This window comes from Streptomyces sp. NPDC052773, from assembly GCF_044547145.1.
Lineage (GTDB): Bacteria > Actinomycetota > Actinomycetes > Streptomycetales > Streptomycetaceae > Streptomyces.
In genome coordinates, this window is sequence record NZ_JBITZX010000022.1 from 61,888 (window position 1) to 109,371 (window position 47,484).

Here is a 47,484-nt window from a genome sequence, read left to right on the forward strand (position 1 = left end):
CCCGGCCATCACCTCCCAGTCCTTCCTGAAGGAGGAGCTGACCGGCGCGGGCTACGGCACCGCCGGGCACCTGATGACCGTGATCGGCTTCACCGCCGAGGGCGACGTGATCGCCAACGACCCCGCCTCGCCGAGCAACGAGGCGGTGCGGCGCGTCTACAAGCGGCGCGAGTTCGAGAACATCTGGCTGCGGACCAAGCGGTACAACGCCTCCGGCAAGGTCGTCTCCGGCACCGGCGGCGTCTGCTACCTCTACTTCCCGGCCCGGCCGACCCCGCGCCAGCGGGCGGCGCTCGAGGCGGTCGGCGTGCGCTGAGCCCTCCGCGAGCGCCCGGGAGCATCCGGGGAGCGCCTGGGGAGCGGCCGGGGCTGTGAGGAACGTCTCGGCCGCAAAGGGCGCGCGCGGTGGCAAGGTGGACAGATCGGTGGGGAACGCCCGCCGCTGTCCCCTTGTACGCACGAGACCAGCGAGACACACATGACCGCCACTTCGCTCACCGCCGCCCGCGCCCGCACCGGCGGCCCCCAGGACGACGGCCCGAAGATCGTCGAGCATGTCATGGGCTGGGTCCTGGTGGTCGTCGTCGCCATGCTGATCACCCAGCTCGGCCTGCTGTGACCCCCGGCACAGCGGCGCTGTGACCTGACACATATCCGTCCGGCCCGACCTGCCATACTGCGGATGTCCCGCCGCCCGCTGGAACCAGGGTCGAAAGTGAACATCAGTGAACAGCGCGACGTCGCCCGTCCCCGGGCGCGCGGAACCGAGCGCTCCGCCGCGCGCCGCGCCGAACTCATCGCCATCGGGCGGAGGTTGTTCGCCGACAGGTCCTACGACGCGCTGTCCATGGACGACATCGCCCGCCAGGCCCATGTCGCCAAAGGGCTGATCTACTACTACTTCCAGTCCAAGCGCGGCTACTACCTGGCCATCGTCCAGGACTCCGTCGCGGACCTGGTCACCTTCGCGGCGAGCGGCCTCGAACTGCCGGCGCGGGAGCGGGTGGAGCGCACCGTCGACGGCTATCTGCGCTACGCCGAGCACAACCAGGCGGCGTACCGCACCATCGTCAGCGGGGGCGTCGGCTTCGACGCCGAGGTGCAGGCCATCCGGGACGGGGTGCGCGAGGCGATCGTCACGACCATCGCCGAAGGGGCGTACGGCCGCCGGGAGATCACCCCGCTGGCGCGGATGGGGCTGCTCGGCTGGGTGTGCGGCGTCGAGGGCGCCACCCTCGACTGGATCGACCGCCCCGGCCTGTCCCGCGAGCTCATGCGGGAGCTGCTGGTGAAGACGCTCGGCGGCGCCATGCGGGCCATCGAGGAACTCGACCCCGCCTACCCGGCGCCGGGCCCCGCCCACCGCGACGGCTGACGCCGAGGGGCGGAGACCGGCGTCCGGTCCCCGCCCCCGGGGGGTGTGCCGCAGTCGGCTAGTTGATGGCCTTGATCAGCTCACCGTTCGCCGTGTCCCCGCTCAGCTCCCAGAAGAAGGTGCCGCCGAGGCCCTGCTGGTTCTTGTAGGTCATCTTCGTGGCGATGGTGGCCGGGGTGTCGTAACTCCACCAGTTGCTGCCGCACTTGGCGTAGGCGGTGCCGCCCACGGTGCCGGTCGGCGGGCACTTGGTCTTCAGCACCTTGTAGTCGTCGATGCCCTGCTCGTACGTACCCGCCGCCGGGCCGGTCGCGGTGCCGCCGGGCGCGGTCTGCGTGACGCCGGTCCAGCCGCGGCCGTAGAAGCCGATGCCCAGCAGCAGCTTCGAGGCCGGGATGCCGAGGCCCTTGAGCTTGGCGATCGTCGCGGAGGTGTGGTTGGCCGCCTTGGGGATGCCGGAGTACGAGGTCAGCGGCGAGTGCGGGGCGGTCGGGCCGGTGGCGTCCCAGGCGCCGAAGTAGTCGTACGTCATCGGGTTGTACCAGTTCACGTACTGCGCCGCGCCCGCGTAGTCCGCCGCGTCGATCTTGCCGCCGGCGGTGGCGTCCGCCGGGATCGCCGCGGTGACCAGGTTGCCGGTCCCGAACTTGGCGCGGACCGCCGCCATGAGGTTCTTGTACGCCGCCCGGCCGCTGGTGTCGCAGGTGGCGCCGCAGGCGTTCGGGTACTCCCAGTCGATGTCGATGCCGTCGAAGACATCCGCCCACCTGGGGTTCTCCACCAGGTCGTAGCAGGACTGGGCGAACGCCGCCGGGTTCTTCGCCGCCTCGCCGAACCCGCCCGACCAGGTCCAGCCGCCGAACGACCACAGCACCTTGATGTGGGGGTACTTCTTCTTCAGCTCGCGCAGCTGGTTGAAGTTGCCGCGCAGCGGCTGGTCCCAGGTGTCGGCCACACCGTCGACGGACTCGGCGGCGGTGTGGGTGCGGTCGGTGGCCGCGTAGGCGTCGCCCATCACGCACTTGCCGCCGGAGACGTTGCCGAAGGCGTAGTTGATGTGGGTGAGCTTGGCGGCGGAGCCGGAGGTGTCGATGTTCTTGACCAGGTACTTGCGGTCGTAGGTGCCCCATTCGGTGAAGTAGCCGACGACCTTGGAGCCGGCGGCGGCCTCCGCCTCGGGGGCGGCGGTGGCGGGGGTGGCGCCGGCGCCCGCGAGGAGTCCGGCGCCGAGGACGGCGGTACAGGCGGCGGCGACGAGTGCCTGCAGGGCGCGGGGACGGGTGGGGGTTCGCATCGGGTGTCTCCTCGTGGGGGAGAGGGGGACGCCGGTTGGCATGAACGCGATGAGGCGTTCGGTGATCCGACACCGTAGGAGGACTAGACCAGTTGGTCAATGGTGCGGACCAATTTCGGCCCGGAGGGACTGCGGGGGAGGGGTCCGCGGGAATTCTTGAAGTGAGCGGTCGTTAACCGGTGACGCGGAGGCCCGGATCGGGCATACTCACTGCGCACAGCCGCTGGTCAGCGGCTTCCGAGACCCGGAAGCCCGCCCCCGCGGCCGGCCCTCACAGAGACCGGCGGAGCCGCCCCACCCAACGGCGCCCGTCCGCCGATGTGCCCGAAACGGGAGGAGAGCGTCGCCATGCCTGACCGCGCCCCGCAGCCGGTGGACCGACAACTGCCCACGGACGAGGCCCGGGACCTGATCTCGCTCGTCCGTGACATAGCGCAGCGCGAGATCGCGCCGAAGGCGGCCGAGGAGGAGGACGCCGGCCGCTTCCCCCGCGAGATCTTCACCCTCCTGTCCGAATCGGGCCTGCTCGGCCTGCCCTACGGCGCCGAGTACGGCGGCGGTGACCAGCCGTACGAGGTCTACCTCCAGGTCCTGGAGGAGCTGGCCGCGGCCCGCCTCACCGTCGGCCTCGGCGTCAGCGTGCACACCCTGGCCTCCTACGCGCCGGCCACCTACGGCACCAAGGAGCAGCAGGTCGAGCACCTGCCCGCGATGCTCGGCGGCGGGCTGCTCGGCGCGTACTGCCTCTCCGAGCCCTCCTCCGGCTCCGACGCCGCCTCCCTGCGCACCAAGGCCGTCCGGGACGGCGACGCCTGGGTGATCACCGGCACCAAGGCCTGGATCACCCACGGCGGCGTCGCCGACTTCTACACCGTCATGGCCCGCACCGGTGAGGAGGGCCCGCGCGGGATCACCGCCTTCCTGGTGCCCGGCGACGCCGAGGGGCTGAGCGCCGCGGCGCCCGAGAAGAAGATGGGCATGAAGGGCTCGCCCACCGCCCAGGTCCACTTCGACGGCGTGCGCGTCGGCGACGACCGGCGCATCGGCGAGGAGGGCCAGGGCTTCGCGATCGCCCTGTCCGCCCTCGACTCCGGGCGGCTCGGCATAGCGGCCTGCGCGATCGGCCTCGCCCAGGCGGCGCTGGACACGGCGGTGGAGTACGCGCAGGGGAGCCGCCAGTTCGGCCGGCCCATCGCCGACTTCCAGGGCCTGCGCTTCATGCTCGCCGACATGGCGACGCAGATCGAGGCGGGCCGTGCCCTCTACCTGGCGGCGGCGCGACTGAAGGACGCGGGCCGGCCGTACGCCAAGCAGGCGGCCATGGCCAAGCTGCACTGCACCGACACGGCGATGCGGGTCACCACGGACGCCGTCCAGGTCCTCGGCGGGTACGGCTACACCGCGGACTTCCCCGTCGAGCGGTACATGCGCGAGGCCAAGGTGCTCCAGATCGTCGAGGGCACCAACCAGATCCAGCGGATGGTCGTCGCCCGGCACCTCATCGGCCCGGAGACCCGCTGAACTGTCCCGGCCTGACCAGGGGCGCCGCCAGCCGGACCCACTCCGGGTCGTGGTGCCCCGGCAGGGTCCGGCCACGGGTGGCCCAGGCATGCAGCAGATCGCGGTAGATCGGCGGGTCCTGGAGGTGCGGCGGCCCCACCGGCGGCGGAAGCGGAACCGATTCTGCGACGGTCGGGACGAACAGTGTGCGCTGACGCCCGGTCGTGGAAGAGGTGGGGGTCATACCAGGGCAACGCGCCACCGGCCGGGCAGGTCACCGCTCCACGGAATCGGCCGTACGTTCCGGATGGCGCCCGGCGCCCGGAAACCCCGAGGGCGCGCCCGCGCGCGGGTCGCACTCCGGGCCGGGTGTCACTCGTTCGGTGGATCCGGGCGTGCCGAACCGCACCACGGCGGTCGTGTGCCGTGATGCGGAGCGGTGAGCTGGGTGCGGCGGGTGCCTCAGGCGGCGTGGCGGCGCGTCGTCGGGACGCGCATCGGGCGGGAGCCCGGGCCGCCGACGTGGGAGAAGGGCTGCGTCCGCCAGTCGAGACCCTGCGGCAGCGTCAGCAGCAGGGCGGTGTCCTGCTCCTGCGGCTCGAAGGACTCGTCCGCCGGCCGGGCGTCGGAGGCCCGGCGGCCGGTGCCCGGACAGACCGTGAGGCCGAACGGGTTCCACGGCGAGGCGCACAGCGCGTGCTCCGGCAGGACCTCCTCGTCCGCCAGCAGGGCGATGGGCTGCGCGCAGTCCGGGCAGATCACCCGGAACATCTCGAAGGTGTCGTACGCGTCGAGCTCGTCCACGTCGTCGAAGGCGTCGGGTTCGACGCCCTCCGGCTCGGGCTCGACGACCGGCTGCCGGCGCTTGGGTGCGGTACGACCAGGGCGCTTAAGACTCTGCATGGGATTCTCCCCCTCGGGCTGGGCCGTTCAGGCACTGCGGCCTCGACCACAGCAAGCACTTCCCAGCGCGATTCCGGGGTAATCACGGGAACATCACGGAGACGGCCCGGATCTTGTGGCGTTCGTCACATGCCATCCGCAGGTGCCTCGCCCGGCACCCCGGCCCCCCGGATGGCCCACCATCCGGGCGGCCACATCACGAACCGGGCATGACCTGCGCCGCTCGGCTATCCGAGGAGATCAGCCGCACTGTAGGTTCTTGCGCCATGGAGGAGCTGGACCGACAGATCGTGCAGCTGCTCGTCAAGGACGGGCGGATGAGCTACACCGACCTGGGCAAGGCCACGGGCCTGTCCACATCGGCCGTGCACCAGCGGGTGCGCCGGCTGGAGCAGCGTGGCGTCATCCGCGGGTACGCCGCCGTGGTCGACCCCGAGGCCGTCGGGCTGCCCCTGACCGCCTTCATCTCGGTGAAGCCGTTCGACCCCAGCGCGCCCGACGACATCGCCGACCGCCTCGCGGGCGTCCCCGAGATCGAGGCCTGCCACAGCGTCGCCGGCGACGAGAACTACATCCTCAAGGTGCGGGTGGCCACCCCGCACGAACTGGAGGAGCTGCTGGCCCGGCTGCGCAGCCTCGCCGGGGTCTCGACCCGTACGACCGTCGTCCTGTCGACGCCGTACGAGGCCCGGCCCCCGCGTATCTGAGCACCTGGGTGCGGGGCGGCGTACGCGGGGCGCGAGACTGTTCCCATGAGTGAGCGCACCGCCCCGACGAAGACCGTCCTCCTCCGCCGCGGAGAGGTCCACAGCCCCGCCGACCCGTTCGCCACCGCCATGGTCGTCGAGCACGGCCAGGTCGCCTGGGTCGGCTCCGAGGGCGCGGCCGACGCCTTCGCGGACGGCGTCGACGAGGTGATCGACCTCGACGGCGCCCTCGTCACGCCCGCGTTCACCGACGCCCACGTCCACACCACCGCCACCGGACTGGCTCTCACCGGGCTTGACCTGTCCGCCGCGTCCGACCTCGACCAGGCCCTCGCCCTGGTACGGGAGTTCGCCGCCGCCCGTCCGCACGACCGGGTGCTGCTCGGCCACGGCTGGGACGCCGCCCGCTGGCCCGGCGGCCGGCCGCCGACGCGCGCGGAACTGGACGAGGCCACCGGCGGGCGCCCCCTGTATCTGAGCCGGATCGACGTGCACTCGGCGGTCGTCACCACGGCCCTGCTCGACCTGACTCCGGGCCTGGGACCGGTGGGCGACGGCCCGCTCACCGCCGACGCCCACCACGCGGTCCGCGCCGCCGCCCTCGGTGCCCTGACCGAGCGGCAGCGCACCGAGGCCCAGCGCGCCGCCCTCGCCCGCGCCGCCTCCCTCGGCATCGGCTCGGTCCACGAGTGCGGCGGCCCCGACATCTCCTCCGAGGACGACTTCACCGGCCTGCTCCGCCTCGCCGCCGAGGAACCCGGCCCGCGCGTGGTCGGCTACTGGGCCGAACGCGACGTCGACAAGGCGCGCGAACTGGGCGCGCTCGGCGCCGCCGGGGACCTCTTCGCCGACGGCGCCCTCGGCTCCCACACCGCCTGCCTGCACGAGCCGTACGCCGACGCCGCCCACACCGGCACCGCCTACCTCAACGCCGACGAGGTCGCCGCGCACGTCGTCGCCTGCACCGAGGCGGGCCTGCAGGCGGGCTTCCACGCCATCGGGGACGCCGCCGTCACCGCCGTCGTCGAGGGCGTGCGCGCCGCCGCCGAGAAGCTCGGCCTCGCCCGCGTCCGGGCCGCCCGGCACCGGATCGAGCACGCCGAGATGCTCACCCCGGAGACCATCGCCGCCTTCGCCGAACTCGGCCTCACCGCCTCCGTGCAGCCCGCGTTCGACGCCCTGTGGGGCGGCGAGGACGGCATGTACGCCCAGCGGCTCGGCGCCGAGCGCGCCCGCACCCTGAACCCGTTCGCGGCCCTGCTGCGCGCCGGCGTCCCGCTCGCCCTGGGCTCCGACAGCCCCGTCACCCCGCTCGACCCGTGGGGCACGGTCCGCGCCGCCGCCTTCCACCGCACCCCCGAGCACCGCGTCTCCGTCCGCGCCGCCTTCACCGCCCACACCCGCGGCGGCTGGCGGGCGGTCGGCCGCGACGACGCGGGCGTGCTGGTGCCGGGCGCACCCGCGGACTACGCGGTGTGGCGCACCGGGGAACTCGTCGTGCAGGCGCCCGACGACCGGGTCGCCCGCTGGTCCACCGACCCGCGCTCCGGCACGCCCGGCCTGCCCGACCTCACCCCGGGCGCCGACCTGCCCGTCTGTCTGCGGACGGTGGTCGGCGGGCGGACGGTCTTCGTACGGCCGGGCGAGTGATCTCCGGAGGTGGCGCCCGGGCGCAGCGCGCCCGGCGCACCGTCGCGCGACCTGCGCATCCTCCGCTCCCACCTGCGGTTTCGGCGCGGAACCGCAGGTCAAACGGCTGTTGACAGGCGACGGTCCGGGGCCGGTAGGTTCGGCCGGGTCCACCACCGGACACCCGACCGGGGAACGTTCGCACACGCGTCGCGGCGCCGCTGGGTCAGGATGGTGTACCGCACCGGGGCACCGTCACTGGGAGCCAGGCTCAGCGACGGCACCGCAGGCGGGAGAACGTTCCGGCCGGCCGGGAAGGTGTGACCCGGGTGGGGCCCGGGCGCTCAGTAGACAACGGCTTTCGGTCGACCCGCAGCCAGCGGGTCCGAGGTCGGCCCGAAGGGCGCCGGGCCCCCATCCGCCGCACCCGGTGGACGGTGGGGGCCGGTCAAAACCGTGCATCCATCCCGCTCCGGCGGAGCCGACACCACCGTACGTACGCCTTGTCACATCAGCGCAGGCCGCGGCCACTATGGTGGACCTCTGCGTACGGACACGAAGGGGCAGCAGTGAACGACGGCGACGGGACCCGCGCGGCCAAGGCCCAGGGGAGGCGCTTCGGCCCGCTCGGCACGGCCTTGGTGATCATTCCGACCTACAACGAGGCGGAGAACATCAAGACGATCGTCGGCCGGGTGCGCGAGGCGGTCCCCGAGGCGCACGTTCTGGTGGCCGACGACAACAGCCCCGACGGCACCGGCAAGCTCGCCGACGAACTCGCCGCCGGCGACGAGCAGGTCCACGTGCTGCACCGCAAGGGCAAGGAAGGCCTGGGCGCCGCCTACCTCGCGGGGTTCCGCTGGGGCCTGGAGCGCGACTACGGCGTGCTGATCGAGATGGACGCCGACGGCTCCCACCAGCCGGAGGAACTTCCCCGCCTGCTCACCGCGCTCAAGGGCGCCGACCTCGTGCTCGGTTCCCGCTGGGTGCCGGGCGGCCGGGTGGTCAACTGGCCCAAGTCCCGCGAGTTCATCTCCCGCGGCGGCAGCCTCTACTCGCGCCTCGCGCTCGACCTGCCGCTGCGCGACATCACCGGCGGCTACCGCGCTTTCCGGGCGGAGACCCTGCAGGGTCTCGGCCTGGAGGAGGTCGCCTCGCAGGGCTACTGCTTCCAGGTCGACCTCGCCCGCCGCGCCATCAAGGCCGGCTACCACGTCGTCGAGGTGCCGATCACCTTCGTGGAGCGCGAACTCGGCGATTCCAAGATGAGCCGCGACATCCTCGTCGAGGCCCTGTGGCGGGTCACTTCCTGGGGTGTGGAGGAGCGGGTCGGCAAGCTGCTGCGGCGGGGCGACGCGGCGCCGAAGCGGTAGGGCGTCGGGGTCGGTGACGGCCCTTATCCCGCGCTGAGCCGCGCCCAGGCACACTGGTGGCATGACGACTGGCGCTTCCACCCCTCCGCCCCTCACCCGGCCCCGGCGGTCCCGGCTGCGTACGGCGCTGCCGCTCGCCGTGGCGGCGTGGCTGGTGCTGGAGATCTGGCTGCTGACCGTGGTCGCGGACCTGGCGGGCGGGTTCACGGTGTTCCTGCTGCTGCTCGCCGGGCTGGTGCTCGGCTCCGTGGTCATCAAGCGGGCGGGGCGGCGCGCCTTCCGGAATCTCAACGAGGCGCTGCAAGGCGGCACCGCGCCCTCCAGCGGAGGCGGCAGCGGTCTGCTGATGCTGGGCGGTCTGCTGCTGATGCTGCCCGGGCTGATCTCGGACGTCGCCGGTCTGCTCCTGCTCGTCCCGCCGGTCCAGAAGGCCCTCGGGCGGTACGCGGAGCGCACGGTGGAGAGCAGACTCCGCCGGGCCGCCCCCGGCAGCCTGGGCGACGCCTTCCAGCAGGCCCGCATGCGTCACCCCGACGGCAAGGTCGTCCAGGGCGAGGTCATCCGCGACACGCCCGCGGACCCGTCGCGCGAGCAGTACCCGCCGCTGAACCGCTGAACTCCGGGCTGACTGACCGCCTCGGCGCGCACAGGCCGATGGCGGTCACCGGCCGATGGCGGTCACGGGTCGAAGGCGGTCACCGACCGGCGGTCACCGGCCCGCGCAGGATCGGCCCGCCGTGATCCGAGCACCCGAGCCCCAGGGTGCACGAGCGTCCGAGTCCCAGGGCAGCACTACGACCGCGGGCGCCGTACGTGGGACTCACATACGGCGCCCGCGGTCATGTGCGTGCGCTGGAAACCGGGCCAGGTCCCGCGGGGACTAGGCCGACTTGCGGCTGTCCCGCGGATGAACGGCGATGTTCATCGCGCCGGAACGCAGCACGGCGAGCCGCTCCTCGAGGACCTCTTCGAGTTCCTCTCGGGTACGGCGCTCCATGAGCATGTCCCAGTGCGTACGGGCCGGCTTCGCCTTCTTCTCCTCCGGGCCGTCGCCATCCACCAGGAGTGCCTGGGCCCCGCAGACCTTGCACTCCCACTCCGGCGGGATCTCCGCCTCGACCGAGAAGGGCATCTCGAATCGGTGCCCCTTCTCGCATGCGTACTCCACGGCCTGGCGCGGGGCCAGGTCGATGCCGCGGTCCGTCTCGTAGCTGGTCACCACGAGGCGCGTGCCGCGAAGAGCTCGCTCACTCATGAATCGTGCCTCCCGGGCTTGTCGCCCACAGGACAGGTGTCGCTGTCGTCGTCATCCGGTCAACGTCCGGTCGGCGGTAAAGATTCCCGTTCGGAGTCCCGTTCCGGGTCATGCGTCGCCGTCGTAGCCGCAGCCTTGTCAACCAGTGCAGTACCCACAGGCGCCCGGTTTGTCACATCTACTAGGAGATGTCACCCGGCGTTTCATCATCTTTGACGCGCAGTAACGGTACGCCTGGCAGGCCAAACGCGTACACTACAGCCCTTTCGCGCCGAGTACTAAATCCTTTCGGGAACCGGGTTGCCCGCGTCCCCGATCGCCCGCCGTACCGGTACCCGCGCGAGCAGCAGGAATCCCAGGACGAAGAAGGCCACCAGCGAGATGATCGCGTCCCGGTAGCTGCCGGTCAGCTGGTAGGTCAGCCCGAACAGCAGCGGGCCCAGCCAGCTCATCCCGCGGTCGCTCAGCTCGTAGGCGGAGAAATATTCGGCCTCTTTTCCGGGCGGGACCAGATGCGAGAACAGGGAGCGGGACAGCGCCTGGCTGCCGCCGAGGACCAGGCCGATGCCCGCGGCCAGCGCGAAGAACCACACCGGCTCCCCGGCGGGCAGGAAGTACCCCGTGGCGAGGATCACCGTCCACGCCACCAGCGAGCCCAGCACCGTCCGTTTCGCGCCGTACCGCCGCGCCAGCCGGCCCAGCGCCAGCGCGCCCGCCACCGCCAGCACCTGGACCAGCAGCACCGCCCCGATGAGCGTCGACTGGCCGAGCTCAAGCTCCTTCGAGCCGTACACCGAGGCTTGGCTGATCACGGTCTGGATGCCGTCGTTGTAGACCAGGTACGCCAGCAGGAAGGCGAGGGTCAGCGGGTGGCGGCGCATGTCGCGCAGGGTCGCCAGGAGCTGGCGCCGCCCGGACACGGCCGCCGCGGGCCGCGGTGCCGGGCGGTCGCGCAGACGGCGCAGCGGGATCACGGCGAACGCGCCCCACCACAGCCCGGCCGAGGCCAGACAGACGCGCACGGCCTCGCTCTCCGAGAGACCGAACGAGTCGTGGGCCAGATAGAGCACCAGGTTGCCGACCAGGACCAGGGCTCCGGCGGCGTACCCGAAGGCCCAGCCGCGTGAGGAGACCGCGTCCCGCTCCTCGGGCGGCGCGATCTGCGGCAGATAGGAGTTGTAGAGCATCATCGCCACCGACTGGGCCGCGTTCGCGACGACCAGCAGCGCCCCGCCGAGCAGATAGCGGTCGCCGGAGAGGAAGAACATGCCCGCGGTGGCCGTGGCGCCCAGGTACGCGGCGGCGGCCAGCAGGGGCTTCTTGCGGCCCGTGCGGTCGGCGGCGGCACCCACCAGGGGCATCGCCAGGATGGCCACGATCACCGACAGGGACACCGCGTACGCGAAGAAGGACCCCGCGCGGACCGGGATCCCCAGCGGGTGCACGAACCCGTCGGCGTCCGCGGCCGACTCGGCGACCGACGTCAGATAGGGGCCGAGGAAGACGGTGAGGACGCTCGTCGAGTAGACCGAGCACGCCCAGTCGTAGACGTACCAGCCGCGCTGTTCGCGCCGTCGCGCGGCGGAGCCGTCGCCCGCCTCCTGCGCGCCGGTCCGCTCGGTGTCGGTGCCCACCCGTGCCCCCGCTTCCCCGCAGATGCCGCGCGCAGGGCCGGGCGCCGTCCGCCCCGGGCGTCACACCCAGAGGCCGCGGTCCTCCATGACCTTGCGCAGTGTGTCGATGTGATCGGTCATGATGCCATCGACACCGAGGTCCAGGAGCCGGTGCATCCGCTCCGGTTCGTTGATCGTCCACACGTGCACCTGGAGCCCGCGCGCGTGGGCGGCGCGGACGAAGCGGTGGTCGACCACCTGGATCCCCGACTGCGACTCCGGCACCTGCGCGGCGACGGCCGAGCGGCGCAGCGCCGCCGGGACACCCCAGGAGCGCAGCCGCAGATTGAGCACGCCCCGGGTGCCGTACGACGTCGCGAGGCGCGGTCCGGCCAGCCGCTGGGCGCGCACCACGCGGGCCTCGGAGAAGGAGCCGACACAGATCCGGTCCCAGGAGTCGGTGCGGGCGATCAGGTTCAGCAACGGGTGCAGCGCCGACTCCGCCTTCAGGTCGACGTTCCAGCGCACCTCCGGGAACGTCTCCAGCAGCTCCTCGAACAGCGGCACCGGTTCGCGGCCCGCCACGCGCGCCTGCCGCACCTCCGCCCACGGCAGGTCCGCGATCCGGCCCGCGCCGTCGGTCACCCGGTCGAGCGTCGCGTCGTGGAACGCCACGAGCTTGCCGTCGCGCGTGGCGTGGACATCGGTCTCGATGTACCGGTAGCCGGTCTCGACCGCGCGCCGGAACTGGAGCACGGTGTTCTCCAGGCCGTCGGCCGCCCCGCCCCGGTGGGCGAACGGGATGGGGCCGGGGTGGTCGAGGTAGGGATGGCGTATGCGCGTGCTCACCGTCGCAGTATCGCGCGCCGCGGTTGCCCCTCGGCAACGACCGTGCTGCCGTCGGATGCCGACGGGACGGCGAACACCCGCAGGAAGAGCTGGGCGAGCGGGCCGATCGAGACCGCGTACAGCACCGTGGCCACGCCGATGGTGCCGCCCAGCGCGAAACCGCTGACGACGACCGCGACCTCGACGGCGGTGCGCATCAGCCGGATCGACCGGCCGGTGCGCCGGTGCAGCCCGGTCATCAGCCCGTCGCGCGGCCCCGGCCCGAAGCGGGCGGCGATGTACAGGCCGGTGGCGACGCCGTTGAGGAGGACGCCGGCCAGCATCAGGGGAACCCGGACCAGGAGGGAGTGCGCCTCGGGGACGAGGGCGAGGGTGCCGTCCATGGCGATACCGACCACGAAGACGTTCGAGACCGTGCCGAGGCCCGGGCGCTGGCGCAGCGGGACCCACAGCAGGAGCACCCCCGCTCCGACGATGATCGACACCACGCCGATCGTGAGGCCGGTGCGCTCGGCCAGGCCTTGGTGGAGCACGTTCCACGGCTCCAGGCCGAGTCCCGCCTCCACCAGGAGGGCGGAGCTGGCGCCGTACAGCGCGAGACCGGCGTACAGCTGGATCAACCGTCGTGTGACGTGCTCCTGTGTGGACCATCTGCGCCCTGTGGTCCCTGTGGACCGTGCGGACCTGCGCGTGGACAAAGGGTCCCCCCTGGTGGTGGTCGTGGCCTGACGCATGACACTCTGTGGCTTGGGATGAAACGTCATCCAGGGCCAATCGCGGGAAGGTGGACTGGTAATCATGGCGCAGTGGACCTCGGCGGTGGGGGCCGCGCAGCTCGCCCGGCTGCTCAAGTCCCAGCAGGACCGCCCCGCGGGCCCCGGCACCCGCCGCCCGCCCGCCTACCGGGCGCTGGCCGACGGCATCCGATTGCTGGTCCTCGAAGGGCGGGTGCCGGTGGCCGCCCGGCTGCCCGCCGAGCGCGAGCTGGCCCTCGCGCTGTCCGTCAGCCGTACGACGGTCGCCGCCGCCTACGAGGCGCTGCGCACCGAGGGCTTCCTGGAGTCCCGGCGCGGTTCCGGCAGCTGGACCGCCGTCCCGGCCGGGAACCCGCTCCCCGCGCGGGGCCTGGAACCGCTGCCGCCCGAGGCGCTGGGCTCCTTGATCGACCTCGGTTGCGCCGCGCTGCCCGCGCCCGAACCGTGGCTCACGCGCGCGGTGCGGGGCGCCCTGGAGGAGCTGCCGCCGTACGCGCACACGCACGGCGACTATCCGGCCGGGCTGCCCGCCCTGCGCGCGATGATCGCCGAGCGGTACACCGCGCGGGGCATCCCCACCATGCCCGAGCAGATCATGGTGACGACCGGCGCGATGGGCGCCATCGACGCGATCTGCCATCTCTTCGCCGGGCGTGGCGAGCGGGTCGCCGTGGAGTCGCCGTCGTACGCCAACATCCTCCAGCTGATGCGGGAGGCCGGCGCCCGGCTGGTGCCGGTCGCGATGGCGGAGGGGCTGACCGGCTGGGACATGGACCGCTGGCGCCAGGTATTGCGAGACGCCGCGCCGCGCATCGCCTATGTCGTCGCCGACTTCCACAACCCGACCGGCGCGCTCGCCGACGAGGACCAGCGGCGGCGGCTGGTGGAGGCGGCCCGGTCGGCCGGGACCGTGCTGGTCGCCGACGAGACGATGAGCGAGCTGTGGCTCGACGACGACATGGCGGGCGCCATGCCGCCGCCGGTGTGCGCCTTCGACCCCGCCGGGTCCACGGTGATCACCGTCGGGTCGGCGAGCAAGGCCTTCTGGGCCGGGATGCGCATCGGCTGGGTGCGGGCGGCGCCGGACGTCATCCGCAGCCTGGTCGCCGCGCGCGCCTACGCCGACCTGGGCACGCCCGTGCTGGAGCAGCTCGCGGTGCACTGGCTGTTCAGCACCGGCGGCTGGGAGCAGGCCGTGGAGCTGCGGCGGCAGCAGGCCCGGGAGAACCGGGACGCGCTGGTCGCCGCGGTGCGCCGGGAGCTGCCCGAATGGGAGTTCGAGGTGCCCAAGGGCGGGCTCACGCTCTGGGTGCGCGCCGGAGGCCTGTCCGGGTCGCGGCTCGCCGAGGCGGGGGAGCGGGTCGGCGTCCGGGTGCCGTCCGGACCGCGCTTCGGGGTGGACGGGGCGTTCGAGGGGTATGTGCGGCTGCCGTTCACCGTCGGCGGCGCGGTGGCGGACGAGGCGGCGGTCCGGCTGGCCGCGGCGGCGCGGTTGGTGGAGAGCGGGGGGACGGCGGGGGCGGAAGCGCCGCGGACGTTCGTCGCCTGACGCCGACCTTCGCCGACCTTTGTGTGACGGGGAACGTCACACCGTAGGTGACAACGTCACACAGTAGGTGACAGGGAAAGGGCGGGCCCCGCGCGGGCCCGCCCTTTCCGGTGCCGGTGACTCTCCCGGCGGCCGGGAGACTCCTGCCGACCGGTGACTCCTCCGCTCAGGACGTCTCCGCCGCGACCGCCTTCGCGGGCACCGGCTCGGCCACGGGGTCCGTCCGCTCCTCGGTGTCCGGGTCGACCGCCTCGGGTTCCCTCGCCTCCGGCTCCACCGCCTCGGGTTCCCTCGCCTCCGGCTCCACCGCCTCGGGTTCCTCGTCCGCGGGTGTGGTGCGCGGGGGCAGCAGGTCGAGGACGGCCTGGCGGTGGGCGTCGCTGGTCGCGTCGTCGTACGGGTCGGGCGTCGCCGGGACCTGAAGGCGCAGCACCGGACCCGTGCCGAGACGGGCGTAGCCGCGGCCCGGGGGGACGTGGGACGTGGGGGTGGTGTGCGGCGGGGCGCCGAGGACCGCCTCCAGCTGCGCGGTGGTGGCGGGTCCGAGGACGACCCGCGCGCGCGTGTGCTGCCGTACGGCGTCGGTGAGGGCGTCCATGCTGTCGAACTGCTCGGCGACGACCACGGTGACGCCCGCGGCCCGGCCGTGCCGCAGCGGCACCTGGAGCAGGGACAGCGGGTCCTTGTCACCGTCCGCCTCGGTGACGTGGCCGAGCGCGGTCGGCCGGTCGAGCAGCAGCCACAGGGGGCGCTTGGTGTCCTCCGGCGGCGGGTTGCCCTCCTGCCGGGCGCGGTTGACGGCGATCAGCCGGCGCTCGGTCTCGGCGGCGGCCCACTCCAGGCCGGACAGCGCCCCGGCCAGGGAGCACTCGACCGCCAGCACGCCGTCGCGGCCGGTCAGGCAGGCGTACTCGCCGGTGCCGCCGCCCTCCACGATCAGCATGTCGCCGTACTGGAGGGCCTGGAGGGCGATGGACCGCAACAGGGTGGACGTGCCGGTGCCCGGCTGGCCCATGACCAGCAGATGCGGCTCGGTGGAGCGGATGCCGGTGCGCCAGACGACCGGCGGGACGTCGCGACGCTCCTCGCCGTGGGTGAGGGGGAGCGTGCGCTGGACCTCGGAGGGGTCGGTGAAGCCGAGGACCGTCTCGCCGGGGGCGGTGACGAAACGCTGGGCGGCGATGTCGGTGGGCAGCGGGGCGAGGACGGTGACGGTGAGCTGGTTGCCCTCCTCGTCCCAGGCGAAGTGGTATTCCCGGCCGCGGCCCGACTTCGCGCTGAGCAGATGCTCCACGCGCGTGCGTGCCTCCGGTTCGCCGTCCGGGAAGTAGGCCGGGTATCGGATCGCCAGGTGGGCGACCCGGCCCGAGCCGTCGAACTCGTACTCGGGGAAGGCCTTCTCCCAGTCGCCGCCGTGGGCGTAGAGCGGCTCGGGGTCCTCGGCGGTCGAGAAGTACGGGACCAGTGCCTCGTAGAGCGACTTCAGCCGCTCCGTCTGTGACGCGTCCGGCCCATCGGGCGTGGCCGGGGGGCGGTCCCGGCCCTGCCAGGCTGCCGCCGCCATCAGGGTGATGACGGCGAGCAGCGGGCCGTACGGCGCCAGGGCCACGACCAGGATCACCGAGGCCACGAGGAACAGCAGCGGGCCGCGCTTGTCCTTCGGGGTGTCGGCCCACTTGCGCCGTCCGGCCGCCGCCAGCCGGCGCAGACCGCGGGTGATCGTGATCAGCGGGTGGAGAACGTCGGTGGCGCTGTCCGCCGCCGTCCGGGCCAGCTCCCGGCTCCGGGCGATCTGCGCGCTGCCTGTGCTCAGGATGCGGGGGAGGGGGCGCCGGGCCACTGCTGTCTCCTGAAGGTGCGTACGGGCGGGACGGACGTCAGAACTTGATGCCGCCGAGGAGGCTCGCGAGGCTCTCGCCGCCGGCCTTGATGCTGGGCGCGATGGCCGTGCTCGCCAGATAGAAGCCGAACAGGACCGAGATCAGGGCGTGCGACGCCTTGAGGCCGTCCTTGCGGAAGAAGATGAAGACGACCACACCGAGCAGAACGACGCCTGAGATGGAGAGGATCATGTGAGTGCTCCTGGTTCGTGGGGACAGTCACCATGAGTACTTCCAGGCTCACAGGATGTATCCATACGATAAAAGGTGCAACTGGGTGAAATCTGGTGAATTTCGCCCATGTGGACGAGCCGTGCTCCACCGGTTGAGACCGGCGGCTGCGCCCGACCGGGGCTGTGCTGATCTTTACCTCCGGCAGATCGGGTCATGTGCGGCGCGAGCCAGTACCCTTGCGATTCACCTGAACGGTTGTAGTGAGAGGCGGTCCGGCCGATGAGTGAAGCCCCCGACCCCGAGGTCGTGGAGCTGGCGACGAAGATCTTCGATCTGGCCCGGCAGGGGCAGACCGACGCGCTCGTGGCGTATGTCGACGCGGGTGTTCCGGCCAACCTCACCAATGACCGCGGCGACTCCCTCGTGATGCTCGCCGCCTATCACGGCCACGCGGAGACGGTGCGGGCGCTGCTCGCCCGGGGCGCCGAGGCGGACCGCGTCAACGACCGAGGCCAGACGCCCCTCGCCGGAGCGGTTTTCAAGGGCGAGGAGGAGGTCATCAAGGCACTGCTGGACGGCGGAGCCGATCCCTCCGCCGGCACGCCGTCGGCCGTCGACACGGCCCGGATGTTCGGCAAGGCCGAACTGCTCAAGCTGTTCGGCGCGGATTGATCTCTTAGCGTCTGATCAGGTAAAACGCACGTTCCGACCAGGCAGGACGACGACCACGGGGGAGGCGGTACGGGGCCGCCGGAAATTTCGGTCGCGGCATCGAGAACCACCGAGTCATCATGACGTCGTGATTCACGGACGCGATGGCTGGGCAGGTGTTGCCGCACCGCGCGGGCCGTGACTCGGTCCGCAAGGGCCACCGACGAGAGGCAGAGAAAGATGGTCTACAGCAAGCAAGAGACGGCGGGCGCCCCGACGTGTTGTCACGCGGCCAGGTAGTGCGTGTTTCCCGGTTGCGTCGACGCTTGATGTGAGGCTGTGTTTCCCATGTTCGATCCGGTCATAGCGCCCAGCGGTACGCTGCTCGGCCTGCTCCAGCGGGGCCGCGGCGACGGCACGCTCCACGCGCTCACCGCCCCCCGTGACGAGGCCCTGACGGCCCTGAACCACTGTGTGCTGCGCGACCCCCGCCACGACTGGCAGGTGGAGAACCGCTCCCTTTACTACGCCCGTCTCTACCTCGACCTGAACGGCGAGCTGGACGCGATCCAGGCACACCTCTTCGACCCCGAGGACATCCTCGACACCGACGAGTCACGCACCGGACTCGCCCTGGCCGTCCTCGGCCACCTCGCCTCCTACGGCAGGCGGGACGCCCTGGAACTGCTGCGCAGGTACGCCGCCCACGGCTCCAACTGGGCCTGGGCCCTCGACGAACTCGCCCTGCGCGACGACGACGCCGGTCTGCGCGCCCTCGCGGCGCCCGTCCTGGCGCGTTTCCCGGCCGGCGCCGAGGGCGACGCCGAGCTGGCCGCCGCCGTACGGGACGCCTTCGAGCCACGGCCCTGGCGGCTGTGGGCCGAGGATCCGCGCGCCTGGATCGCCACCCGCGTGCGGGCCGCCCACGAGACCGGCTGCTTCGACCGCTGGCAGCGGCAGATGCGGCCCACCGGCCCCCGCCCGGGCTGGAGCGTGCGCGCGGTGTTCGAATGGGCCCAGCAAGGCCTCGAACGCGGCGCGGCCCTCCACGTACCGGCCGCCCGCTGTCTGACCGCCGTCGCCGGCCCCGAGGACCGGCCCGAGATCGTCCAGGCGGCCAAGGACGGCAGCGACGGCGCCCGCAGCACCGCCCTGCGCTACCTCGCCGACGGCAACGACCCCGAAGCCCTCGACCTGATCGAGGCCGCCGTCGGCACCGGTTCGCCGACCGTCGTCGAGGCCGCCGTCGACGCCTTCGAGCGGATGCGCAGCGTCGCCGCCGTCGACCGGGCCCGCGGCTGGGCCCGCCGGCCCGATCCGCTGGGCGCCGCCGCCGGCCGCGTGCTCGCCTGCCGGGGCGGGGCCCAGGACAGCGACCTGGTTCTCGGCGCCCTGCGCGAGGCCGTCCGCGGCGAGGGCCCCGACGCCCCGACCCTGTGGACCCTCGTCGACGGCGCCGGACGGCTCGGCATCGCCTGCGCGGCACCCGTGCTGCGCCACGTCTACCGGGAGACCGCCTCCTCCCACCTCCGCGGCCGCGCCGCCCGCGCGCTCGCCGCCACCGATCCCTCCTTCCCCGCCGGATTCGCCGTCGAGTGCCTGTGGGACTGCGAGGAGTCCACCCGCGAACTGGCCGCCCGGCACGCCGAGACCGGCGACACCCGGGTCGTCGAGCAGCTGCGCAGGCTGGCCGCCGATCCGGCGGAGGAGGCGGAGGTCCAGACGGCCGTACGCAGCCGGATCGGGCCGGACGCGCCTGCGGTGTGAGCACGCCGTCGCTGAGCCTTGTGGGTCGCCGGGGTTGCGGTGAGTGGGCCGGGTGACGAGGCCGGCGCGTGGTCAGGTGGCGGGGCAGGAGCATGGGCCCGCGGGATGGCCAGGCGAGTGGGCCGGGTGGCGGCCGGGCGACGGGCCAGGTGGCAGCCCGGGTGACGGGCCGGGCGCCCGGGGTGCGTGAGGGCGGCGCCGGGCCCGGTGTCGGGTGAACGCCGGGTGACCCGGCGGGCAGATCCGCGTGGCCGGATTCCGACCTGTCCGGGTGTGGGTGCCAACGCTCATGGGACGTTCCTCGTCCGGAAAGATCGACGTTGACGCGGCCACGTCCAGCGCGGCGACAACACCCGTATGCGTGTCGTCATCGTGACCGAATCCTTTCCCCCCGATGTGAACGGCGTGGCCCACTGCGCGCTCCAGACCGCCCGGCACCTCGTCGATCGCGGTCACGCGCCCCTCGTCGTCGCACCGGCCCCCGCTCCCGGACAGCGGCCCGACGCCCTCGCGCCGTGCCCGGTCGTCCACGTCCCCTCCCTGCCGCTCCCGGGCTACCCCCAGGTCCGGGTCGCCCTGCCCAGCCGGCGCCTCGCCGCCGCGCTGATCGAGCACCGCGCGGACCTCGTCCATCTGGCCAGCCCCTTCGTGCTCGGCGTCCGCGGCATGGCCGCCGCCGCCCGGCTCGGCATCCCCGCCGTGGCCGTCTACCAGACCGACCTGGCCGGATACGCCCGCACCTACATGGGCGCCGGCGAGGCCGCGGCCTGGCGGCGCATCCGCTCGGTGCACACCGCCGCCGACCGCACCCTCGCGCCGTCCACCGCCTCCCTGCGCGACCTGGAGGCGCACGGGGTGCCCCGGGTGCGGCTGTGGCCGCGCGGGGTCGACACCGTACGTTTCCGGCCGGACCGGCGGGACGAGGCGCTGCGCCGCGAGCTGGCCCCGGACGGCGAGCTGATCGTCGGGTACGTCGGGCGGCTCGCCCCCGAGAAGCACGTCGAACTGCTCGCCGGGGCCTGCGGGCTGCCGGGTGTGCGGGTGGTGATCGTCGGCGACGGGCCCAGCCGGCCCGGCCTGGAGGAGGCGCTGCCCGGCGCGGCTTTCCTGGGCCGCCGTACCGGTGACGACCTCGCCCGGATCTTCGCCTCGCTGGACGTGTTCGCGCACACCGGCCCCTTCGAGACCTTCTGCCAGACCGTGCAGGAGGCCATGGCCAGCGGGGTGCCCGTCGTCGCGCCCGCCGCGGGCGGTCCGCTGGACCTGGTGGACCACGGCCGCACCGGGCTGCTCATCCCGCCGCGCGACGCGGACGCCGTACGGGACGCGGTGGCCGCCCTCGCGGCCGATCCCGCCCTGCGCGCCGCGTACGCCGCCGCCGCGCGGGCCACCGTCGAGGGCCGCACCTGGGCGGCCGTCGGAGACCGGCTGATCGAGCACTACGAGGATGTGCTCGCCGCGCGGAAGGCGGTGCTGGCGGCATGAGCGTGCCACGGACGACGGACCGGCCGCTGCGGATCGTCCGGCTGGCCAACTTCGTCGCGCCCGCCTCCGGGGGCCTGCGCACCGCCCTGCGCGAGCTGGGCAAGGGCTTCCGGGCGGCCGGGCACGAACCGGTGCTCATCGTGCCGGGCGAACGGCACACCGACCAGGACACCGAGCAGGGCCGCGTCATCACCCTGCCCGGCCCGCTGCTGCCCGGGACCGGCGGCTACCGCGTCCTCACCGACCGGCGCCGCGTCGCCGCCCTCCTGGAGGACCTGGCGCCCGACCGTCTCGAGGTCTCCGACCGGACCACCCTGCGCTGGACCGGCCGCTGGGCGCGGCGCGCGCGGGTGCCCGCCGTGATGGTCTCCCACGAGACCGCCGACGGGGTGCTGCGCACCTGGGGACTGCCCGAGGCGGCGGCCCGGCGCGCCGCCGACGCGCTCAACGTGCGGACCGCGCACACCTACTCCAGGGTCGTGTGCACCACGGAGTTCGCCGAGCGGGAGTTCGTGCGGATCGGCGCCCGCAACGTCGTACGGGCTCCACTGGGCGTGGATCTGACGAGCCGTCACCCCTCGCTGCGGGACGCGGCGATACGCGGCCTCCACGCGCGCGGGGACCAGGAACTGCTCGTGATGTGCTCACGCCTGTCCGTGGAGAAGCGGCCCGGCACCGCGCTGGACGCCCTGGCCGAGCTGCGGCGGCGGGGCAGGCGTGCGGTGCTGGCGGTCGCCGGGGACGGGCCGCTGCGCCGGCGGCTGGAGCAGCGGGCGCGCGAGCGGAACCTGCCGGTCACCTTCCTCGGGCACGTCTCCGACCCGTCACTGCTGGGCGCGCTCCAGGCCAGTGCCGACGTCTGCCTGGCGCCGGGGCCCGCCGAGACCTTCGGGCTGGCCGCGCTGGAGGCGATGGCCTGCGGGACGCCGGTCGCGGTGAGCGCGTCGTCGGCGCTGCCGGAGGTCGTCGGGTCCGCCGGCGCCGTCGCGGCGGACAGCGGGGAGGGCTTCGCGGACGCCGTGGAGGCGCTGCTGGAGCGGCCCGCGCGGGAGCGACGGGAGGCGGCACGCGCGCGTGCGGAGCTCTTCGGGTGGGACGCGGCGGTGGCGGCGTTCCTCGCCGCGCACGACGCGGCGGTGCGCAGCGGCACGAAGAGCGCCGCAGTGCTCGAGGGAGCTCCCGAGCGCGGCCTGGGTGCCGGCGTCGCGGAGGGCGGCCCGGGTGTCGCGGAGGGCATCGGATGAGACCCCTGCGGTTCGTCGCGCTGGGCGACTCGCTGACGGAAGGAGTGGGCGATCCCGTCGGGAACGGATGGCGCGGCTGGGCCGCGCTGCTCGCCGCCGGGCTCGCCCCGGGGCCCGTGCGGTTCACCAACCTCGCCGTCAGCGGGGCCCAGACCCGGGACGTGGCGCAGACCCAGCTGCCCGCCGGACTGGCCCTGCGGCCGGACCTGGTGTCCGTCGTCGTGGGCGTCAACGACACGCTCCGCCGCACCTTCGACATCCACGCCGTCGCCGCCCGCCTGGACGAGGTGTACGCCGCCTTCACCGGGCAGGGCGCGGCGCTGCTCACCGCCTGTCTGCCCGACCCCGGCGCCACGCTCGGGCTGCCGGGTGCCCTGGCCCGCCCGCTCGCCCGGCGGCAGCGGGCGGTCAACACCGTGGTCCACGCGCTGTCCGAGCGGTACGGGGCCGTGCATCTGCACGCCTGCGAAGGGGACTGGCTGCGGGACCGGGCGATGTGGAGCGCGGACCGGCTGCACCCCGGCGAGCGCGGGCACCGGCAGCTCGCCCTGCGCTGCCACGCGCTGCTGGCCGAGGCCGGTCTCGCCACCGGGGCGCCGCCCTCGCCGGAGCCGCAGTCCCCGGCGCCGACCAGGGCGGCCGCGCTGTGGTGGCTCGCCACCGCGGGCACCGGCTGGGTGGCCCGCCGCTGCACCGACCTGCTGCCCCAGCTGCTGCGCCTCGCCGCCGACGAGATCCACCACCACGCACGCGGCACCAGCGCCCGCCTCGACCTGCGAGCGACCCACGCGGTGTCGTCGGCGCTGGGCGCGCTGGCGGTGGGGGAACGGCCGGATGCGGCGTAGGGAAGGCAGGGGGACGGGCCTGGGCGGTGTGCTGCCGCGTCGGGGTCCGGGGGGCTAGGCGGGGCCCGCGGTGTGGCCGACCTGGGGTCGGCGGAGTGGCGGCGCTGCGCTGTGGGGGCCTCCGGGCGCCTCCGGGGCGGGATTTGCTGCTGCGCGCCGCTGTGTGTGGGAGGTGCCGGGCTGGGCTAAGCGGCGGCGGACCGAGCCGTAGCGGCTCCCGTGCCCGGGCCCACCCGCGACCCGAGCCCCACCACCCGGCTCCGCGCCGACCAGCCCAGCGCTGGGCGCCCAGCGGCGCAACTTGCCCGGAGCCCGGCTCAGCCACCGCGCAGGGCCCGCCCCAGCGCCGTGCCGGCGCGCCCACCGCCGCTCAGAGCCCGCACCAGCGCCGCGCCGGGCCCGCCCCAGCGCTGCTCAAGGCCCACCCCAACAGGTCCAGTGACCCGCTCAGCGGTGGCGTATCGCGACGAAGCGGACCGGCGTTCCCGGGAGGGCCTGCGCGGCTGCCGGGAGGTCGGTGGGGTGGACGACCGCGATGACCGGGTAGCCGCCGGTGGTCGGATGGTCGGCGAGGAAGACCACCGGGCGGCCGTCCGGTGGTACCTGGACCGCGCCCAGGACCATGCCCTCGCTGGGCAGCTCGCCGGGCCAGGCCCGCTCCAGGGCGGGGCCCTCCGTGCGGAGCCCGATGCGGTTGCTCGCCGCCGACACCCGGTACGCGCGGGACGTGAAGTCGCGCAGCGCCTGCCGGGTGAACCAGTCGTCGCGGGGGCCGAGGGTCACCCGCAGCACCAGTTCGGCGGGCGGGGCGGGCTGCGGAGCGGTGTCCACGCGCGCGTGGGGTGCCCCGGGAGTGCCGAGGGGCAGTACCGCGCCGTCCGTGAGCGGAACCGGGCCCAGGCCGGACAGCAGGTCCGTGGAGCGGCTGCCGAGCACCGGCTCCACGGTGATGCCCCCGGAGACGGCGACGTAGGTGCGGACGCCCGCGCGGGCCTGGCCCACGTCGAGCAGCGCCCCGGCGGGCACCAGCACGGGGGCGCCCCAGGCGGCCGGGTGCCCGTCCACGGTCACGGCGCAGGGGGCGCCGCCGACCGCCACGGTGACGGCCGAGCGGGGACGCAGCGCGCAGCCGGTGAGGGTCGTCTCCAGCACGGCCGCAGCCGGCCGGTTGCCGACCAGCCGGTTGACCAGGGCCGCCGCGGGCGCGTCGAGCGCGCCGGAGCGCGGTACGCCGAGGTGGGCGTACCCGGGGCGGCCGAGGTCCTGGACGGTGGTCAGGGCTCCGGCGCGGACGACGGCGAGGGCACGGTCGGTCATCCCGCCCTCACCCCCGCCTCCGGCACGAAACGCACCCGCGTGCCCGGGGCGAGCAGCGCCGCCGGTTCGCGCGCGGTGTCCCACAGCACCGCGTCCGTCGTGCCGATCAGCTGCCAGCCGCCCGGCGACGACCTCGGGTAGACGCCGGTGTACGGCCCCGCCAGGGCCACCGACCCCGCCGGCACCGCGGTACGCGGCGTGGCCCGGCGCGGGACGTCGTAGCGCGGCGGCAGCCCGGTGAGGTAGCCGAAGCCCGGGGCGAAGCCGCAGAAGGCGACCCGGAACTCGGTGCCCGCGTGGATGCGGGCGACCGCCCGGGGGGACACGCCCCAGTGCGCGGCGACGTCGGCGAGGTCGGGGCCGTCGTAGCGCACCGGGATCTCGACGACCGTGTCCGGGAGCGGCGCCGCGGGCGGGACGTCGGCGGCGGCCAGCTCGGAGGCCACCCGGTCCGGGTCGGTCAGGCCGTCGAGGAGGACCGTCCGCGCGGCGGGCACGATTTCCCGCGCCGTCAGCAGGCCCTCCGCGCGGCGGCGCAGCAGCGCCGCGTGGAGGGCCTGCGCCTCCTCGCCCGAGTCCACCTCGACGAGCAGCGCGCCGTCCCCGACGGGCAGCACCCTCATGCGAAGGCCTCCACGCGTACACCCGCGTCCTCCAGCCGCCGCCGGACCTGCCGGGCCAGTTCGACCGCGCCGGGGGTGTCCCCGTGCAGACACAGCGACCGCGCGCGGACCTCGATGACGGCCCCTGAGCGGGCGGTGACCGTGCCGGACCGGGCGAGGCTCAGCGACCGCTCCACGACGGCTTCCGGGTCGGTGACCACGGCGCCGTCCTGACCGCGCGGCACCAGCGTGCCCTGCTCGGTGTACGCGCGGTCCGCGAACGCCTCCGGCACCGCCGGGAGCCCCGCCTCGGCGGCCAGCTCCAGCAGCCGTGACCCGGGCAGGCCGAGCACGGGCAGCGCGGCGTCCGCCAGCAGCACGCCCTCGACGACGGCGTCGGCCTGCCGCTCGTCGTGCACCACGCGGTTGTACAGGGCGCCGTGCGGCTTGACGTACGCCACGCGGGAGCCCGCCGCGCGGGCGAAGACCTCCAGGGCGCCGATCTGGTAGGCCACTTCGGCCGCCAGTTCGGCGGGCGGCACGTCCATCGCGCGCCGTCCGAACCCGGCCAGGTCGCGGTAGGACACCTGCGCGCCGATCGTCACCCCGCGCGCGGCCGCCAGCTCGCACACCCGGCGCATGGTGACCGCGTCCCCCGCGTGGAAGCCGCAGGCCACGTTGGCGCTGGTGACGACGGACAGCAGCTGCTCGTCGTCGGTCAGCCGCCAGCGGCCGAAGCCCTCGCCGAGGTCGGCGTTCAGATCGATCGCGGTCATGGTTCCCTCATTGTCTCGCTGGGTCACGCCACGCGGTACTGCTCGTCGCGGGCGTCGGTGAGGAGCATCCGGCCCGGTGCGTGGGTGATCGCGAACGGCGGGCGGGAGGCCATCACGGCGGCCTGCGGGGTCACGCCGCAGGCCCAGAACACCGGGATGTCGTCCGGCTCGGCCGTCACCGGGTCGCCGAAGTCGGGCCGGCCGAGGTCGGCGATGCCGAGCGCCGACGCGTCGCCGCAGTGTACGGGGCCGCCGTGCACGGCCGGGAGCAGGCCGGTCTCCCGGATGGCCGTCTCCAGATGGCGCGGCGGCACCGGGCGCATGGACACCACCATCGGGCCGTGCAGCCGCCCGGCGGGCCGGCAGGGGCGGCTCGTGACGTACATCGGGACGTTGCGGCCCTGCTCGACGTGGCGGATCGGGACGCCCGCCGCGGTCAGCGCCCACTCGAAGGTGAAGCTGCACCCGATCAGGAACGACACCAGGTCGTCCCGCCAGTGCGCGCGCACGTCCGTGGGCTCGTCCACCAGCTTCCCGTGCTCCCAGACCCGGTAGCGCGGCAGGTCGGTGCGCAGGTCCGCGCCGTCCGCGAGCACCGTGGTCCAGGAGCCCGCGTCGGTCACGTCAAGCACCGGGCAGGGCTTGGGGTTGCGCTGGCAGAACAGCAGCATGTCGTACGCCCAGTCCGCGGGCACCGCGATCAGGTTCGCCTGGGTGTGGCCCGCCGCGACCCCGGCGGTGGGGCCGGTGAGCCCCGCGCGGATGCGGGCCCGGGCCGCACGCGGGGTCCACGCGCGCGCGTGCGCGTCGACCACGGTCAACGGGCGGTCGTCGGTGGAGGCCGGGGCGAGTGGGCTGTCGTCGGCGGCGGAGGAGGCGAGAGGGCGGTCGTCGGCGGCGGCCGGGTTGGGGCGGCGCGGGCGGCTCATGTGAGTTCCTTCCCGCGGGTCTCGGGCAGTCCGAGCAGGGCCAGCGCGGCGAGGCCGTAGCCGATCGCGCCGAAGACCAGCGCGCCGCCCACGCCCCAGCTGTCGGCGAGGAAACCCACCGTCGTGGGGAAGACCGCGCCGACCGCGCGGCCGGTGTTGTACGTGAACCCCTGGCCGGTGCCGCGCACGGCCGTCGGGTACAGCTCGCTGAGGAAGGAACCGAAGCCGCTGAAGATCGCCGACATGCAGAACCCGAGCGGGAATCCGAGCACCAGCAGCAGGGAGTTGGCGCCGCTCGGGATGTTCGCGTACGCCAGGATGCACACCGCCGACAGCAGGGCGAACAGCCAGATGTTGCGCCGCCGTCCCAGCCGGTCGGTGAGGTAACCCCCCGTCAGGTAGCCGATGAACGCGCCGGAGATGAGGAACGTGAGATAGCCGCCGGTGCCGACCACCGACAGGTCGCGTTCCGTCTTCAGGTAGGTCGGCACCCAGGTGGCGAGGGTGTAGTAGCCGCCCTGGACGCCGGTGGACAGCAGTACCGCGAAGACCGTCGTCCGCAGCAGTCCCGGCTTGAAGATGGCCGCGAAGGAGCCCTTGGCGGGGCTGTGTTCGCGTACGGCGACGGCCTGCGGCGCGTCCTGCACCCGGCGCCGCATCCACACCACCAGCAGCGCGGGCAGCGCGCCGGTCCAGAACATCACCCGCCAGGCCAGGTCGTCGTCGAGGACCGAGAAGACCAGCGTGTAGACGATCACCGCCAGCGCCCAGCCGACCGCCCAGGAGCTCTGGATGGCGCCCAGGGTGCGGCCGCGGTGCTTCGCGCTCGCGTACTCGGCGACCAGGATCGCGCCGACCGCCCACTCGCCGCCGAAGCCGAGGCCCTGAAGGGCGCGGAAGACCAGCAGCGTCTCGTAGTTCGGGGCGAATCCGCAGGCCACCGTGAACACGGCGTAGGTGATCACCGTGATCATCAGGGCCTTGACGCGGCCGATCCGGTCCGCCAGCACGCCAGCGAGGGCGCCGCCGACGGCTGAGACGACGAGCGTGACCGTGGTGAACAGGCCGGTCTGGCCGCTGTCCAGGCCGAAGTACGCGGCCAGCGCGACCATGCTCAGCGGGAGCGTGAAGTAGTCGTAGGAGTCCAGGGCATAGCCGCCGAACGCCCCGGCGAACGCGCGCCGGCCGCGCGGTCCGAGCGCGCGCAGCCAGCCCAACGGTCCGTCTTCGGAGGGGTGTTCACCGGTGGCGGCGTGCGTCTCGCCGGTCAGGGCTTTCGGTGGAGGGGTCGTGCTCATGGGCACCTCGCAGGGAGAGGACGGTGCTTGAGAGTGAGCCAACGCACAGCAACGTAGAGGATCGTTCAACGATCCTTCAATACCCCTGTTGTCTCGTTCTGATGTCTGCGCTTGAATTCCGGGCATGGCAGAGCAGTTGACGGACCTCGCCGACGACCGGGCGCTCCTCGGGCGCACCAGCACCGCCGAGCGGGTCGCGGACATCCTCCGGAGCCGGATCGCCGACGGGTACTTCCCGCCCGGCACGCGGCTGTCGGAGGACAGCATCGGCGGCGCGCTCGGCGTCTCCCGCAACACCCTGCGCGAGGCGTTCCGGCTGCTCACCCATGAACGGCTGCTCGTCCACGAGCTGAACCGCGGGGTCTTCGTCCGGGTCCTGACCGTCGAGGACGTCGAGGACATCTACCGCACCCGCCGGCTCGTCGAGTGCGCCGTCGTCCGCGGGCTGGGCGAGCCGCCGTACGCCGTCGACGCGCTCGCCGCGGTGGTCGAGGCGGGCCGGCGGGCGGCGCGCGAAGGTGACTGGAAAGCGGTGGGTACGGCCAACATCCACTTCCACCGGGAACTCGTCGCGCTCTCCGGGAGCGAGCGCACCGACGAACTGATGCGCAGCGTCTTCGCCGAACTGCGGCTCGCGTTCCATGTGGTGGACGAGCCGCGGGAGCTGCATGAACCGTACATTGCGCGAAATGTCCAGATTCTGGAGGCGCTTCAGGTGGGCGACCGCACCAAGGCCGAGCGCCTGCTCGCCGGCTACCTCGACGACTCGCTGGAACGCGTGGTGGAGGTCTACCGGCGCCGGGTCGGCAAGGACGGCGCCGGTGAGCGCCCCTGAGGGGCGCGGGGCTGTATCGCTGTCCGGCTTCCCCGCGTGGGCGCGGCCGGCCCCGGTCGGCCCGCACCCGGCAGACGACCCCCGTCCCCGGTCCAACCGCGGCGCCGCTCGCCGTTTGGGTCGATGTCAGACCGAGGACCTAGTCTGTGCACCGTGACTTCGCCTGCATCGACGGACAGCGTTCCGCCCCAGCTCAGCGCGGGGCCGCGCCCCGCCACGGGCCCGGCCGCCGACGAGGGACTGGCGCGGCGGCTGCGCGCGCTCGCCTGCACCGCGCCGCTGCACGACCTCGACGCGCGCAAGGCGAACCTGGCCGGTGAGTACTCGGTCTACGGCATGGCGGAGATCGCCCTCGCCGCGATCGACCTCGTCACGCTGAACATGGACTTCGACACCGGCGCCGACCACGAGCAGGTCGTCGCCCGGCTCGTCCCCCGCATCGCCGCCCAGGCCCCGCAGCGACCCGCCGCCGAGCACGAGCGGGTGGCCCGCTGGGTTCTGGAGAACCTGATCAACGTCGGCAGCGTCGACCGCGGCTTCCGCGCGGTCTACGGCACCTTCGCCCCGGACGGCACGTACGTCCGCCGGGACTACGACTTCAAGCTGATCGAGGAGGTCCCCGGCCCCGGCGGCAGCGTCTACCTGCGCACCACGGACGAGGCGGTCAACGTCCTCGTCGGCGCCCTCGACACCGATGTCACCAGCGCCCAGATCGCCGCCGAGGTCAAGCTGGAGGTGCTGATCAGCCGCGGCCGCCTCGCCGACGCCCAGCTCGCCGCCGAACAGGCCCGGTACCGCACCGTGCAGTACTCGGAGACCCTGCGCAAAGCCCTGGACGCCACCCGGCGCAACGTCCGCGCGGTGGACTGGCTCAACGCCGTGCCCGACATGATCGCCGAGGCCCTGGACCACGTCGCCGACCGCTACCGGCACGAGAACGCGATCCTCACCAACATCCGCAAGGCCCGCGACGAGTCCGAGGACCCCGAGCACAAGCGCCGCGCCGCCGAGCTCGTCGACATCGTCAAGGACTGCATCCGCCGTCACACCCAGCTCCAGTCCCGCCTGCTGGAGGCCGGCCCCCTGTTCCGCGCCGAGCAGGACCGCCAGGCCTTCGCGGCCCCGGCGTCGACCGCGGGGATAGACGTCTACGGCCACCTCGTCGCCCCTGTCCTGCCGCTGCCCCTGGAGCAGGCGATCCGTGTCACCGACGCCTGGTTCGCCAAGGGCACCGGCCTGCGCACCCCGGTGTCCGTCCGCGTCGGCGACCTGGTCGACATCCTGCTCACCCCGCCGGTCGAGCGGGAGCACCTGGGCGCCGAGATGCCCGAGCCCGACCTCATCGCCACCCCGGACGACAGCCGCTTCAGCGAGGAGCAGCTGGCCGCCGCGATGGAGCTGCTGGACCTCCCGGCCGACGCGCCGCGCCGGCTGTCCGGGCTGCTCGCCGAGGCCCGCCGGCGGGACCCCGAGCTGCCGTACCTGGTCGCCCTGCTCGCCGTCCACGCGGCCAGCCCGCCCGTCGGCACCGCCTACCGGCAGGGCGAGGAGAAGCTCCTGTTCGCCGTGGACGACGGCACCGAGCTGGACGATCCCGAGTTCGGCGGTGCCGACCTCATCGTCGGGACGGCGCTGCTGGACGCGGCCGGGATGGCGGCGGACAGGACGGAAGCAGCATGACCGAGCACCACAGCAAGGAGCACCGCCCGTGACCGAGCACGTCGAGTGGAGTGAGCCGGAGGCAGCCGCCCCGTCGGCGCAGGCCCCTGTCACCCCCGCCGACGCCGCCGACGCGGCGCGGCTCGTCGCCTTCGGGCTCCAGCCCAAGCTGCTCCCCGCCCGCGACCAGGAGTACGCCGACCTGCTGCGCCGCTACCGGGAGGACCCGCCGTTCGCCCGCCTCGCCGACGCCGTCGCCGCCGGTCTCGGCCTCGTCGTGCTGGAAGTGTCCCCGCGCGCGGGCATGGCCGTCACGGCCGCCGAGGACTCCGTGTTCGCCGTGCGCATGGGGGACTACGCGCGTCGCACCTCCGCCGACTCCGGCGACCGCTTCCTGCACGGCCTCGCCCACCTCGCCGTCGCCGCGATGGCCTTCCCACGCCCCGAGGACCTGGCCGACGACGGCTACATCGGCCGCGTCACCGTCAACGGCGTCGACGCCTTCGTCCGGCAGGCCTGCCGCCGCCTGGAGGAGCGCGCCGCCGAGCAGGGCGAGAACACCGACCCGGTGACGGACGCGCCCGGCCTGGAGGCCGCCTGGCGGGTCTGGTCGAGACGCAGCGCGACCGGAGCCACCAAGGACGCCCGCCGGCCGGCCGCCTCCACGACGGGCATCGTCGCCAAGGCCGTCACGTTCCTCACCGACTCCGGCTTCCTCCAGCGCACCGGCGACGACAACGGCGGCACGTACCGCACCACCGCGCGGTACCAGCTCCAGGTCCGCGACATGGCGGGCAGCGCGGCGCTGGCCGAGCTGCTGGAACTGGGCGTCGTCCCCGTCACCGACGGCACGCCGACCCTGCTGCCCGCCGAGGAGAGCGACGACCTGGACCTGGTGGCCGACGCGGGACTGCCGTTCCACTCCTCCTGAGCCGCCGCACCCCACGCACCCCGTTCCTCCCGACCTGACGAAGCGTTACGAGAGTCCGCCATGTACGAGCTGTCCCGGGTCCGCCTCTACTCCATCGGGCCCGCCGGTGCGCGCTACGCCGACACCGTGCTTGACCTGCGCGGTGTGGGCGAGCCCGTGCCCGACCCCGCGCCCACCCAGGCGGAGTTCTTCGAGGAGGAGCCCGTCGGACCGCCGCGCCGCCCCGCGCCCGCCGGCGTGCTCTTCCTGGAGAACGGGGGCGGCAAGTCCGTCCTGCTCAAGCTGATCTTCTCGGTGATGCTGCCGGGCCACCGCAACACCCTCGGCGGCGCCAGCTCCGGCGTGCTGCGCAAGTTCCTGCTCGCCGACGACTGCGGCCATGTCGCCCTGGAGTGGCAGCACGTGCAGACCGGCGAGTGCGTGGTCGTCGGCAAGGTCAGCGAGTGGCGCGGACGCCAGGTCTCCAACGATCCGCGCAAGTTCGCCGAGGCCTGGTACTCCTTCCGGCCCGGCCCCGGACTCACCCTCGACAACCTGCCCGTCGCCGAGTCCACCGCCGTACGGCCGCCCGTCGAGGGCCAGTCCGGCGCGCAGGGCCGCCGCCGCACCATGAAGGGCTTCCGCGACGCCCTCACCGAGGCCGGGAAGGCGTACCCGCACCTCGAGGTGCACTGGGAGGAGATCCACGAGCGCTGGACCGAACACCTCGGCGAACTCGGCCTCGACCCCGAACTCTTCCGCTACCAGCGGGAGATGAACGCCGACGAGGGCGAGGCCGCCGGCCTGTTCGCGGTGAAGAAGGACTCCGACTTCACCGACCTGCTGCTGCGCGCCGTCACCGACACCCGTGACACCGACGGGCTCGCCGACCTCGTCAGCGGCTTCGGCAACAAGCTGGGCCGGCGCGCCGAGCTGATCGCCGAACGCGACTTCACCGCCGGGTCCGTGGACCTGCTCGGGAAGATCGTGGAGGCCGCCGAGGCCCGCGCCCGCGCCCGCGACGTCCACGCCGGGGCCGAGCGGCGCACCCGCACCCTGGCCCGCCGGCTGTCCGCGCGCGGAGCCCGGGAACGAGTGCGCGCCGCCGACCTCGCCCAGCGCGTCACGGCCGCCGCCTACGCCGTCACCCACGCCGAGAGCGCCCGCGAACGCAGCGCCTTGATCACCGCCGAACTCGCCTACCGGCACGCCTCGCTGGCGCTCGCCGCCGCCGAGAAGGCCGCCGCCGCGCAGAAGCGGGAACTCGCCGACGCGCGCACCCTGCACGCCGCCTGGCAGGCCGCCGAGGCCGTGCTGCGCCACCGCGCCGCCGCCGACCGGGTCGCCCGCGTGGCCGCCGCCATCCAGGAGGCCGAGCGGGACGCCGCCCCCGCGCTCGCCGCCCGCACCAAGGCCGCCACCGACCTGGTGCGCGCCCTGCACGCCGCCGCCGACGGCGCCGAGACGCTGGCCAACGAGGAGGAGGAGCGCTCCGCCGCGCTCCAGGAGGTCAGCGACTCGGCCTACCGGGACTCCACCGCCGCCGCCACCGAGGCCCAGCGCGCCCGCAGCGAGATCGGACACCTGCGCCAGCGGCTCGCCGAGGTCGAACAGGAGACTGCCGAGGCGGTCCGCGCGGGCTGGCTCGACGACAGCGCGCCCGACGCCGACCCCGCGCGCGCCGCGCTCGCCGCAAGCGACGCCGAGAAGACCGCCGTCGCCGCCTGGGACACCGCCCGCGAGGCCGCCCGCCGGGCCGCCGAGCACGCGCGCGAGGCGGCCTCCGCCGAGTCCCGCGCCGAACTGACCGCCGCCCGCGCGGCCGACGCCGCCACCGCCGCGGAGCGGTCGTACCAGGGCGAGCGGCGCACCGCCGAGGCCCTGGCCGCCGAGGAACGGCTGGCGGAACTGCTGAGCCTGCCCGGCGCCTCCGCCGGGGCCCGCGCCCTGGTGCCGGGACCCCGCACGGCCGAGGGCACCCCCGAGGACGACACCGCCCGCACCGAGACCGCCCTCACCGCCGAGGAACTGGACCGCTTCGCCGACGAGCTGCGCGAACTTCTCGACGACGCCGTCTCCTCCGCCGAGCGCCAGCTCTTCGACCTGCGCACCGCCGCCGCCGACGACGCCCGCATCCTCGGCGCGCTCGGCGACGGCGGGCTGCTGCCGCCCGGCCCGGACGTCCTGGCCACCGTCGAGTTCCTCGGCGAGCACGGCATCCCCGCGCTGCCCGGCTGGCGCTATCTCGCCCAGGCCGTCGACCCCGCCGACCACGCGCGCGTGCTGGCCGCCCGGCCCGAGCTGGTCGACGGCGTGATCATCACCGACCCCGACTCGCACGCCCGCGCCCGCGAGGCACTGAGCGACGCCGCGCTGCTGCCCCGGTCCGCCGTGGCCGTCGGCACCGCCGCCGCCCTCCTCGCCCCCACCCCGGCCGCCGACTCCGCCGACAGCGGCGTCTTCCTCGTCCCGCCGAACCCGGCCATGCACGACGAACACGCCGCCGATGAGGAACGGCAGGCCCTGCGCGCCCGCGCGGCCGAGCGCGACGAGGAGATCCGCACCCTCGCCGCCCGCCTCGGCAAGGACCGTGAACTCGCCGCCCGGCTCGCCTCCTGGCGCACCGGCTGCCCCGCCGGGCGCCTCGCCGAACTCGCCCGCGCCGCCGAGGAGGCCCGCGCGTTCGCCGAGGAGGCCGAGGCCGAGCTGGCCGAGGCGCGCACCGCCCGCGCGGAGGCCGAGGAGGCCGCCGCCGAGGCCGCCCAGGTCCGCGACGAGAAGCAGGAGGCCGCGCAGAAGGCCCGGCGCGCCGCCGACGCCCTCGCCGGCCTCGCCTTCCGGCTGCGCGAACGGGCCGGCTGGCAGGCCAAGCTGCGCGAACTCGCCGACGAGGCCGCCGAGTCCGAGGCCCGCGCCCAGGCCTGCCTGGAGCGCGCCCGCGCCGCCGACGAGGACCGCCGCGCCGCCCAGCGCGCCGCCGACGACGCCCGCCGCACCGCCCGCGCCCTGCGCGCCGAGCGCTCCGAGATCGCGGGCGCCCCCGACGACGTACCGGAACCCGACGGGGACGCGCCCAAGGCGTCCCTGCCCGCCCTGCGCGAGGCCTACCGGGCCGCCTCCCAGGTGTACGAGAAGGTCGGCGTCGGCGCCGACCTGCGCGCCGAGCAGGCCCGCGCGGAGAGCGACGAGAGCGCCGCCCGCGCCGAGCTGGACCGGCTCAGCAACAAGGTCCGCACCCGCGCGGAGCAGCTGCTCCAGTCCCCCGACGGCTCCGACGGACCGTCCCGGCAGGCCGCCGCCGCCCGCGCGGAGGAGCTGGTGCAGCTCCTGGAGACCCGTATGTCCACCGCCAGCGAGCAGCTGGGCCGGCTGCGCGGCGAGGCCGAACGGCACGCCCCCGAGGACGGCGAGGCCCACACCGAGCTGCCCGAGGAGCTGGTCCCGCGCGACGCCGAGCACGCCCAGGCGCTGCTGCGCACCGCCACCGCCGAACTCGCCTCCCGCACCGAGGCGCTGGCGCAGGCCCGCGAGGCGCACGCCGAGCTGCAGGCCGCCCACCGCGCCGCCGAGGACGCGGCCGGCGGCTTCGACGAGATCGCCGCGCTCCTGCGCGACCTGCTGCGCGAGCCCGCCGGGGAGGAGGAGCAGGACCAGCCCGAGCCGTACCCGGGCAGCCTGGAGGAGGCCCGGCAGGCCGCCGCCGAGGCCCGCCGGTCGCTGCGCGGCTGCGCCGCCGACCTGTCCGCCGCCGAGTCCGCCGTCCGCGAGGCGAGCGACGTCCTCGTCCGGCACGCCAACTCCACCCGCTACGAGCAGGTGCGCACCCCCGCGCGGCAGCAGATCCGCGAACTGCCCGCGTCCGCCCTGCCCGAGCACGCCCAGCGCTGGGCCGACGCCTTCGCGCCCCGGCTGCGCGTCCTCACCGACGAGCTGGCGCAGCTGGAACGCAACCGCGACTCGATCGTGGACCGGCTGCGCGGACTGGTCGAGTCCGCCCTCGCCACCCTGCGCTCCGCGCAGCGGCTGTCCCGGCTGCCGGAAGGGCTCGGCGAGTGGTCCGGGCAGGAGTTCCTGCGGATCCGCTTCGAGGAACCCGACCAGGCCACCCTCACCGAACGCCTCGGCGAGGTCATCGACGAGGCCACCCGCGCGGCGGTCAAGAAGAACTCCGACCTGCGCCGCGACGGCATGTCCCTGCTGCTGCGCGGCGTCGCCGCCGCGCTCCAGCCCAAGGGCGTCGCCGTCGAGATCCTCAAGCCCGACGCGGTGCTGCGCGCCGAGCGGGTCCCCGTCGGGCAGATGGGCGACGTGTTCTCCGGCGGCCAGCTGCTCACCGCGGCCATCGCCCTCTACTGCACGATGGCCGCGCTGCGCTCCAACGACCGCGGCCGCAGCGACAAGCACCGCCACGCGGGCACCCTGTTCCTCGACAACCCGATCGGCCGCGCCAACGCGACGTACCTGCTGGAACTCCAGCGGGCGGTCTCGGACGCGCTCGGCGTACAGCTGCTGTACACCACGGGTCTGTTCGACACCACGGCGCTCGCCGAGTTCCCGCTGGTCATCCGGCTGCGCAACGACGCGGACCTGCGGGCCGGCCTGAAGTACATCAGCGTCGAGGAGCACCTGCGTCCGGGCCTGCCGAAGCCGCCGCAGGCGGGGGAGACGGTTCACAGCGAGATCACGGCGACCAGGATGTACAAGCGCCCGGCGCCGAGTGTGCCGTAGGCACGACCGTGGGGACCTGCGGGCCGTCCTCGGCCGGTCGCGCAGTTCCCCGTGCCCGTGAGACCCCTACGCGTACTCCTTCAACAGGTCCGCGCACTTCTCGCCGATCATCATCGTCGTGATGCACGGATTCACGGTCACGAGATCCGGCATCACCGACCCGTCCGCGACCCGCAGCCCCTCGACCCCCTTGACCCGCAGCCGCGCGTCGAGCGGGGCCGAGGGGTCGTCGTCGGCGCCCATCTTCACGGTGCAGGCCGGGTGGTAGACGGTGTTGTGCGTCTTGCGGATGTAGTCCAGCAGCTCGTCGTCGCCGCGCACCTCCGGTCCGGGCGCCAGCTCCGCGCCCGCCCAGCCGCTCAGCGCGGGCTGCCCGGCGATCCGCCGCGCGAGCCGCAGCCCGTACGTCATCACCCGCACGTCGTGCTCGTGCGTGAAGTAGCGCGGGTCCACCTTCGGCTTGTCCCGGTAGTCCCGGGTCCGCAGCCGCACCGTGCCCCGCGATTTGGCGCGGGTGACGTTGGGGGTGAGGCAGAAGGCGTTCTCGGAGGTCGGATAGCCGTGCCGCGCGGTGTTCATGTCGAACGGCACCGAGCCGTAGTGGAACATCAGGTCCGGCCGGTCCAGGCCGGGCTCGGTGTCGTAGAAGATGCCCGCCTCCCACCACTGGCTGGACGTGGTGGTCATGGGCTGCTTCGCCTCCCACATGATCACGCCCTCGGGGTGGTCCTGGAGGTTCTCGCCGATGCCCGGAGAGTCCACCACCACCTCGACCCCGACGTCCCGCAGATGCCCGGCCGGTCCGATGCCGGACAGCATCAGCAGCTTCGGTGAGTCGATCGCGCCGCAGGAGACGATCACCTCGCGCCGGGCCCGTACGGTCCGGGTGTGGATGAGGTCCGGGTCCAGGTACTCGGCGCCGACGCACCGCCGTCCCTCGAGCACCAGCTTCCTGGCCCGCACCCCGGTCCGCACCTCGAGGTTGGGCCGCTTGCCCATGACCGGGTGCAGATACGCCACCGACGACGACTGGCGGATGTTGTTCTCGTCGGCGTTGATCTGGAACCAGTTGGCGCCCCGGATCACCGTCCGGCCGGTGTTGAACGGCACCGTCGGTATCCCCGCCTGCGCGCACGCCTTCAGCAGCGCGGCGCCGCACGGGTCGTCGCCCTTTAGGGTGCGCAGCCTCACCGGTCCGGAGCGGCCGTGGTGGTCGCCGGGGGCGTCGTTGTTCTCCAGCCGCCGGTACAGCGGGAACAGGTCGGCCGCGCTCCAGCCGGTACAGCCGGCGGCGGCCCAGTCGTCCAGGTCCTCGGCCGGGGCCCAGAAGGCGATGCACGAGTTGTGCGAGGAGCAGCCGCCGAGCACCTTCGCGCGGGCGTGCCGCAGGAAGCTGTTGCCGGTGGTCTGCGGTTCGACCGGGTAGTCCCAGTCGTAGCCGGACTCCAGCAGGCCCATCCAGCGCTCCAGCCGCAGCACGTCGTCGTCGCCGACGTCGCTCGGCCCCGCCTCCAGCACGCACACCGTGACCGTCGGATCCTCCGACAGCCGTGCCGCGACCACGTTGCCCGCGGTGCCGCCGCCGACCACGACGTAGTCGAACTCGTCCATGCCCATGAGTCGTTGACCTCCTTCAGTCGGCCGCGGGGGCGGCGAGGGGAGCGGGGGACACGGGAACGGTCTCCAGGCGGTGCTCGGCGAGGACGCCGGTGCGGTGCCGCTGGACGAACCAGTAGTAGGCGAAGCCGCCGCCCGCGATGACCACGACGAACAGCACGGCACCCCAGCGCAGGTACCAGTGGTACGGGGCGGTCGCGTTGTAGACGGAGGCGCGCGGCCAGATCAGGTTGACCGTCATGGCGGCGCCCCACACCACGGCCAGCAGGTTGACGGGCAGACCCCAGCGGCCCAGCGAGAACTTCCCCTCGGCGGGCCGCCACGTCCCGCGCAGCCGGGCGACCAGCATCGGGGCGGTCACCCCGAGGTAGGCCAGGTAGATCATGATGATGCCGATGCTGGTGACGACGGTGAAGATCTGCGGCTGGCGGATGTTGACCACCAGGATGGCCAGCGCGAGCACTCCGATGAGCACGGCCGGCAGCACCGGCGTACGGAAGCGCGGGCTGACGCGGGCCAGCAGGCCGGACGCGGGCAGGTTGTTGTCGCGGGCCATCGCGAACGCCAGCCGGATCGCCGCCGTGTGCACGGCCAGCGCGCACACCGTCACCGCGATCAGCACGCACCACAGCATCGCCTTGCCGGCCGTCGGGCCGAGCACGTCCAGCACGACGTACTGCAGGCCGTCCGTGGACAGCTTGTCGCCGCGCAGGCTGGACACGCTCATCAGCGCCAGCAGCAGCACCAGTCCGCCCAGCAGGAAGGACGCGACGATGGCCCGGATGATCGCGCGCGGCGCGTTGCGGGACGGGTCGAGGGACTCCTCGCCGAGCGAGGCGGCCGTGTCGAAGCCGTACATGACGTACGCCGACGCCAGCGAGGCGACGAGGAAGGCGCCGAGATAGCCCGCGCCGTGGCCGGCCCCGGTGCCGTGCGTCTCCAGCACCACCTGCGGGCCGCGCGTGATGTGGGCGGCGAGCAGCACGATCAGGACCACGGTGGCGATCAGCTCGATGAACACGCCCGCGGTGTTGATCCGCGCCATCAGCTTGACGCCGAAGGCGTTGACCAGGGTGGTGAACAGGATCAGCACCGCCGCGAGGACGACCGCGTTGGTCGCCACGTCGTAGGTGCCGGTGCCGTCCCCGACGAACTGGAAGACGCCGGAGATCTGCGGCAGCGTCAGCTGGTACGCCAGTGCCACCGCCGCGATGGACACGATCGACGCGATCAGCATCATCCAGCCGGCCAGCCAGCCGAGATGCGGATTGCCGAGCTTCTTCGCCCAGTTGTAGACCGAACCCGCCACCGGGTAGCGGGCGGCCAGCTCCGCGAAGCACAGGGCGACCGCGAACTGGCCGGCGAAGACCAGCGGCCACGACCACCAGTAGGCGGGGCCGCCGCTGCCGTAGCCGAAGTAGAACAGCTGGAAGGTGCCGGTGAGGATGGAGATGTAGCTGATGCCGGCGGCGAAGGTGTGGAAGGTGCCGAGGGTGCGTTTGAGTTCGGGGCGGTAGCCGAACTCGGCGAGTTCGGCGTCGTCCTGGTGCGATGTGGGCATGAGCGGACTCCTCGTGCTAGGCGAACCAGCCCTGGGGCGCGGGTGCGGTGTTGCGCCAGACGTGCTTGGGCTCGCGGTACTCGGCGAGCCCGGCGGGGCCCAGCTCGCGGCCGAAGCCGGACTGCTTGAAGCCGCCCCACTCGGCCTGCGGGACGTACGGGTGGTAGTCGTTGATCCACACCGTGCCCAGCCGCAGCCGGGCCGCGACCCGGGCCGCCCGGGCCTCGTCGCCCGTCCAGACGGCGCCCGCGAGGCCGTAGACCGTGTCGTTGGCGAGCCGCACCGCCTCGTCCTCGCCGGAGAACCGTTCGACGGTGAGCACCGGCCCGAACGACTCCTCGCGCACCACCGACATCCCGGACGCGCACTCGTCCAGCACGGTCGGCAGGTAGTAGAAGCCCTGGTCGAGGCCCGGTCCGGAGGGGCGCGCCCCGCCGCAGCGCAGCACCGCGCCCTCGGCCAGGCCCCGCGCGACGTACGCCTCCACCTTCGCCCGGTGCGCGGCCGAGATCAGCGGCCCGGTCCGGGCGTGCTCGTCGAACGGGCCGCCCAGCGGGATGCGTTCGGCCCGGCGGACGATCTCGTCGACGAACCTCTCGTGCAGCCGGTCCTCGACCAGCAGCCGGGCGCCCGCCGAGCACACCTGCCCGGAGTGCAGGAACACCGCGGTCAGCGCCATGTCGACGGCCGTGTCGAAGTCGGCGTCCGCGAAGACGATGTTCGGGTTCTTGCCGCCGAGTTCCAGGGCGACCTTCTTCACCGTCGCCGCCGCGGCGGCCATCAGCCGACGGCCGGTGTGCACCCCGCCGGTGAAGGACAGCAGGTCCACGTCCGGGTGGTCGGCGAGCGGGGCGCCCGCCTCCGGACCGGCGCCCAGCACCAGGTTCCCGGCGCCCGGCGGAAGCCCGGCCTCCGCCAGCAGGCGCATCAGGTGGATCGCCGTGTGCGGGGTCAGCTCGCTGGGCTTGAGGACGAAGGTGTTTCCCGCCGCGAGCGCCGGGGCGACCTTCCAGGCCGTCTGGAGCAGCGGATAGTTCCACGGCGTGATCAGCGCGCAGACGCCGACCGGCTCGTACACCACCCGGCTGTCCACGTCGTCCCGGCCCGTGTCGACGACCCGGCCGGCCGGCTCCGCCGCGACCAGGTGCCCGAAATAGCGGAAGCAGGCCGCCACGTCCTCGATGTCGAACTCGCTCTCGACCAGCCGCTTGCCGGTGTCCAGCGACTCGGCGCGGGCCAGCGCGGCCTTGTCCCGCAGCAGCAGCTCCGCGACCCGCAGCAGCAGCCCGGACCGCTCCCGCGCGGACGCCCGCGGCCACGGCCCGCTGTCGAAGGCGCGGCGGGCGGCACCGATCGCCTCCACGGTGTCCTTGCCGCCCGCCTCGTCCACCACCCCGACGAGCGAACCGTCGGCCGGACAGCGGATCTCCCGGGACCCGCCGTCCAGCGCGGCACGCCACTGACCGTCGACGAACAGATCAGGCATGGTCACCTCCCCGCAGCCCGGTCAGCCGCTCGGTCAGCCACGCGTGGAAGATCCCGATGTGGTGCTCGTTGGGCACCAGCACCCCGCCCCGGCGGTACGCACGCGACGCCATGGCCGGCTGGGTGCGCTCGCACGCCTCGAAGTCCTGCACGTTCACCCGGTGGAACAGCTCCACCGACTTCGACACGTCCGCGCCCGACTCCACCACCTCCGGCGCGTACAGCCAGTCGCACTCGACGACCGTGCGGTCCTCGGCGAGCGGGAACATGCGGTGCAGGATGACGTGGTCCGGGACGAGGTTGACGAACACCGTGGGCTTCACGGTGATCGCGTAGTAGCGGCGGTCCTGGTCGGCGGAGACGTCCGGCAGCCTGCCGAAGCCCTCGCTGCCGTCGACCGTGAACCCCTTGACGTCCTCGCCGAACGCGGCGCCGTGGCCCACGTAGTACTGCGCGGCGTAGCCGTCGGCGAACTCCGGGAGCACCTCGGTGAGTTCGGGGTGGATCGTCGCGCAGTGGTAGCACTCCATGAAGTTCTCGACGATCAGCTTCCAGTTCGCCTTCACGTCGTACGTGATCCGCTTGCCGAGCGCCAGGTTCCCGGTGCCGTAGTGCTCGATGGCCGCCGCGTCGCCGAGGCGTTCCACGGCGGCGTACATCACCGTGTCCTCGAACGACGGCGGTTCGTCGGCCAGGCACACCCAGGCGTAGCCGAGCCATTCGCGCAGGGCCACGTCGACCAGGCCGTACGCGGCGCGGTCGACGTCCGGCATCTTCACCAGGTTCGGCGCGGCGATCAGCCTGCCGTCGAGGTCGTACGTCCACGCGTGGTACGGGCACTGGATGCTGCGGCGCACCTCGCCGGACTCCTCCAGGCAGAGCCGGGCCCCGCGGTGGCGGCAGATGTTGAGGTAGGCGCGCAGCGCGCCGGCGCGGGTGCGGGTGATCAGGACGCTCTCGCGGCCGACCTGGACGGTGCGGAAGGCGCCGGGCCGCGGGAGGTCGGCGGAGCGGACGGCGCAGAACCACATCGACTCGAAGACGCGTTCCTGTTCCTGCCGGAAGATCTCCGGGTCGGTGTAGTAGTGGCCGGGGAGGGTGGCGATCAGGCTCGGTGGGAGCGGGGTCGTCGTCACGGGCGTACTCCTCGTCAGGCGGGCGCGGCGGCGAGACGGGCGGGGTCGAACAGGCCGATGGGGTGCGCGGTGGAGCCGGTCAGGGTCAGGTCGGCGAGGATCTCCCCGACCACGGGCACGAACTTGAAGCCGTGCCCGGAGAAGCCGCACGCCACGGTCACGGACTCGGGGTGGGCGGGGTGCTGCGCGATGACGAAGTGCTCGTCCGGGGTATTCGAGTACATGCAGGTGGCGGCCTTGAGGAAGGTGCCGGGCAGGTCCGGGATACAGCCCGCCATGTGGTCCGCCATCGCCCGGATCTCGTGCTCGTGGACGGTCCGGTCGATGGTCTCGGGGGTGGTTTCCCGCCCCTTGCGGAAGAAGGCGACCTTGGCGCCGAGGTCGGGGCCGTCGATGGCGGGGAAGCCGTAGACCTGGACGCCGGCCGCGTCCTCCCAGATGTAGATCGGGTGGCGCTCGGGGAGAAACGGTTCGACGCCGTGGCGGGGCTGGAACCAGTACATGACCTGCCGCTCGATGGTGAACGGCACGCCCAGGTCGGCCAGCAGCCGCGGCGCCCACGCGCCCGGGCAGATCACCAGCCGGCCCGCCGTGTACGTGTTCTCGGCCGTGTGCACCCGGACGCCGTCCCGGTACGGCTCCCAGCGCGTCATCGGCTCGTCGAAGTGCAGGTCGGCGCCCTGCCGGGTGGCGAGCTGGAGGTGCGCGGCGACGGTGTTCTCGGGCCGCAGCAGCCCGGCCTTCGCCTCGTGGACCGCCACCTCGTCGTCGCGCGGGTTCAGCGTCGGGAAGCGGCGGCGGATCTCCTTGGCGTCCAGCAGCTCGTGCGGGAGGTCCCACTGCCGGGCGGAGCGCAGGGAGCCGGAGACGGTGCGGGAATCGGGCGGGCCGATCATCACCCCGCCGCCCAGGAGGGCGATCTCCCGGCCGGTGGCGCGCTCCAGCTCCTCGTACAGCTCGTAGGCGCGCAGCAGCAGCGGGACGTACGCCGGGTCCTCGAAGTACGACTGCCGGGTGATCCGCGAGCCGCCGTGGCTGGAGCCCCGGTTGTGCACCGGGCCGAACTTCTCCAGGCCGAGGACGCGGGCGCCGCGTGCGGACAGATGGTGGGCGGCGGCGCTGCCCATGCCGCCGAGGCCGATGACGATCACGTCGTAGGTGGGGGACACGGGCGCCTCCTAGCGGCGGATGCGGGTCATCTTCGGGTCGAAGAGGGGTTCTTCGGCGACGGTCGCCGGGACCTTCTCGCCGAAGTACTCGATGTGCACGGCCGTGCCGGTGGGGAGCGGCGGCAGCCAGGCGTACGCGACGCAGCGGCCGATCGTGTAGCCGTACGACGCGCTGGTCACGTAACCGGCGGGGGCGCCGTCGACGAACACGGGCTCCTTGCCGAGGACGACGGCGGCCGGGTCGTCGAGGAGGAGCGGGGTCAGACGGCGGGTGACGTTCCCGGCGTCGCGTGCGCGCAGGGCGTCGCGGCCCACGAACTCCTTGTCCGGGCGGACCGCGAAGCCGAGGCCCGCCTCGTAGGGGGTGTGCTCGTCGGTCATGTCGACGCCCCACGCGCGGTACCCCTTCTCCAGCCGCAGGGAGTTGAACGCCGAGCGGCCGGCGGCGATCACGCCGAGGTGCCGGCCCGCCTCCCACAGCGTGTCCCACAGCCGCAGGCCCAGGTCCGCGGTGGTGTACAGCTCCCAGCCCAGCTCGCCGACATAGCTGAGGCGCATCGCCGTGACCGGGACGTGCCCGATGTACGTCCGCCTGACGCGGAAGTAACCGAACGCCTCGTGCGAGAAGTCGTCGCGGGTGAGCGGCTGGACGAGATCGCGGGCGAGGGGACCCCAGACCCCGATGCAGCAGGTGCCGGAGGTGACGTCCGTGATGTGCACGTCGTCCGGCGCGTGCCGCAGCAACCAGTCCAAGTCGGCGGGGGAGTTGGCGCCGACCTGGAAGCGGTCGGGGCCCAGGCGGGCGACGGTGAGGTCGGAGCGGATGCCGCCGGAATGGTCGAGGAGCAGGGTGTAGGTGACCGCGCCGGGCTTCTTGCGGAGGTTGTTGGTGGTCATGCGGTCCAGGAAGCCGAGGGCTCCCGGGCCGGTGACCTCCAGGCGGCGCAGCGGCGTCATGTCGTAGAGGGCGACCCGCTCGCGGGTGGCCTTTGCCTCGGCGGCGGCGATGGGGGACCAGTGGCGGGCCGACCAGGCGTCGCGTTCCGGCAGGTCGAGCCCTTCGGCGAGGGCGGCGTTCGCCTCGTACCAGTGCGGGCGCTCCCAGCCGCCGCCCTCCAGCAAGTACGCGCCGAGCCGTTCCTGGCGGGCGTGGAAGGGGCTGACGCGCAGGGGGCGGGGGTGTTCGAGGGGCTGGAGCGGGTGGATGACGTCGTACACCTCGACGAACTGCTGCGCGCCGCGGTCCCGGACGTACGCCGGTGAGCGCTGCGCCTCCTCGAACCGCGTGAGGTCGCACTCGTGCAGGTCGAGCGACGGCCGCCCGTCCACCAGCCACTCGGCGACCGCCTTGGCGACCCCGGCGGAGTGGGTGACCCAGACGGCCTCGGCCAGCCAGAAGCCGCGCAGGTCGCGCGATTCGCCGAGGACCGGCATGCCGTCGGGGGTGAAGGAGAAGACCCCGTTGAAGCCGGTGTCGATCTCCGTGGCGCACAGGGCGGGGATCAGCCGCCGGCAGTCCTCCCAGCTGGGGGCCCAGTCCTCCGGGGTGAAGGGGTAGGAGGACGGCATGTCGAGGTCCTGGGCGCGCGCCTCGTCGTACGCCGGAACCGCGAAGGGGTCGACCGCGAGCGGCCGGTGCGCGTAGGAGCCGATGCCGATGCGGTCGGTGTGCTCGCGGAAGTACAGATCGCGGTCCTGGAAGCGGAGGATGGGCCGGGTGGCCTCCCGCCGGTGGCCGCCCAGCTCCGCCAGCGGCCGCGTCTTCGCGTACTGGTGCGCGAGCGGTTGCAGGGGTACGTCGACTCCGGCCATCCGGCCGATGACCGGGCCCCAGAAGCCGGCCGCGGAGACGACGTGGTCGGCGGGGAACGTGCCGCGGTCGGTGACGACGGCGGTGACGCGGCCGTTCTCCTTCTCGATGCCGGTCACCGTGTGCCGGTCGAGGAAGCGGGCGCCGCGGGCGACCGCCCGGTCCATCTGGGCGCGGGACGCGAGCAGGGCGCGGGCCAGGCCGTCGTCCGGGGTGTGGAAGCCCCCGAGGACGATCGACTCGTCGATGAGCGGCCAGAGTTCCTTGCAGCGGGCGGCGCTCACGACTTCGCCACGGATGCCCCAGGAGGCGGCGTAACCGGCGCGCCGGTGCAGTTCGGCGAGGCGTTCGGGGGTGGTGGCCAGCTCCAGGCCGCCGACCGGGTCGAAGCAGGGGACGCCGTCGGCCTCGAGGGAGCGGAACTTCTCGACGGTGTACCGCGCGAAGAGCGTGAGCGTCCTGGACGGGCTGGTCTGGAAGACGAGACCCGGCGCGTGCGAGGTGGAGCCGCCGGGGGCGGGCAGGGGGCCCTGTTCGAGGACGGTGACGTCCGTCCAGCCGCGGGCGGTGAGTTCGTCGGCGAGGGAGCAGCCGACGATACCGGCACCGATGATGACCACACGGGGGTTTTCGGGGGTGCTGGACATGCCCCTCCTTGCGGGGACGGGGGTGAACGCGCTGAGGGGGTGGGGTCGTTCGGGAGGCAGGGGGTTCGGGAGGTGGGCTGGTTCGGGAGGTGAGGGCGCTCAGGGGGCGGGGTCGCTCAGGGGGCGGGGTCGCTCAGGGGCGCCGGGGACGCGGGCACGGTGGACCGCTCGGCGGCGATCGTCGTGTCCTGGCCGTGCCCGGTGTGGACGACGGTGTCGCCGGGCAGGGTGAGCAGCCGGGCACGGATGGACGCCTCGATGGCCGGGCGGTCCGAGTAGGAGCGGCCGGTGGCGCCGGGGCCGCCGTGGAAGAGGGTGTCGCCGGTGAGGACGGCGGTGAGCGAGGGCGCGTGCAGGCAGCAGCTGCCCCAGGTGTGGCCCGGGGTGTGCAGCACGTGGAGCGCGATGCCGGCGACCCTGAGGACGCGGCCGTCGGTCAGCTCGCCGTCCGGCTTGCGGGCGGGGTGGGTGAGGGACCACAGCTCGTGGTCGTCGGGGTGCAGCAGGACCGGGGCGCCGGTCAGGGCGGAGAGCGCGGGGGCCGCGTCGATGTGGTCGTCGTGCGCGTGGGTGCACACGATCGCGGTGACCCGGCGTCCCGCCACCGCCGCGTGGATCGTACGGGCGTCGTGCGCGGCGTCGACGACCAGCACCTCTTCGTCGTCGCCGACGAGCCAGACGTTGTTGTCGACGTCGAAGGTCTCGCCGTCGAGGGTGAAGGTGCCCCGCGTGACGACCCTCTCGATACGTGCTTGGCTCACATGACCACCACCGAGCGCAGCACCTCGCCGCGGTGCATCTTGGCGAACGCCTCCTCGACCTGGTCGAGAGCGATCGTCTCCGTGACGAAGGCGTTCAGATCCAGCAGCCCGTACAGATACTGGTCGATCAGGAACGGGAAGTCCCGGCTCGGCAGACAGTCGCCGTACCAGGACGACTTGATCGCGCCGCCCCGCGAGAACACGTCGATCAACGGCAGCTCGATCTTCATCTCGGGGGAGGGCACGCCGACCTGGACGAGCAGGCCCGCGTGGTCGCGCATGTAGAACGCCTGGCGGAACGTCTCCGGGCGGCCGACGGCGTCGATCGCGATGTCCACGCCATGGCCGTCGGTGAGGGCGCGGACCGCCTCGATCGGGTCCGTGCCCCGGGAGTTGACGGTGTGGGTGGCGCCGAATTTCTCCGCCTGGTCGAGCTTGCGGTCGTCGATGTCGACCGCGATCACCTTCATGGCGCCGTTGAGGCAGGCACCGGCGATGGCCGCGTTGCCGACCCCGCCGCAGCCGATGACGGCGACCGAGTCGCCGCGGCCGACGCCGCCGGTGTTCACCGCGGCGCCGTACCCGGCCATCACGCCGCAGCCGATGAGGCCCGCGGCCTCGGGGCGGGCCGCCGGGTCGATCTTCACCGCCTGACCGGCCGCGACCAGCGTCTTCTCGGCGAAGGCGCCGATGCCCAGGGCGTTGCTGAGCGGGGTGCCGTCCGTGAGGGTCATCGGCTGCGTGGCGTTGCGGGAGTCGAAGCAGTACCAGGGGCGACCGCGGCGACAGGAACGGCAGCTGCCGCAGGGCGCCCGCCAGGCGAGCACCACGTAGTCGCCGGGAGCGAGGTCGGTGACGCCCTCGCCGACCGCCTCGATCGTGCCGGCCGCCTCATGGCCCAGCAGGAAGGGGAAGCCGTCCGTGACGGCGCCCTCCCGGTAGTGCAGATCCGTGTGGCAGACCCCGCAGGCCTGCACGGTCACCAGAACCTCCCCGGGACCCGGGTCGGGGACGACGATCGTCTGCACCTCGACGGGTGCGCCCTTCTTCGCAGCGACTACGGCACGGACCTCGTGTGGCACGACACGCTCCTCTGCTGTTGCGCATTGCACGATGGGTTGCGCGATGGGGAACATACTGAGAACGCCATCGAGTGGCCGTCAAGAGGTGCGGGTTAACCCTTCGCAAAAGGAGCGGGGGCACGGAAACCTTGCCGACACACAGCGGCGGGGGGGGGGGGGGGGGGGGGGGCGGCCGCCCGCGGGGGGGGGGGGGGGGGGGGGGGGGGGGGGCGCCGCCCCCGCGGTGGGTCAGCCTGCCGTCTCGTGGTCGGACGGCTTGATGCCACGGGGGCCGGGAAGCGTCTCGGCCGCGGGCGCTACCCCGTACTGGGCGG

General features: G+C 73.7%; 39 protein-coding genes (1 of these 39 only partly in view). 18 read left to right on the top strand and 21 right to left on the bottom strand.

What is annotated here, in order from left to right; translation table 11 throughout:
* The 3 genes from ACIG0D_RS33245 to ACIG0D_RS33255 all read left to right on the top strand — a co-directional run.
* A protein-coding gene (locus ACIG0D_RS33245) for a peptidase C39 family protein (RefSeq protein ID WP_399808570.1) crosses the window boundary here: on the top strand, positions 1-316 show its 3' end. The gene continues 1,049 nt to the left of window position 1, outside the view; only the last 316 of its 1,365 coding nucleotides appear in the window; the start codon falls outside the window, past its left edge; its stop codon occupies positions 314-316.
* 162 nt (positions 317-478) lie between these two features.
* Positions 479-619: an SCO1431 family membrane protein gene (locus tag ACIG0D_RS33250; protein WP_365766230.1), complete on the top strand. Its 141-nt coding sequence runs from the start codon at positions 479-481 to the stop codon at positions 617-619.
* 96 nt (positions 620-715) lie between these two features.
* On the top strand, positions 716-1,375 hold the full coding sequence (locus ACIG0D_RS33255) for a TetR/AcrR family transcriptional regulator (protein ID WP_399808574.1): 660 nt from the start codon (positions 716-718) through the stop codon (positions 1,373-1,375).
* A 58-nt stretch (positions 1,376-1,433) separates the two neighbouring features.
* Here the strand turns inward: ACIG0D_RS33255 and ACIG0D_RS33260 are convergent, their stop codons facing one another.
* Entirely contained in the window at positions 1,434-2,669 is a 1,236-nt protein-coding gene (locus ACIG0D_RS33260; protein ID WP_399808577.1) for a glycoside hydrolase family 18 protein, read from the bottom strand.
* A gap of 348 nt (positions 2,670-3,017) precedes the next feature.
* Here ACIG0D_RS33260 and ACIG0D_RS33265 point away from each other — a divergent pair, with 348 nt between their 5' ends.
* Entirely contained in the window at positions 3,018-4,190 is a 1,173-nt protein-coding gene (locus ACIG0D_RS33265; RefSeq protein WP_399808580.1) for an acyl-CoA dehydrogenase family protein, read from the top strand.
* Positions 4,191-4,631: 441 nt separating this feature from the next.
* Here the strand turns inward: ACIG0D_RS33265 and ACIG0D_RS33270 are convergent, their stop codons facing one another.
* A complete protein-coding gene (locus ACIG0D_RS33270; RefSeq protein ID WP_399808583.1) occupies positions 4,632-5,072 on the bottom strand; it encodes a hypothetical protein in 441 nt (146 codons plus the stop codon).
* 266 nt (positions 5,073-5,338) lie between these two features.
* Here ACIG0D_RS33270 and ACIG0D_RS33275 point away from each other — a divergent pair, with 266 nt between their 5' ends.
* The 4 genes from ACIG0D_RS33275 (at position 5,339) to fxsA (ending at position 9,397) form a co-directional block, all read left to right on the top strand.
* A complete protein-coding gene (locus ACIG0D_RS33275) occupies positions 5,339-5,779 on the top strand; it encodes an Lrp/AsnC family transcriptional regulator (protein WP_018548954.1) in 441 nt (146 codons plus the stop codon).
* A 45-nt stretch (positions 5,780-5,824) separates the two neighbouring features.
* The gene (locus ACIG0D_RS33280) at positions 5,825-7,429 is read left to right on the top strand and encodes an amidohydrolase (RefSeq protein ID WP_399808586.1); all 1,605 of its coding nucleotides are present in this window, start codon (positions 5,825-5,827) and stop codon (positions 7,427-7,429) included.
* A gap of 548 nt (positions 7,430-7,977) precedes the next feature.
* On the top strand, positions 7,978-8,781 hold the full coding sequence (locus ACIG0D_RS33285; RefSeq protein WP_365766236.1) for a polyprenol monophosphomannose synthase: 804 nt from the start codon (positions 7,978-7,980) through the stop codon (positions 8,779-8,781).
* Between the two features lie 61 nt (positions 8,782-8,842).
* The gene (gene fxsA, locus ACIG0D_RS33290; protein WP_399808589.1) at positions 8,843-9,397 is read left to right on the top strand and encodes an FxsA family membrane protein; all 555 of its coding nucleotides are present in this window, start codon (positions 8,843-8,845) and stop codon (positions 9,395-9,397) included.
* A gap of 264 nt (positions 9,398-9,661) precedes the next feature.
* On the opposite strand, the gene ACIG0D_RS33295 is transcribed toward fxsA, so the two are convergent.
* The 4 genes from ACIG0D_RS33295 to ACIG0D_RS33310 all read right to left on the bottom strand — a co-directional run bounded on the left by ACIG0D_RS33295 (position 9,662) and on the right by ACIG0D_RS33310 (position 13,232).
* Positions 9,662-10,036 (bottom strand): RNA polymerase-binding protein RbpA, encoded by a 375-nt coding sequence (locus ACIG0D_RS33295; protein WP_003977404.1) that lies wholly within the window; start codon positions 10,034-10,036, stop codon positions 9,662-9,664.
* A 278-nt stretch (positions 10,037-10,314) separates the two neighbouring features.
* Positions 10,315-11,670 (bottom strand): MFS transporter, encoded by a 1,356-nt coding sequence (locus tag ACIG0D_RS33300; RefSeq protein WP_399808591.1) that lies wholly within the window; start codon positions 11,668-11,670, stop codon positions 10,315-10,317.
* 60 nt (positions 11,671-11,730) lie between these two features.
* The gene (locus ACIG0D_RS33305) at positions 11,731-12,498 is read right to left on the bottom strand and encodes a glycerophosphodiester phosphodiesterase (protein ID WP_399808594.1); all 768 of its coding nucleotides are present in this window, start codon (positions 12,496-12,498) and stop codon (positions 11,731-11,733) included.
* Positions 12,495-13,232, bottom strand: a complete 738-nt coding sequence (locus ACIG0D_RS33310) for a YitT family protein (RefSeq protein WP_399808597.1) — start codon at positions 13,230-13,232, stop codon at positions 12,495-12,497. Before ACIG0D_RS33310 ends, ACIG0D_RS33305 begins: the two co-directional genes overlap by 4 nt.
* Before the next feature lie 64 nt (positions 13,233-13,296).
* Between ACIG0D_RS33310 and ACIG0D_RS33315 the strand changes: the two genes are divergently transcribed.
* Positions 13,297-14,802 carry a PLP-dependent aminotransferase family protein gene (locus ACIG0D_RS33315; RefSeq protein WP_399808600.1) on the top strand — a complete coding sequence of 502 codons (1,506 nt, stop codon included), beginning with the start codon at positions 13,297-13,299 and terminating at the stop codon, positions 14,800-14,802.
* 166 nt (positions 14,803-14,968) lie between these two features.
* Here ACIG0D_RS33315 and ACIG0D_RS33320 read toward each other — a convergent pair whose 3' ends face one another.
* Positions 14,969-16,642: a hypothetical protein gene (locus ACIG0D_RS33320; protein ID WP_399808603.1), complete on the bottom strand. Its 1,674-nt coding sequence runs from the start codon at positions 16,640-16,642 to the stop codon at positions 14,969-14,971.
* A gap of 37 nt (positions 16,643-16,679) precedes the next feature.
* Positions 16,680-16,874, bottom strand: coding sequence for a hypothetical protein (locus tag ACIG0D_RS33325; protein ID WP_383386901.1), 195 nt, complete (start codon positions 16,872-16,874; stop codon positions 16,680-16,682).
* Positions 16,875-17,135: 261 nt separating this feature from the next.
* On the opposite strand from ACIG0D_RS33325, the gene ACIG0D_RS33330 reads away from it, so the two are divergent.
* The 5 genes from ACIG0D_RS33330 (at position 17,136) to ACIG0D_RS33350 (ending at position 22,848) form a co-directional block, all read left to right on the top strand.
* Positions 17,136-17,528 carry an ankyrin repeat domain-containing protein gene (locus tag ACIG0D_RS33330; protein WP_365766243.1) on the top strand — a complete coding sequence of 131 codons (393 nt, stop codon included), beginning with the start codon at positions 17,136-17,138 and terminating at the stop codon, positions 17,526-17,528.
* Between the two features lie 327 nt (positions 17,529-17,855).
* Complete coding sequence (locus tag ACIG0D_RS33335) at positions 17,856-19,274, top strand: HEAT repeat domain-containing protein (RefSeq protein WP_399808608.1); 1,419 nt, start codon at positions 17,856-17,858, stop codon at positions 19,272-19,274.
* Positions 19,275-19,631: 357 nt separating this feature from the next.
* Positions 19,632-20,759 (top strand): glycosyltransferase family 4 protein, encoded by a 1,128-nt coding sequence (locus ACIG0D_RS33340; protein ID WP_399808611.1) that lies wholly within the window; start codon positions 19,632-19,634, stop codon positions 20,757-20,759.
* Positions 20,756-22,003, top strand: coding sequence for a glycosyltransferase (locus tag ACIG0D_RS33345; RefSeq protein ID WP_399808614.1), 1,248 nt, complete (start codon positions 20,756-20,758; stop codon positions 22,001-22,003). The genes ACIG0D_RS33340 and ACIG0D_RS33345 overlap by 4 nt, the downstream gene beginning before the upstream one ends.
* Positions 22,000-22,848: an SGNH/GDSL hydrolase family protein gene (locus ACIG0D_RS33350; RefSeq protein ID WP_399808616.1), complete on the top strand. Its 849-nt coding sequence runs from the start codon at positions 22,000-22,002 to the stop codon at positions 22,846-22,848. Before ACIG0D_RS33345 ends, ACIG0D_RS33350 begins: the two co-directional genes overlap by 4 nt.
* Before the next feature lie 447 nt (positions 22,849-23,295).
* On the opposite strand, the gene ACIG0D_RS33355 is transcribed toward ACIG0D_RS33350, so the two are convergent.
* Genes ACIG0D_RS33355 through ACIG0D_RS33375 form a run of 5 tightly spaced genes read right to left on the bottom strand, consistent with a single transcriptional unit; the run spans position 23,296 to position 27,770 of the window.
* Positions 23,296-24,165 (bottom strand): biotin-dependent carboxyltransferase family protein, encoded by an 870-nt coding sequence (locus tag ACIG0D_RS33355; protein ID WP_399808619.1) that lies wholly within the window; start codon positions 24,163-24,165, stop codon positions 23,296-23,298.
* Entirely contained in the window at positions 24,162-24,788 is a 627-nt protein-coding gene (gene pxpB / locus ACIG0D_RS33360) for a 5-oxoprolinase subunit PxpB (protein WP_399808622.1), read from the bottom strand. The genes ACIG0D_RS33355 and pxpB overlap by 4 nt, the downstream gene beginning before the upstream one ends.
* The gene (locus ACIG0D_RS33365) at positions 24,785-25,543 is read right to left on the bottom strand and encodes a LamB/YcsF family protein (protein WP_399808625.1); all 759 of its coding nucleotides are present in this window, start codon (positions 25,541-25,543) and stop codon (positions 24,785-24,787) included. Before ACIG0D_RS33365 ends, pxpB begins: the two co-directional genes overlap by 4 nt.
* Positions 25,544-25,566: 23 nt before the next feature.
* A complete protein-coding gene (locus tag ACIG0D_RS33370; protein ID WP_399808628.1) occupies positions 25,567-26,472 on the bottom strand; it encodes a putative hydro-lyase in 906 nt (301 codons plus the stop codon).
* On the bottom strand, positions 26,469-27,770 hold the full coding sequence (locus tag ACIG0D_RS33375; protein ID WP_399808630.1) for an MFS transporter: 1,302 nt from the start codon (positions 27,768-27,770) through the stop codon (positions 26,469-26,471). Before ACIG0D_RS33375 ends, ACIG0D_RS33370 begins: the two co-directional genes overlap by 4 nt.
* A 124-nt stretch (positions 27,771-27,894) precedes the next feature.
* Between ACIG0D_RS33375 and ACIG0D_RS33380 the strand changes: the two genes are divergently transcribed.
* The 4 genes from ACIG0D_RS33380 to ACIG0D_RS33395 all read left to right on the top strand — a co-directional run bounded on the left by ACIG0D_RS33380 (position 27,895) and on the right by ACIG0D_RS33395 (position 35,902).
* Positions 27,895-28,605, top strand: a complete 711-nt coding sequence (locus ACIG0D_RS33380) for a GntR family transcriptional regulator (RefSeq protein ID WP_399808633.1) — start codon at positions 27,895-27,897, stop codon at positions 28,603-28,605.
* Positions 28,606-28,758: 153 nt separating this feature from the next.
* Entirely contained in the window at positions 28,759-30,285 is a 1,527-nt protein-coding gene (locus ACIG0D_RS33385; protein WP_399808635.1) for a hypothetical protein, read from the top strand.
* Between the two features lie 28 nt (positions 30,286-30,313).
* Positions 30,314-31,195, top strand: a complete 882-nt coding sequence (locus tag ACIG0D_RS33390) for a hypothetical protein (protein ID WP_399808637.1) — start codon at positions 30,314-30,316, stop codon at positions 31,193-31,195.
* A gap of 60 nt (positions 31,196-31,255) precedes the next feature.
* Entirely contained in the window at positions 31,256-35,902 is a 4,647-nt protein-coding gene (locus tag ACIG0D_RS33395; RefSeq protein WP_399808640.1) for a hypothetical protein, read from the top strand.
* 66 nt (positions 35,903-35,968) lie between these two features.
* On the opposite strand, the gene ACIG0D_RS33400 is transcribed toward ACIG0D_RS33395, so the two are convergent.
* The 8 genes from ACIG0D_RS33400 to ACIG0D_RS33435 form a co-directional block, all read right to left on the bottom strand.
* Positions 35,969-37,519: a GMC family oxidoreductase gene (locus ACIG0D_RS33400; protein ID WP_399808643.1), complete on the bottom strand. Its 1,551-nt coding sequence runs from the start codon at positions 37,517-37,519 to the stop codon at positions 35,969-35,971.
* A 16-nt stretch (positions 37,520-37,535) separates the two neighbouring features.
* Positions 37,536-39,080 (bottom strand): APC family permease, encoded by a 1,545-nt coding sequence (locus tag ACIG0D_RS33405; protein WP_399808646.1) that lies wholly within the window; start codon positions 39,078-39,080, stop codon positions 37,536-37,538.
* A gap of 16 nt (positions 39,081-39,096) precedes the next feature.
* Entirely contained in the window at positions 39,097-40,566 is a 1,470-nt protein-coding gene (locus ACIG0D_RS33410; protein WP_399808649.1) for an aldehyde dehydrogenase family protein, read from the bottom strand.
* Positions 40,559-41,701, bottom strand: a complete 1,143-nt coding sequence (locus ACIG0D_RS33415) for an aromatic ring-hydroxylating dioxygenase subunit alpha (RefSeq protein WP_399808652.1) — start codon at positions 41,699-41,701, stop codon at positions 40,559-40,561. Before ACIG0D_RS33415 ends, ACIG0D_RS33410 begins: the two co-directional genes overlap by 8 nt.
* 14 nt (positions 41,702-41,715) lie before the next feature.
* The gene (gene solA, locus ACIG0D_RS33420; RefSeq protein ID WP_399808655.1) at positions 41,716-42,870 is read right to left on the bottom strand and encodes an N-methyl-L-tryptophan oxidase; all 1,155 of its coding nucleotides are present in this window, start codon (positions 42,868-42,870) and stop codon (positions 41,716-41,718) included.
* A gap of 9 nt (positions 42,871-42,879) precedes the next feature.
* Positions 42,880-45,327, bottom strand: a complete 2,448-nt coding sequence (locus tag ACIG0D_RS33425; RefSeq protein WP_399808657.1) for an FAD-dependent oxidoreductase — start codon at positions 45,325-45,327, stop codon at positions 42,880-42,882.
* A 116-nt stretch (positions 45,328-45,443) separates the two neighbouring features.
* Positions 45,444-46,088, bottom strand: a complete 645-nt coding sequence (locus ACIG0D_RS33430; protein WP_399808660.1) for an MBL fold metallo-hydrolase — start codon at positions 46,086-46,088, stop codon at positions 45,444-45,446.
* Positions 46,085-47,170 (bottom strand): S-(hydroxymethyl)mycothiol dehydrogenase, encoded by a 1,086-nt coding sequence (locus ACIG0D_RS33435; RefSeq protein ID WP_399808662.1) that lies wholly within the window; start codon positions 47,168-47,170, stop codon positions 46,085-46,087. Before ACIG0D_RS33435 ends, ACIG0D_RS33430 begins: the two co-directional genes overlap by 4 nt.
* Positions 47,171-47,484: the final 314 nt, after the last annotated feature.

Coding starts and splice junctions, on each gene's coding strand:
- ACIG0D_RS33325 (WP_383386901.1), bottom strand. CDS start 16,874: ATGATCCTCTCCATCTCAGGCGTCGTTCTGCTCGGTGTGGTCGTCTTC.
- ACIG0D_RS33425 (WP_399808657.1), bottom strand. CDS start 45,327: ATGTCCAGCACCCCCGAAAACCCCCGTGTGGTCATCATCGGTGCCGGT.
- ACIG0D_RS33260 (WP_399808577.1), bottom strand. CDS start 2,669: ATGCGAACCCCCACCCGTCCCCGCGCCCTGCAGGCACTCGTCGCCGCC.
- ACIG0D_RS33330 (WP_365766243.1), top strand. CDS start 17,136: ATGAGTGAAGCCCCCGACCCCGAGGTCGTGGAGCTGGCGACGAAGATC.
- ACIG0D_RS33370 (WP_399808628.1), bottom strand. CDS start 26,472: ATGAGCCGCCCGCGCCGCCCCAACCCGGCCGCCGCCGACGACCGCCCT.
- ACIG0D_RS33350 (WP_399808616.1), top strand. CDS start 22,000: ATGAGACCCCTGCGGTTCGTCGCGCTGGGCGACTCGCTGACGGAAGGA.
- ACIG0D_RS33295 (WP_003977404.1), bottom strand. CDS start 10,036: ATGAGTGAGCGAGCTCTTCGCGGCACGCGCCTCGTGGTGACCAGCTAC.
- ACIG0D_RS33250 (WP_365766230.1), top strand. CDS start 479: ATGACCGCCACTTCGCTCACCGCCGCCCGCGCCCGCACCGGCGGCCCC.
- ACIG0D_RS33335 (WP_399808608.1), top strand. CDS start 17,856: ATGTTCGATCCGGTCATAGCGCCCAGCGGTACGCTGCTCGGCCTGCTC.
- ACIG0D_RS33400 (WP_399808643.1), bottom strand. CDS start 37,519: ATGGGCATGGACGAGTTCGACTACGTCGTGGTCGGCGGCGGCACCGCG.
- ACIG0D_RS33410 (WP_399808649.1), bottom strand. CDS start 40,566: ATGCCTGATCTGTTCGTCGACGGTCAGTGGCGTGCCGCGCTGGACGGC.
- ACIG0D_RS33275 (WP_018548954.1), top strand. CDS start 5,339: ATGGAGGAGCTGGACCGACAGATCGTGCAGCTGCTCGTCAAGGACGGG.
- ACIG0D_RS33355 (WP_399808619.1), bottom strand. CDS start 24,165: ATGACCGACCGTGCCCTCGCCGTCGTCCGCGCCGGAGCCCTGACCACC.
- ACIG0D_RS33315 (WP_399808600.1), top strand. CDS start 13,297: ATGGCGCAGTGGACCTCGGCGGTGGGGGCCGCGCAGCTCGCCCGGCTG.
- ACIG0D_RS33345 (WP_399808614.1), top strand. CDS start 20,756: ATGAGCGTGCCACGGACGACGGACCGGCCGCTGCGGATCGTCCGGCTG.
- ACIG0D_RS33310 (WP_399808597.1), bottom strand. CDS start 13,232: ATGCGTCAGGCCACGACCACCACCAGGGGGGACCCTTTGTCCACGCGC.
- ACIG0D_RS33270 (WP_399808583.1), bottom strand. CDS start 5,072: ATGCAGAGTCTTAAGCGCCCTGGTCGTACCGCACCCAAGCGCCGGCAG.
- ACIG0D_RS33405 (WP_399808646.1), bottom strand. CDS start 39,080: ATGCCCACATCGCACCAGGACGACGCCGAACTCGCCGAGTTCGGCTAC.
- ACIG0D_RS33395 (WP_399808640.1), top strand. CDS start 31,256: ATGTACGAGCTGTCCCGGGTCCGCCTCTACTCCATCGGGCCCGCCGGT.
- pxpB (WP_399808622.1), bottom strand. CDS start 24,788: ATGAGGGTGCTGCCCGTCGGGGACGGCGCGCTGCTCGTCGAGGTGGAC.
- ACIG0D_RS33280 (WP_399808586.1), top strand. CDS start 5,825: ATGAGTGAGCGCACCGCCCCGACGAAGACCGTCCTCCTCCGCCGCGGA.
- ACIG0D_RS33365 (WP_399808625.1), bottom strand. CDS start 25,543: ATGACCGCGATCGATCTGAACGCCGACCTCGGCGAGGGCTTCGGCCGC.
- ACIG0D_RS33380 (WP_399808633.1), top strand. CDS start 27,895: ATGGCAGAGCAGTTGACGGACCTCGCCGACGACCGGGCGCTCCTCGGG.
- ACIG0D_RS33265 (WP_399808580.1), top strand. CDS start 3,018: ATGCCTGACCGCGCCCCGCAGCCGGTGGACCGACAACTGCCCACGGAC.
- ACIG0D_RS33340 (WP_399808611.1), top strand. CDS start 19,632: ATGCGTGTCGTCATCGTGACCGAATCCTTTCCCCCCGATGTGAACGGC.
- fxsA (WP_399808589.1), top strand. CDS start 8,843: ATGACGACTGGCGCTTCCACCCCTCCGCCCCTCACCCGGCCCCGGCGG.
- ACIG0D_RS33375 (WP_399808630.1), bottom strand. CDS start 27,770: ATGAGCACGACCCCTCCACCGAAAGCCCTGACCGGCGAGACGCACGCC.